General features: G+C 60.9%; 54 protein-coding genes (2 of these 54 cut by a window edge). 35 read left to right on the forward strand and 19 right to left on the reverse strand.

Annotated elements, in window-relative coordinates:
- Both ACRZ94_RS11290 and ACRZ94_RS11295 read left to right on the forward strand, forming a co-directional pair.
- Window positions 1-1,592, forward strand: partial view of a DUF4159 domain-containing protein gene (locus ACRZ94_RS11290; protein WP_480653327.1) — the 3' portion only. The gene continues 1,171 nt to the left of window position 1, outside the view; only the last 1,592 of its 2,763 coding nucleotides appear in the window; the start codon falls outside the window, past its left edge; it ends in the stop codon at window positions 1,590-1,592.
- Window positions 1,589-3,631 (forward strand): hypothetical protein, encoded by a 2,043-nt coding sequence (locus ACRZ94_RS11295; protein ID WP_480797367.1) that lies wholly within the window; start codon window positions 1,589-1,591, stop codon window positions 3,629-3,631. Before ACRZ94_RS11290 ends, ACRZ94_RS11295 begins: the two co-directional genes overlap by 4 nt.
- Here the strand turns inward: ACRZ94_RS11295 and ACRZ94_RS11300 are convergent, their stop codons facing one another.
- The gene (locus ACRZ94_RS11300; protein WP_480797368.1) at window positions 3,632-4,474 is read right to left on the reverse strand and encodes a 2-keto-4-pentenoate hydratase; all 843 of its coding nucleotides are present in this window, start codon (window positions 4,472-4,474) and stop codon (window positions 3,632-3,634) included. It lies immediately after the preceding gene.
- Between the two features lie 115 nt (window positions 4,475-4,589).
- On the opposite strand from ACRZ94_RS11300, the gene ACRZ94_RS11305 reads away from it, so the two are divergent.
- Both ACRZ94_RS11305 and ACRZ94_RS11310 read left to right on the forward strand, forming a co-directional pair.
- Window positions 4,590-6,791 carry a response regulator gene (locus ACRZ94_RS11305; RefSeq protein ID WP_480653333.1) on the forward strand — a complete coding sequence of 734 codons (2,202 nt, stop codon included), beginning with the start codon at window positions 4,590-4,592 and terminating at the stop codon, window positions 6,789-6,791.
- A gap of 9 nt (window positions 6,792-6,800) precedes the next feature.
- The gene (locus ACRZ94_RS11310) at window positions 6,801-7,259 is read left to right on the forward strand and encodes a VOC family protein (protein WP_480653335.1); all 459 of its coding nucleotides are present in this window, start codon (window positions 6,801-6,803) and stop codon (window positions 7,257-7,259) included.
- On the opposite strand, the gene yaaA is transcribed toward ACRZ94_RS11310, so the two are convergent.
- The 3 genes from yaaA to ACRZ94_RS11325 all read right to left on the reverse strand — a co-directional run bounded on the left by yaaA (window position 7,250) and on the right by ACRZ94_RS11325 (window position 10,458).
- The gene (gene yaaA / locus ACRZ94_RS11315; protein ID WP_480653337.1) at window positions 7,250-8,020 is read right to left on the reverse strand and encodes a peroxide stress protein YaaA; all 771 of its coding nucleotides are present in this window, start codon (window positions 8,018-8,020) and stop codon (window positions 7,250-7,252) included. The genes ACRZ94_RS11310 and yaaA overlap by 10 nt on opposite strands.
- Window positions 8,021-8,053: 33 nt before the next feature.
- Entirely contained in the window at window positions 8,054-10,093 is a 2,040-nt protein-coding gene (recQ, locus tag ACRZ94_RS11320) for a DNA helicase RecQ (protein WP_480797369.1), read from the reverse strand.
- Between the two features lie 77 nt (window positions 10,094-10,170).
- Entirely contained in the window at window positions 10,171-10,458 is a 288-nt protein-coding gene (locus tag ACRZ94_RS11325; protein WP_480653342.1) for a YggT family protein, read from the reverse strand.
- A 127-nt stretch (window positions 10,459-10,585) separates the two neighbouring features.
- On the opposite strand from ACRZ94_RS11325, the gene ACRZ94_RS11330 reads away from it, so the two are divergent.
- The 10 genes from ACRZ94_RS11330 to smpB all read left to right on the forward strand — a co-directional run bounded on the left by ACRZ94_RS11330 (window position 10,586) and on the right by smpB (window position 18,794).
- Window positions 10,586-11,953: an MFS transporter gene (locus ACRZ94_RS11330; protein WP_480653343.1), complete on the forward strand. Its 1,368-nt coding sequence runs from the start codon at window positions 10,586-10,588 to the stop codon at window positions 11,951-11,953.
- Entirely contained in the window at window positions 11,950-12,813 is an 864-nt protein-coding gene (mepA, locus tag ACRZ94_RS11335; protein WP_480797370.1) for a penicillin-insensitive murein endopeptidase, read from the forward strand. The genes ACRZ94_RS11330 and mepA overlap by 4 nt, the downstream gene beginning before the upstream one ends.
- Window positions 12,786-13,670: an esterase-like activity of phytase family protein gene (locus ACRZ94_RS11340; protein ID WP_480797371.1), complete on the forward strand. Its 885-nt coding sequence runs from the start codon at window positions 12,786-12,788 to the stop codon at window positions 13,668-13,670. Before mepA ends, ACRZ94_RS11340 begins: the two co-directional genes overlap by 28 nt.
- Window positions 13,671-13,761: 91 nt before the next feature.
- Window positions 13,762-14,406 (forward strand): queuosine precursor transporter, encoded by a 645-nt coding sequence (locus tag ACRZ94_RS11345; RefSeq protein WP_480797372.1) that lies wholly within the window; start codon window positions 13,762-13,764, stop codon window positions 14,404-14,406.
- Between the two features lie 263 nt (window positions 14,407-14,669).
- A complete protein-coding gene (gene arfB / locus ACRZ94_RS11350) occupies window positions 14,670-15,089 on the forward strand; it encodes an alternative ribosome rescue aminoacyl-tRNA hydrolase ArfB (protein ID WP_170684349.1) in 420 nt (139 codons plus the stop codon).
- A gap of 55 nt (window positions 15,090-15,144) precedes the next feature.
- Window positions 15,145-15,888 (forward strand): SDR family oxidoreductase, encoded by a 744-nt coding sequence (locus ACRZ94_RS11355; RefSeq protein ID WP_480653350.1) that lies wholly within the window; start codon window positions 15,145-15,147, stop codon window positions 15,886-15,888.
- An 82-nt stretch (window positions 15,889-15,970) separates the two neighbouring features.
- Window positions 15,971-16,987: a P1 family peptidase gene (locus ACRZ94_RS11360; protein WP_480797373.1), complete on the forward strand. Its 1,017-nt coding sequence runs from the start codon at window positions 15,971-15,973 to the stop codon at window positions 16,985-16,987.
- A 114-nt stretch (window positions 16,988-17,101) separates the two neighbouring features.
- Window positions 17,102-17,515 carry a c-type cytochrome gene (locus ACRZ94_RS11365; RefSeq protein WP_480797374.1) on the forward strand — a complete coding sequence of 138 codons (414 nt, stop codon included), beginning with the start codon at window positions 17,102-17,104 and terminating at the stop codon, window positions 17,513-17,515.
- 206 nt (window positions 17,516-17,721) lie between these two features.
- Window positions 17,722-18,264: an isopentenyl-diphosphate Delta-isomerase gene (idi, locus tag ACRZ94_RS11370; protein ID WP_480797375.1), complete on the forward strand. Its 543-nt coding sequence runs from the start codon at window positions 17,722-17,724 to the stop codon at window positions 18,262-18,264.
- 47 nt (window positions 18,265-18,311) lie between these two features.
- Window positions 18,312-18,794 carry an SsrA-binding protein SmpB gene (gene smpB, locus ACRZ94_RS11375; RefSeq protein WP_209195765.1) on the forward strand — a complete coding sequence of 161 codons (483 nt, stop codon included), beginning with the start codon at window positions 18,312-18,314 and terminating at the stop codon, window positions 18,792-18,794.
- Between the two features lie 13 nt (window positions 18,795-18,807).
- Here smpB and glpK read toward each other — a convergent pair whose 3' ends face one another.
- From glpK to panB, 3 genes are all read right to left on the reverse strand, one after another.
- Window positions 18,808-20,286, reverse strand: coding sequence for a glycerol kinase GlpK (gene glpK / locus ACRZ94_RS11380; protein ID WP_480797376.1), 1,479 nt, complete (start codon window positions 20,284-20,286; stop codon window positions 18,808-18,810).
- A 70-nt stretch (window positions 20,287-20,356) separates the two neighbouring features.
- Entirely contained in the window at window positions 20,357-21,199 is an 843-nt protein-coding gene (gene panC / locus ACRZ94_RS11385) for a pantoate--beta-alanine ligase (protein WP_480653360.1), read from the reverse strand.
- Entirely contained in the window at window positions 21,196-22,035 is an 840-nt protein-coding gene (gene panB, locus ACRZ94_RS11390) for a 3-methyl-2-oxobutanoate hydroxymethyltransferase (protein WP_480653362.1), read from the reverse strand. Before panB ends, panC begins: the two co-directional genes overlap by 4 nt.
- Before the next feature lie 171 nt (window positions 22,036-22,206).
- Here panB and ACRZ94_RS11395 point away from each other — a divergent pair, with 171 nt between their 5' ends.
- Genes ACRZ94_RS11395 through ACRZ94_RS11415 form a run of 5 tightly spaced genes read left to right on the forward strand, consistent with a single transcriptional unit; the run spans window position 22,207 to window position 28,583 of the window.
- Window positions 22,207-23,694, forward strand: a complete 1,488-nt coding sequence (locus ACRZ94_RS11395; protein ID WP_480797377.1) for an ABC transporter substrate-binding protein — start codon at window positions 22,207-22,209, stop codon at window positions 23,692-23,694.
- 49 nt (window positions 23,695-23,743) lie between these two features.
- Entirely contained in the window at window positions 23,744-24,691 is a 948-nt protein-coding gene (locus tag ACRZ94_RS11400; RefSeq protein WP_480797378.1) for an ABC transporter permease, read from the forward strand.
- Window positions 24,688-25,503, forward strand: coding sequence for an ABC transporter permease (locus tag ACRZ94_RS11405; protein WP_480797379.1), 816 nt, complete (start codon window positions 24,688-24,690; stop codon window positions 25,501-25,503). The genes ACRZ94_RS11400 and ACRZ94_RS11405 overlap by 4 nt, the downstream gene beginning before the upstream one ends.
- Window positions 25,500-27,098: an ABC transporter ATP-binding protein gene (locus tag ACRZ94_RS11410; RefSeq protein WP_480797380.1), complete on the forward strand. Its 1,599-nt coding sequence runs from the start codon at window positions 25,500-25,502 to the stop codon at window positions 27,096-27,098. The genes ACRZ94_RS11405 and ACRZ94_RS11410 overlap by 4 nt, the downstream gene beginning before the upstream one ends.
- A 33-nt stretch (window positions 27,099-27,131) precedes the next feature.
- Window positions 27,132-28,583, forward strand: coding sequence for an aldehyde dehydrogenase family protein (locus ACRZ94_RS11415; RefSeq protein ID WP_480797381.1), 1,452 nt, complete (start codon window positions 27,132-27,134; stop codon window positions 28,581-28,583).
- A gap of 3 nt (window positions 28,584-28,586) precedes the next feature.
- On the opposite strand, the gene pncB is transcribed toward ACRZ94_RS11415, so the two are convergent.
- Window positions 28,587-29,879, reverse strand: coding sequence for a nicotinate phosphoribosyltransferase (gene pncB / locus ACRZ94_RS11420; protein WP_480797382.1), 1,293 nt, complete (start codon window positions 29,877-29,879; stop codon window positions 28,587-28,589).
- A 166-nt stretch (window positions 29,880-30,045) separates the two neighbouring features.
- Between pncB and ACRZ94_RS11425 the strand changes: the two genes are divergently transcribed.
- Window positions 30,046-30,579, forward strand: a complete 534-nt coding sequence (locus ACRZ94_RS11425) for a hypothetical protein (protein WP_480797383.1) — start codon at window positions 30,046-30,048, stop codon at window positions 30,577-30,579.
- Here the strand turns inward: ACRZ94_RS11425 and pncA are convergent.
- Window positions 30,576-31,169 (reverse strand): bifunctional nicotinamidase/pyrazinamidase, encoded by a 594-nt coding sequence (gene pncA / locus ACRZ94_RS11430; protein WP_480653376.1) that lies wholly within the window; start codon window positions 31,167-31,169, stop codon window positions 30,576-30,578. The genes ACRZ94_RS11425 and pncA overlap by 4 nt on opposite strands.
- A gap of 93 nt (window positions 31,170-31,262) precedes the next feature.
- Between pncA and trhO the strand changes: the two genes are divergently transcribed.
- Complete coding sequence (trhO, locus tag ACRZ94_RS11435) at window positions 31,263-32,168, forward strand: oxygen-dependent tRNA uridine(34) hydroxylase TrhO (protein ID WP_480797384.1); 906 nt, start codon at window positions 31,263-31,265, stop codon at window positions 32,166-32,168.
- 64 nt (window positions 32,169-32,232) lie between these two features.
- Window positions 32,233-32,739 (forward strand): potassium channel family protein, encoded by a 507-nt coding sequence (locus ACRZ94_RS11440; RefSeq protein ID WP_480653379.1) that lies wholly within the window; start codon window positions 32,233-32,235, stop codon window positions 32,737-32,739.
- A gap of 7 nt (window positions 32,740-32,746) precedes the next feature.
- On the opposite strand, the gene ACRZ94_RS11445 is transcribed toward ACRZ94_RS11440, so the two are convergent.
- Entirely contained in the window at window positions 32,747-33,076 is a 330-nt protein-coding gene (locus tag ACRZ94_RS11445; RefSeq protein WP_480653381.1) for a hypothetical protein, read from the reverse strand.
- A gap of 380 nt (window positions 33,077-33,456) precedes the next feature.
- Here ACRZ94_RS11445 and ACRZ94_RS11450 point away from each other — a divergent pair, with 380 nt between their 5' ends.
- Together ACRZ94_RS11450 and ACRZ94_RS11455 are read left to right on the forward strand one after the other, a co-directional pair.
- Window positions 33,457-35,895 carry a GcvT family protein gene (locus ACRZ94_RS11450; RefSeq protein WP_480653383.1) on the forward strand — a complete coding sequence of 813 codons (2,439 nt, stop codon included), beginning with the start codon at window positions 33,457-33,459 and terminating at the stop codon, window positions 35,893-35,895.
- Entirely contained in the window at window positions 35,895-37,238 is a 1,344-nt protein-coding gene (locus tag ACRZ94_RS11455; protein WP_480797385.1) for an MmgE/PrpD family protein, read from the forward strand. Before ACRZ94_RS11450 ends, ACRZ94_RS11455 begins: the two co-directional genes overlap by 1 nt.
- 37 nt (window positions 37,239-37,275) lie before the next feature.
- Here the strand turns inward: ACRZ94_RS11455 and ACRZ94_RS11460 are convergent, their stop codons facing one another.
- From ACRZ94_RS11460 to ACRZ94_RS11480, 5 genes are read right to left on the reverse strand one after another with little or no spacing between them, the layout of a single operon-like run.
- Window positions 37,276-39,420 carry a hypothetical protein gene (locus ACRZ94_RS11460; RefSeq protein ID WP_480653387.1) on the reverse strand — a complete coding sequence of 715 codons (2,145 nt, stop codon included), beginning with the start codon at window positions 39,418-39,420 and terminating at the stop codon, window positions 37,276-37,278.
- Window positions 39,417-40,286, reverse strand: coding sequence for a flagellar motor stator protein MotA (motA, locus tag ACRZ94_RS11465; protein WP_480653389.1), 870 nt, complete (start codon window positions 40,284-40,286; stop codon window positions 39,417-39,419). The genes ACRZ94_RS11460 and motA overlap by 4 nt, the downstream gene beginning before the upstream one ends.
- Window positions 40,287-40,323: 37 nt before the next feature.
- Complete coding sequence (locus ACRZ94_RS11470; protein WP_480653391.1) at window positions 40,324-40,899, reverse strand: MotE family protein; 576 nt, start codon at window positions 40,897-40,899, stop codon at window positions 40,324-40,326.
- Window positions 40,896-41,429: a hypothetical protein gene (locus ACRZ94_RS11475; protein ID WP_480653393.1), complete on the reverse strand. Its 534-nt coding sequence runs from the start codon at window positions 41,427-41,429 to the stop codon at window positions 40,896-40,898. The genes ACRZ94_RS11470 and ACRZ94_RS11475 overlap by 4 nt, the downstream gene beginning before the upstream one ends.
- Window positions 41,430-41,438: 9 nt before the next feature.
- On the reverse strand, window positions 41,439-41,936 hold the full coding sequence (locus ACRZ94_RS11480; protein WP_480797386.1) for a flagellar basal body-associated FliL family protein: 498 nt from the start codon (window positions 41,934-41,936) through the stop codon (window positions 41,439-41,441).
- Window positions 41,937-42,055: 119 nt separating this feature from the next.
- Here ACRZ94_RS11480 and fliF point away from each other — a divergent pair, with 119 nt between their 5' ends.
- The 4 genes from fliF to fliP are packed head-to-tail and all read left to right on the forward strand — an operon-like array spanning window position 42,056 to window position 45,246.
- A complete protein-coding gene (gene fliF / locus ACRZ94_RS11485; protein WP_480653397.1) occupies window positions 42,056-43,645 on the forward strand; it encodes a flagellar basal-body MS-ring/collar protein FliF in 1,590 nt (529 codons plus the stop codon).
- Complete coding sequence (locus tag ACRZ94_RS11490; RefSeq protein ID WP_480797387.1) at window positions 43,645-44,241, forward strand: FliH/SctL family protein; 597 nt, start codon at window positions 43,645-43,647, stop codon at window positions 44,239-44,241. The genes fliF and ACRZ94_RS11490 overlap by 1 nt, the downstream gene beginning before the upstream one ends.
- Complete coding sequence (locus ACRZ94_RS11495; protein ID WP_480653402.1) at window positions 44,234-44,515, forward strand: FliM/FliN family flagellar motor switch protein; 282 nt, start codon at window positions 44,234-44,236, stop codon at window positions 44,513-44,515. The genes ACRZ94_RS11490 and ACRZ94_RS11495 overlap by 8 nt, the downstream gene beginning before the upstream one ends.
- Entirely contained in the window at window positions 44,515-45,246 is a 732-nt protein-coding gene (gene fliP, locus ACRZ94_RS11500; protein WP_480797388.1) for a flagellar type III secretion system pore protein FliP, read from the forward strand. The genes ACRZ94_RS11495 and fliP overlap by 1 nt, the downstream gene beginning before the upstream one ends.
- 4 nt (window positions 45,247-45,250) lie before the next feature.
- On the opposite strand, the gene ACRZ94_RS11505 is transcribed toward fliP, so the two are convergent.
- Together ACRZ94_RS11505 and ACRZ94_RS11510 are read right to left on the reverse strand one after the other, a co-directional pair.
- Window positions 45,251-46,702, reverse strand: coding sequence for a sensor histidine kinase (locus tag ACRZ94_RS11505; protein WP_480797389.1), 1,452 nt, complete (start codon window positions 46,700-46,702; stop codon window positions 45,251-45,253).
- The gene (locus ACRZ94_RS11510) at window positions 46,699-47,436 is read right to left on the reverse strand and encodes a response regulator transcription factor (protein ID WP_480653408.1); all 738 of its coding nucleotides are present in this window, start codon (window positions 47,434-47,436) and stop codon (window positions 46,699-46,701) included. The genes ACRZ94_RS11505 and ACRZ94_RS11510 overlap by 4 nt, the downstream gene beginning before the upstream one ends.
- A gap of 219 nt (window positions 47,437-47,655) precedes the next feature.
- Between ACRZ94_RS11510 and ACRZ94_RS11515 the strand changes: the two genes are divergently transcribed.
- From ACRZ94_RS11515 to ACRZ94_RS11530, 4 genes are read left to right on the forward strand one after another with little or no spacing between them, the layout of a single operon-like run.
- Complete coding sequence (locus ACRZ94_RS11515; protein ID WP_480653410.1) at window positions 47,656-48,900, forward strand: ABC transporter substrate-binding protein; 1,245 nt, start codon at window positions 47,656-47,658, stop codon at window positions 48,898-48,900.
- 59 nt (window positions 48,901-48,959) lie between these two features.
- Window positions 48,960-49,832 (forward strand): carbohydrate ABC transporter permease, encoded by an 873-nt coding sequence (locus ACRZ94_RS11520; RefSeq protein WP_480653412.1) that lies wholly within the window; start codon window positions 48,960-48,962, stop codon window positions 49,830-49,832.
- Window positions 49,825-50,730, forward strand: a complete 906-nt coding sequence (locus ACRZ94_RS11525) for a carbohydrate ABC transporter permease (protein ID WP_180885230.1) — start codon at window positions 49,825-49,827, stop codon at window positions 50,728-50,730. The genes ACRZ94_RS11520 and ACRZ94_RS11525 overlap by 8 nt, the downstream gene beginning before the upstream one ends.
- A 5-nt stretch (window positions 50,731-50,735) precedes the next feature.
- Window positions 50,736-51,833 carry an ABC transporter ATP-binding protein gene (locus ACRZ94_RS11530; protein ID WP_480653414.1) on the forward strand — a complete coding sequence of 366 codons (1,098 nt, stop codon included), beginning with the start codon at window positions 50,736-50,738 and terminating at the stop codon, window positions 51,831-51,833.
- Window positions 51,834-51,898: 65 nt separating this feature from the next.
- On the opposite strand, the gene ACRZ94_RS11535 is transcribed toward ACRZ94_RS11530, so the two are convergent.
- Entirely contained in the window at window positions 51,899-52,507 is a 609-nt protein-coding gene (locus tag ACRZ94_RS11535; protein WP_480653416.1) for an MlaC/ttg2D family ABC transporter substrate-binding protein, read from the reverse strand.
- Window positions 52,497-53,267 (reverse strand): MlaA family lipoprotein, encoded by a 771-nt coding sequence (locus ACRZ94_RS11540; protein WP_480653931.1) that lies wholly within the window; start codon window positions 53,265-53,267, stop codon window positions 52,497-52,499. Before ACRZ94_RS11540 ends, ACRZ94_RS11535 begins: the two co-directional genes overlap by 11 nt.
- A 337-nt stretch (window positions 53,268-53,604) precedes the next feature.
- On the opposite strand from ACRZ94_RS11540, the gene ACRZ94_RS11545 reads away from it, so the two are divergent.
- The 3 genes in view from ACRZ94_RS11545 to ACRZ94_RS11555 are tightly spaced (at most 45 nt apart) and all read left to right on the forward strand, a layout consistent with a single transcriptional unit that may run on beyond the window.
- Window positions 53,605-54,060, forward strand: a complete 456-nt coding sequence (locus tag ACRZ94_RS11545; protein ID WP_480797390.1) for a RidA family protein — start codon at window positions 53,605-53,607, stop codon at window positions 54,058-54,060.
- The gene (locus ACRZ94_RS11550) at window positions 54,057-54,824 is read left to right on the forward strand and encodes a glycerophosphodiester phosphodiesterase family protein (RefSeq protein ID WP_480797391.1); all 768 of its coding nucleotides are present in this window, start codon (window positions 54,057-54,059) and stop codon (window positions 54,822-54,824) included. Before ACRZ94_RS11545 ends, ACRZ94_RS11550 begins: the two co-directional genes overlap by 4 nt.
- Window positions 54,825-54,869: 45 nt before the next feature.
- Window positions 54,870-55,119, forward strand: the 5' portion of a protein-coding gene (locus ACRZ94_RS11555) for a GNAT family N-acetyltransferase (RefSeq protein WP_480797392.1). 938 nt of this gene lie beyond the right edge of the window; only the first 250 of its 1,188 coding nucleotides appear in the window; its start codon is at window positions 54,870-54,872; its stop codon lies off the right edge, out of view.

The following is a 55,119-nucleotide window of genomic DNA, read 5'->3' on the forward strand; positions in this document are numbered from 1 at the left end:
GTTTTGCCGGGCCGCGTATGGCGGCCAGTGATCTGGGCCGGGATGCCGAAGACACGCTGTTGCCGGTGCGCTTGCGCAGCGGCGGCCGTTCGGTCGGCGGTGCCATGAGCTGGGGTGAGGCCAAGGGACTGGCTCCGTTCCCCGAAGGCTCTCCCTTTTTCGGATTGCAGGTTCCGGGGGATGTAACGGTGACCACGCAGGTCATGGCGCAACCAGACCCTAACTTGGCGGATCGGGTGATTGCGTCGCTCTCGGATGGCACGCCGCTGGTGACGCGCAAACCGCTGGGCTTGGGGCAGGTCGTTCTGTTTCATGTGACCGCAGATGCGGAATGGTCCAGCCTGCCCCTGTCGGGCCTGTTCGTTGAGATGCTGGATCGGCTTGCCGTGGCCTCAGCCGCCAAGACCCGTCAGCAGGATCAGTTGCAGGGCACCACGTGGGAGCCTGTTCAGGTCATGGATGGCTTTGGCACCCTGTCCGATGCGGGCAACCTGGCCGGAGTGGACGGGGCAGAGTTGCTTGGTGGCGCGATTGGCCCTGATCTGCAACCGGGGCTTTATGAAAGCGGCAAGCAGAAACTGGCGTTGAACGTGCTGTCCGACGATACCGTCCTCAGCCCCGTTAGCTGGCCCTCGGATGTACCGATCAAGGGGCAGGAGGTCAGTACGGAAACCCCGATCGGGGGGCTGCTTCTCAGCCTCGCGCTGGTGTTGCTGACCGTCGATGTGCTGGCCTCGCTGGCCCTGTCCGGGCGCTTGGGTCTGGCCAAGGCGGCAGCCGTTGCGCTGGGCGCGATGCTGGTTGCGCCGCAGGGTCAGGCGCAAACGCCCGAGGATACGCAGTTTGCCCTGACGGCCACGCAGGAACTGGTGCTGGCCCATGTGCTGACAGGCAATGCACAGGTCGACGACGTGGCCCATGCGGGCATGCGGGGGTTGGCGCAGACGCTGTTCTATCGCACCTCGGTCGAACCTGTGGACCCGATGGGCGTCGATCTGGAACGGGATGAGCTGGCATTCTTTCCGCTGCTCTACTGGCCCGTCACGCCGGATCAGCCGCAGCCCTCGGCCGAGGCCTATGCCAAGCTGAACGCCTATCTGCGTTCGGGCGGGATGATCCTGTTTGATACGCGCGACGCGGATGTGGCGCGGTTCGGGGCCTCCAGCCCCAATGGTCGCAAGCTGCAACAGCTGGCCGCCCCTCTGAATATCCCCGCGTTAGAGCCTGTTCCACGTGATCACGTGCTGACCCGTGCGTTCTACCTGTTGCAGGATTTCCCGGGCCGCTATTCCGGGACCGAGGTCTGGGTTGAGGCCGCGCCGCTGGATGCCGAACAGATTGAGGGGATGCCCTTCCGCAACCTCAATGACAACGTGACGCCGGTGGTCATCGGTGGCAATGACTGGGCCTCGGCCTGGGCCGTGGACCGCAACGGTCAGGCGCTGTTGCCGGTGGGTCGGGGCTATGCGGGCGAGCGTCAGCGTGAGCTTGCGAACCGCTTTGGCGTGAATTTGGTGATGCATGTGCTGACCGGGAACTACAAATCCGATCAGGTGCATGTGCCTGCTTTGCTGGACAGGTTGGGACAATGACCGGAACCGTCATATTCGATCCGTTGGTGCCATGGCCCGTTCTGGCGATTGTCGCAGCGATTGCAGGCACAGGTGTGATACTGGCCCTGTGGCGCGGTTTGTCGGGCTGGGCTCTGCGTGGGCTGGCGGCCGTGGTCGTGATCGCTGCGCTGACCGGGCCCGCCTATCAGGTCGAAGATCGCGCGCCCCTGACCGATATCGTTCTGATGATCGAAGATCAAAGCGCCAGCCAGAGCCTGTCGGACCGGGCCGAACAGACAGCGCAGGCCGCCGACAGCCTGGCTGCCGAGATTGAAAGCCGGGACAACACGGAACTGCGCCGGATCGCGGTCGGGGATGGCGATGGCGACGCGGGCACGCAGGTCATGGCGGCGCTGAATGCCGCGCTGGCCGAGGAACCGCGCGCCCGGATTGCGGGTATTCTGGTGGTTTCGGACGGGATCGTTCACGATGTGGATCAGGCCCCGGACCTGCCCGCCCCGCTGCATTTGCTGCAGACCGGTCGGGCAAGTGACTGGGACCGCCGCCTGATTGTCCGCAACGCCCCTGCCTTTGCCATCATTGATGAGCCGGTGACCCTAACGTTGCGGGTCGAAGACAGCGGTGCCGCCCCGGCCGGTGCCTTGACCGCGCCGCTTGAGGTCTCGGTTGACGGGGCCGAGCCCGAGCAGTTCACCATTCCTATTGGTGTCGATGTGGAATTGCCGATTGCCTTGCCCCATGGCGGGCGCAATGTGCTGCAATTCACCGTGCCGCGCGCCGAAGGGGAACTGACCGATCGCAACAACACGGCGCTGATCCAGATGAACGGCGTGCGCGACCGGCTGCGGGTGCTGCTGGTTTCGGGTGAGCCGCATCCGGGTGGGCGCACATGGCGCAACCTGCTGAAATCCGACAGCTCGGTCGATCTGGTGCATTTCACCATCCTGCGCCCGCCGGAAAAACAGGACGGCGTGCCGGTGGATGAACTTTCGCTGATCGCCTTTCCAACGCGCGAGCTGTTTCTGGAAAAGATCAACGATTTCGATCTGATCATCTTTGACCGCTACAAGCGCCGGGGCATCCTGCCTGCGATTTATCTGGATAACGTCACCCAGTATATCAACGATGGCGGCGCGGTTCTGGTCGCGGCAGGCCCGGATTTTGCCAGTGCCGACAGTATCTTCCGCTCACCACTGGCCCCGATCCTGCCAGCCCATCCCACGGCGCGGGTGATTGAGGAACGCTTTGTGCCAATGGTGACCGATCTGGGGCACCGCCACCCTGTGACCACCGAACTGGGCGATTCCGAGGATTGGGGGGCCTGGCTGCGCCAGATCGATGTCAGCCAGCGTTCGGGCGAGATGTTGATGACCGGCGTTGATGACCGTCCGCTGCTGGTGCTGGACCGCGTGGGCGAAGGGCGCGTGGCGCTGCTGGCGTCGGACCATGCGTGGCTGTGGAGTCGCGGCTTTGAAGGCGGCGGCCCGCAGCTGGAACTGCTGCGCCGTCTGGCCCATTGGATGATGAAAGAGCCCGAGCTTGAGGAAGAGGCCATGTGGGCCGAAGCCAACGGTCAGGTCATGCGTATCATCCGCCAGACGCTGGGGGATGAGATCGGTCCCGTCACCATCACCCGTCCCAACGGTAAAACGCTTGAGATCACGCTGGACGAGGTCTCTCCGGGCCGGTTCGAGGCACAGTATTTCGGCCCCGAGATTGGGTTGTACCGCCTGCAAGAGGGCGATCAGTCTGCCGTGATCGGCCTTGGCCCTGCCGCGCCGAAAGAGTTTGAGCGCACAATCGCAACCGATGAGGTTCTTGCGCCCCTGCTGGCCGAAATGCGGGGCGGCGCGCTGGCGGTTGAAGATGGCCTGCCCGCGATCCGCGAGGTGCGCGCCGGGCGTCCCGCTGCCGGGCGCGGCTGGATTGGCCTGACCCCGCGCAACGCTTATGAAACGCGCGATGTCACGCAGGCCGGGCTGTTGCCGCCATGGCTGGTTCTGCTGCTGGCAGGTGGTTTCCTGCTGGGCGGGTGGCTGCGCGAGGGGCGGCGCTGATTACTCGAACACCACGCTGACGCTAGGATTACCCGGCAACCCGGCATAGGTGACCGACGCGCCCCCTTTGCCTTTCGCGGGGGGAACAAGCGGCCCGAATGACCCGACCGAGATCAGGTCTCCGGGCTGGAACGAGATGCCTTTTGACATCAGCCATAGCGCCGCATTGGCCGGATGCCCCAGAACCGCAGTGCCCGGGACCTGTGCCAGAATCTCACCATCCGCTGCGAGGAGCGTAACGGTCATATCGGCCAGTGCCTGCGTCATGGCCGCCGGGTCTGACACCGCAATCTCTGCACCCAATACGCCCAGTTTTGGCGCAACTCCAATGGCGGTCAGGGTTTCCGGCGTAATCGGTTCACCTTCGGCGAGGGTCAGATCGGGTAGCTCAATAAAGGGATGAACGGCCGAGATATGCTCCATGATCTCAACTGGGGTTGTGGCCTGATTGATGCCTGCATCGCCAACGACCAAAATCAAATCGGCCTCAAACACCGGACGGGCACCCCATTGCGCCGGAACCCTTGCGCCATCGCTCAGCATCATGTCGCGGAACAGCACGCCCCGTACCGGTTCGGACGCGCCGAACCGGTTTTGCGCAGGCGGGCTGGTCAAACCGGCCTTGTAGCCAATGACAGGACCCAGATGCGGCTCTAATGCAGCGACAATGCGGGCCTGAGTGCACAGCGCATCCTCCATATTTCCAGTGGCGGACAAGGCTGCGGTCGGGGTGTTGCTCAGGTAGTCTGACACAAATTGCGCGACCTGTTCGTCAGTGGCGCAATCGGCCCGTGCGACCGAAGCGGATAAGGCGAACACGCAGATCAGTTGGATGGGACGCATGGCAAACCTTTCATTGCCGAAACTCTGACACGGCGCGCATCGTTCCGGCAACGGCTTAAGCACTTTTTCACGCTCTGCCCGGATGCTGTGCCCGACCGACCCAGGATAATCTAAGATGAGTCTTGCAAACAAACTGGCGCAGGAACGGCGCGCGCGTCTGGCGGCGGAACGCCTGTTAGAGATGAAACAGGCCGAGCTTTCGGCAGCCAACCGCAAGCTGGGTCTGCATGCTGTGGCGTTGACCAAACGCATCGGTGAAACCCAGGCCGAGGTTGAAACGGTGCGCGGCGAAAACGAAAAGGTCAAATCCGATCTGACACGCGCGAATGCCAAGATGGAACTGGCCGAGCGCCGGTTGTGGCAGTCCATGCAGACCATTCAGGATGGCTTTGCCTTCTTTGATCACCAGAACTGTCTGATCGCGGCGAATGCCACCTATCTGATGCTGTTTGACGGATTGGATGAGGTCGCTCCGGGCATTTCCTATGCGCGTATCCTTGAGATTCTGACCGACGAGGGCCTTGTGGATATCGGCACGGAACCGGCCTCGGACTGGCGGCGCAGAATGTTGGAGCGCTGGACGCTGCCGCATCCTGAATCGGTGGTGATCAAGCTGTGGAATGGCGAGTATTTCAAGATGATCGACCAGCGCGGCAATGGTGGTGACGTCATCAGCCTTGGCCTGAACATCACCGCCACCGTCCGCAATGAGGCCGAGTTGAACGCCGCCCGCGAACGGGCCGAGGCCGCGAACAGAGCCAAATCCGCCTTTCTGGCCAATATGAGCCATGAGATCCGAACCCCGATGAACGGCATTGTCGGCATGACCGAGCTGTTGTCGGAAACCCCTTTGGATGAGGAACAGCGCCTGTACCTCAACACCATCCGCAATTCGGGTGAGGCGCTGTTGGTGATCATCAACGACGTTTTGGACTATTCGAAAATCGAAGCGGACAAGCTGATCCTGCACCCTGAACAGTTCGACTTCGAACGCTGCATTCTTGAGGTCGCGATGCTGTTGCAGCCCAGCGTGCGCGACAAGGGGCTGTCTTTGCTGGTGGATTACGACCTGTTCCTGCCGACACTCTTTGTGGGCGATCCCGGACGTGTCCGGCAGGTGCTGACCAATCTGGTCGGCAACGCGGTGAAGTTCACCTCGGACGGGCATGTGTTGATCCGCGTGACCGGGGTGCCGAATGCCGAGACAAACAGCTGCGACATTCACGTGGCGATCGAGGATACAGGCATCGGGATCGAGGCTGAAAAGGTCACGCATATCTTTGGTGAGTTCAATCAGGTCGAGGATGCGAAAAACCGCGAATTCGAAGGCACCGGGCTGGGTCTGGCGATCACCAAACGTCTGGTGACCCTGATGGGCGGCTCGGTCTGGGTCGAAAGTGAGCCGGGTCAGGGATCATGTTTCGGGTTCCGGGTGTCGCTGCCCACGGTTGAGGGGCCGCAGCCCGCACCGCCCGATCTTCACGGGCGTCTGCGCCATGTCATCGTGGTCGAGGATCTGGCCGTGAACCGCGCGATCCTGTCGAAACAGCTGGGCCGGTTGGGCTCACGCGTGACGGTCTGCGCCACCGGGGCCGAGGCGCTGGCGGCCGTGGACGATTCCGTGGACCTGCTGCTGTGCGATCATGACCTGCCGGATATGGACGGGCTGGATCTGGCGACAACGCTGAAAGACCGCGGCTGGGGCGATGTTCCGGTGGTGGTGATGTCTGCCAATCCCGGCATCATCCACGCCAATCCGGCCCGGCATCTGATCGAAGGTGTGTTGCAAAAACCGATCCCGCGGGCCGAGCTTTATGCCCGCCTGACCACTCTGGGTCGCGCGCCGGTGGACCCGCAGCCGGACGCGCCCGTCGTTCAGCCCGCGCCGACCGCGGACCACCCGCGCAAAATGCGCGTTCTGGCGGCCGAGGATAACCGAACCAACCAGTTGATCCTGCAAAAGATGGTCAAGGATCTGGATATTGACCTGAAATTCGCAGGTAACGGGCTTGAGGCTGTTGAATACTATCAGACATTCGACCCGGACCTGATCTTCATGGATATCTCGATGCCCAAGATGGATGGCAAACAGGCGACCTCGGAGATCCGGTGGCGTGAGGTTGAGACCGGCCGCCATGTGCCCATTGTGGCGCTGACGGCTCATGCCATGGCGGGGGATGACCAGGGCATCCTTGCGGCGGGGCTGGACCACTATCTGACCAAACCGCTGCAAAAACGCAAAATCCAACAGATGATCCTGGATCATCAACCGGAACAGACCTTGCCCGTGATTGCCGACCCCGCCACGGCTGACTAAGTTGGTTTCATGACAGATCGTGGATTTCAGCCCCGCGCTTTGGGCGAGATCGCCATTCGCTGCGCCGATATGGCGGCAATGGTTGCGTTTTACGAAGATGTGATCGGTCTAAAGCGCCTGATGGGCGACCATAACAGTGCCATCACATTCTTTGAAATTGCCCAGGGATTCGGCGGCCATACGCAGGTGCTGGCGCTGTTTCACCACACCGCAGCACCGCGTCCCGGCCTGCATCCCTCGGGGTCTGATGCGCCTGTGACCGGGGCGGGGTCGTCCCTGCATCACATCGCACTCTCGCTGCCTTTTGCCGAACAAGAGGCGGTGATGCGTTGGTATGACAAACTGGGCCAGCCCTACCGCGTTGAACAGTTCGGCTGGATCGGTTGGCGCGGCATTTTCACCGAAGACCCCGAAGGTAATACGGTGGAACTGGTGGCCTATGACCCCTCGATGCGGGATCAGGCCTGATAGGGGCGCACAAAGACCGGTTTGTCTTCTTCCGACAGGTCGGCGCGGTATTCATAGCCTCCGGTGTCGAAATCCAGCAGACCCTTGGGATCGGTCAGGCGATGTTGGACGATGTAGCGCGCCATGGCACCGCGCGCTTTCTTGGCGAAAAAGCTGACAATTTTGGGGGTGCCCGCCTTGTCTTCCATGAAGACGGGCGTAATGACCTGCAGTTTCAGCGCCTTGAGGTCGACCGCACCGAAGTATTCCTGGCTGGCGCAATTCACCAAGACATCTGATCCGATCTGATCGCCTTGGGCGTTCAGCGCCTTGCTCAGCTGGTCGCGCCAATATTCATACAGGTTCTTGCCGCGCCGGGTTTTCAGCTTGCTGCCCATCTCAAGCCGATAGGGCTGAATGGCGTCCAGCGGACGCAGCATGCCGTAAAGACCCGACAGAATGCGCAGGTGATCCTGCGCCCAGGCCATTTCGTCTGCATCCAAAGACGCGGCCTCAAGCCCCTGATAGGTGTCGCCTGCAAAGGCCAGCGCGGCGGGGCGGGTCAGATCGGCCTCGGGCGCGTCTGAGAAGGCGCGGTACCGGTCACGGTTCAGGCGCGCCAGATCATCGCTCAGGTCCATCAGCTTTTTCAGATCGCCCAGCGTCAGGTTGCGGGCGGTTTTCGACAAGCGGATCGCGTCGTCCTGAAAATCGGGTTGCGTGACCGTCACATCGCGCTCGGCCCAGTCCAGCCGCTTGGCCGGGGAAATCACTACCAGCATATCCGCCCTTACTCCTTGCCTGATACCCGGTACTTAGCCCGCCTGTTCCAGCACGTCCAGAAAGGCCGCGCCAAACCTTTCGTGACGACGATCGCCCAGCACCTGTTCCAGCCCGCGCTGATCGCCGGGCCGCAGCTGCGCCACCTTGGCCAGTTGCGAGGCCGAGCAGGTCAGCGGTTTGTCGATCCCGTCGGGCCCGCGCGACAGCTGGGTCTGAACCTCAAGCAGCTGGTCGTAAATATCCCCCTGATCGCGTCCAGCCAGTTTGCGGCGGGCAGGGTGCAGGGCCGCGGCTTCGCCCGCGATCACCTCAAGGAACGTATCGCCATAGCGCTCCAGCTTTTTTGCGCCCACACCGCCGATCCGGGCCATGTCGTCCAGCGTCATCGGGCGGGTTTCGGCCATCTCGATCAGGGTTCGGTCGGGGAAGATGACATAGGCCGGCACCCGCTGCAATTCCGCCAGCGCGCGGCGTTTGGCCTTGAGCGCGGACAGCAGAGGCGCGTCTTCTTCAGCCACCATCGCTTTGACGGCGGGGCGGCGGGTGGCTTTGCGGATCGTGTCCTTGCGCAGGTTGATCTGCGCCTCGCCTTTCAGGATCGGTTTTGCGGCCTCGGTCATGCGCAGGGCACCGTGGCGGTCGGGGTCGGGGCGGACCAGATCGTGCCCCATCATTTGCCGGAAGATCGCTTGCCATTGCGGACGCGACCAATCCTTGCCGATGCCCCATGTGGACAGGGCGTCATGCCGCCGGGCGCGGATTTTGTCGGTTTCATTGGCCAACAGGATGTCGATCAGATGGCCCGATCCAAACCATTCCTCTGTGCGCAGGATACATGAAAGGGCCATACGGACAGGCGTGGTGCCGTCGAAAACCTCGGGCGGGGTGTCGCACAGATCGCATTTGCCGCAGGGCTCGGCCTGTTCCCCGAAATAGCCCAGCAGAGTTTGACGGCGGCAGACCAGCGCCTCGGCCAGCCCAAGTAGAGCGTTCAGACGGGCATGGTCGGCCATGCGCCGTTCCGGCGGGGCCAGCCCCTCGTCGATTTGCGAGCGGCGCAGGCGGATGTCGTCGGGGCCAAAAAGGGTTAGCGTTTCCGCGGGCCCGCCATCGCGGCCCGCACGACCGATCTCCTGATAATAGGCTTCGATGGATTTGGGCAGGTCCGCATGGGCGACCCAGCGGATGTCGGGTTTGTCGATGCCCATGCCAAAGGCCACGGTGGCAACGACGATCAACCCGTCCTCACGCGCAAAACGGGTTTCGACAATGCGCCGATCTTCGGGGTCCATGCCGCCGTGATAGTGGCAGGCCACGTGGCCCTCGGCGCGCAGGGCCTGCGCCAGCACCTCGGTCTTGTTGCGGGTGCCGCAATAGGCGATGCCGGATTGCCCTTTGCGCGCGGCGGCGAAATCCAGCACCTGTTTGCGCGGCCCGTCCTTGGCAGCAAAGGCCAGATGGATGTTGGGCCGGTCAAACCCGCGCAGGAATTTGCGCGGTGCGGTGCCGTCGAACAGTTTCTCGACAATCTCGTCCTGCGTTTCCGCATCCGCTGTGGCAGTGAAGGCCGCCAAGGGCACATTCAGGGCGCGCCGCAGTTCTCCGATCCGTAGGTAGTCAGGGCGGAAATCATGGCCCCATTGGCTGACGCAATGGGCCTCGTCCACCGCAATAAGACTTACATTGATCCGCCGCAGCATGCCCAAAGCCGACCCGGCGGCCAGACGTTCGGGGGCCATGTAGAGCAGTTTCAGCCGACCGGCCTCCAACGCCTCCCACACTGCGTCGGTCTCTTCGGGGGTGTTGCCGGATGTCAGGGCACCGGCCTCGACACCGGCCTCTTGCAACCCGCGTACCTGATCGCGCATCAGGGCGATGAGGGGGGAAATCACCACCGTCACCCCGTCGCGCATCAGCGCAGGCAATTGGAAACACAGGGATTTTCCGCCCCCGGTGGGCATGATGGCCAACACATTTTCGCCCAGCGTGACGGCATCGACGATCTCTTCCTGACCGGGGCGGAAGTCGTCGAATCCAAAGACATCTCGCAGCAAAGGCGCGGCGTCGAACATGTGGGGGGTGCCCTGTTTTAAGGTTTATCTGCTCTTAAGACAGGACAATCACATACTAAGATTCGGTGAACAAGAGGTCAGACGAAATAGACCATATTGTTGATCAGGATGATCCGTAGGGCATAGACCCCGATCAGCACTACCAAAGGCGTCAGGTCCAGCCCGCCCATATTGGGCAGAATGCGCCGGATCGGGCCATAAATAGGTTCCAGTATCCGGTTCAGACCATACCAGATTTGCGCCACCAGCTGCTGGTGCAGGTTGAGCACCTGAAAGTTGATCAGCCAGCTCATGATCACATGGGCCAGAATGATGAACCAGACAATGTCCAGGATCAGCAACAGAATTTGGATCAGCGACAGCATGGGGCCTCCGGGTAGTCGATTGCCTGAGACCTAAGCGCCCCCGCACCAAAGAGCAAGCCCGCCAACAGAGTGCTTGCGAAATGACCCAAAGCCCCGTCTTATGAATGCAACGATAACAGGGGCAGTCATGGCAGAGATTTCCAAGCGCAAGCGCATCTGGGGCTGGTGGTTTTTCGATTGGGCATCGCAGCCCTATCACTCGCTGCTGGTGACCTTTGTCTTTGGACCCTATTTCGCCGGTGTCGCGGCCGGGTATTTCTCGGGCACCGGGCTGGATGCCGAGGCTGCGGCTGCGCGGGCGCAGACGGTCTGGGCCAATTGCCTGACCATTACAGGCCTGATTATCGCCTTTGGCGCTCCGCTTTTGGGGGCGTTGGCGGATGTGTCCGGGCGGCGCATTCCTTGGATATTCGGCTTTTCGGTGATGTATGCCGTGGGATCAGCCGCGCTGTGGTACACGATGCCCGACGGATCAAACATGTGGCTGATGCTGTCGGCCTTTGGTCTGGGGTTTGTGGGTGCCGAATACGCGCTGATCTTCATCAACTCGCAGCTGCCCGAGCTGGGCGATGACAATGAGGTGGGCGAGATTTCGGGCTCGGGATTTGCGTTCGGGTATTTTGGCGGGCTGATCTCACTTGCGATCATGCTGACCCTGTTTGTCGAGCAACCCAACGGCAAAACGCTGATCGGTATTGCGCCGATCCTTGGGCTGGACGCCGCCGCGCAAGAGGGGACGCGGTTCGTCGGTCCCTTTACCGCCGGGTGGTTCATTCTGTTCATGGTGCCCTATTTCCTGTGGGTGCGGGATGACCCGGACAGCAACAAGAAAGGCAGTTTTGCTGAAGCGCTGCGCCTGCTGGGCAAGTCCATTTCCGATCTCAGGCACCGGGGTAGCCTGGCCAGCTATCTGGTGTCGTCGATGTTCTACCGGGATGCGCTGAACGGGCTTTACAGTTTTGGCGGCGTTTACGCGCGGCTGGTGCTGGAATGGGATCTGATCAAGATCGGCGTATTTGGGATTGTCAGCGTTCTGGCCTCAGCCATCTTTGCGTGGATCGGGGGCAAGGCCGATAAGAAATACGGCCCTAAGCCGGTCATTCTGTTGGCGATCTGGGTTCTGATCTTTGTCTGCATCACGGTGGTGTCGATGGACCGCACACAGATTTACGGAATCCCGCTGGCCGAAGGTTCAAACCTGCCCGACATGGTGTTCTTTGGTTGTGGTGTTCTGATTGGTGGCATGGGCGGCATTTTGCAATCGGCCAGCCGATCCCTGATGGTGCGCCACACTGATCCCAAGGCCCCTGTGGAAAGCTTTGGTCTGTATGGTCTGTCGGGGCGTGCCACCGCCTTTGCCGCGCCCTTGCTGATCGGAATTGCCACAACGGTCACCGGCAGCGCGCGTCTGGGGGTGTCACCGATCATCGCTTTGTTTATTCTGGGCCTATTCCTGATGCGCTGGGTGAAACCGGAAGGGGATCAGAGCAGATGATTTTACTACGTTTTTTGGCAATAATTGCCGCGATTACATTGGCAGGAACGGCTGGGGCGCAACCTCTGGCCAAGCAATTGTTCGGGGCGCAAAAGCAAAGCTCAGCCCAAAAACCGGCCGCGTTCGGCAGTTATTCGCGCGGATGTGCGGCCGGATCGGTCCAACTGCCCGAGACGGGACCGACATGGCAGGCCATGCGCCTGTCGCGCAACCGAAACTGGGGCCACCCCGAGGCGATCGACTATGTGCAGGACCTCAGCCGGTTTGCGGCCAGGCAGCCGGGGTGGAATGGTCTCTATATCGGGGATATCAGCCAGCCGCGGGGCGGCCCGATGACATCCGGGCATCGCTCTCATCAGTTGGGCCTGGATATCGATATCTGGATGCTGCCGGGCGACAACATGCGCCTGAGCCGCAAAGCGCGCGAGAACCTCTCATCGATTTCCCTGCGCCGCGCCAATGGGGCTTTTGTCAATGGCAACTGGACCAAACAACATCATGAGATTCTGAAAGCAGCCGCCAAGGACAAGCGCGTGGCGCGGATTTTCGTCTTTCCCGGTGCCAAGGTTCAGATGTGCAAGGACGAGAAAGGCAACCGCGCGTACCTGCGCAAAATCCGGCCATGGTGGGGGCATCACTATCATTTCCACGTGCGTCTCGCCTGTCCGCGCGGCTCCAACGGGTGTGTCAACCAAGATCCGCCCCCCAAGGGGGATGGCTGTGATCAGGCGCAGGAGTGGGTGAACAATATCCTTAACCCGCCGCCGCCTGATCCGAATGCGCCTGCGCCAAAGCCCCGGCGTGAATATCGTCTGGCTGATCTGCCACAGCAATGCGCCGCCGTACTGCAATCCAACTGATCGCAGCGCTGCCATTGGCAGGAATGGCATGGGGGGTCGAGGTTAAATCGGCCACCCATCTGCACAGTTTTGCCTGGCGGCACAGTGCCGACTGGTTTGGCGGGTTCTCGGCCCTGCAGATCACCGACAATGGCCGCCAGATGATTGCGCTCAGTGACCGCGCTGTTTTGGTGCGCGCAGCCATCACGCGGGACGGGGACGCGATCACCGGTATTTGGATCACCGGAAACTGTCCGGTCCTGTCCAGCAAGGGTCGCCCGTTGAACGGCGGAGCGGGGGATTCCGAAGGGATCGCCTTTGCCCCGGATGGAAGCTTTTACATCTCGTTCGAGGCCGTCCACCGCGTGGCCTGGTATGCAGGCCCCGATAGCCCCGCCCGCGTGCTTCCGCGCCCGGACAGTTTCAACGGGCTGAACCCCAACGGCTCGTTCGAGGGGCTGGCCATCGATGATCGGGGGCGTCTCTATACCTTGCCGGAAAAAAGCCGCACGGCTGAGGGTGCCATCCCGGTCTATCGCTGGGATGGTCAGGTATGGTCGACCCCGTTTGTGCTGCCGCAACGGGGCAGGTTCCTGCCCGTCTCGGCTGATTTCGGGCCGGATGGCCGGTTCTATGTGCTCGAACGCAGCCTGTCGCTGATCGGGTTTCAATCGCGCCTGCGCCGGTGGCGGATCGCGGGATCAAAGGCTGAGGCCGAAGAAACCCTGTTCACAACCAGCATCGGCGCGCATGACAACCTCGAAGGTCTGTCCGTCTGGCGCGACGATCAGGGGCGTTTGCGGGCCACCATGATCTCGGACGACAATTTCCTGGCCCTGCAACGCACCGAGTTGGTGGAATATCTGCTGCCTGATTGACTTGGGCGGTCCAAGGGTCTAAACGCACAGCTTGCCTTGGGACGGTCCCTTGGCCAAGTCGCCGCTACCTTGTCAAAACGGGCATCAAAACATGCAACGCGCTTACATCCCCGGCATTATTGCCATGGCCGCCATTGTTGTGGCCTCGAACATCCTGGTCCAGTTCCTTGTCTTTGACGGGCTGTTGACCTGGGGTGCCTTTACCTATCCGCTGGCCTTTCTGGTCACTGACATCATGAACCGCGTCTACGGCGTGTCCACCGCCCGCAAAGTTGTCTTCGCGGGTTTCATAACGGGCATCATCTGCTCGCTGATTGGCAGCCAGATCATGCTGCAGGGTGACGGGTTCACCTATGCCGCCGTGCCGCTGCGGATCGCTGTTGCGTCCGGCACAGCCTTTCTGATCGCGCAGCTGACCGACGTCACCGTGTTCAACGCGATGCGCGGTGGCCGCTGGTGGCGCGCGCCGCTGATCTCGACGCTGGTCGGGTCGGCGCTGGATACGACGATCTTCTTCACACTGGCCTTTTCGGCCTCGGTCACGGTCTTCGGTGCCAATGCCGACGCCGCAATCAACTGGGCGTGGGAGCCGGTGCCCTTCATGCTATCCGGCCCGATGACTCCGCTGTGGGTGACGCTGGCCTTTGCCGACTGGCTGGTGAAACTGTCGCTGGCGATGATCGCGCTGGTCCCGTTCAAGGTAATTGTCTCGCGCCTGACCGCACAGCCTGCTTAAAAAAGTGCTTTGAGAATGGCGCATCTTGTGTCAGGCTCAAAGTCAACCGCAACAGATAGAAAAGGAGGTGATCCAGTGTCAAGAAAGAGATTGGAGAGAGGTGTCGGAACAACCGGGGGGATCGCCTGTTAAGGCAGCCCTTGGCGGAGCGCTCGCTCCGGCTGGTCGAGTGATCTAACCGACCCGACCTCCTGAACTTTCGAAGGGCCGTCCCATCGGGGCGGCCCTTTTTGTTTCCCCGCATGGCGGCTATGGTCCGCCTCATGTTGCGCATCACGGACGATATCGCCCTGCAAGATTGGGAAATGACGGAAAGCTTCGTGCGGTCCTCCGGCCCCGGCGGGCAGAATGTGAACAAGGTCTCAACCGCCGTTGAGCTGCGGTTCGAGGCTGCGCGCTCGCCTTCGCTGCCTGATCCTGTGAAGAACCGGCTGAAACGGCTGGCTGGTCGCCGCTGGACCAAAGATGGCGCGATCATCATCCAGTGCGAAGAAACCCGGTCGCAGGCCCGCAACCGCGAGATTGCCCGCGCCCGGCTGGCTGACCTCATCACCCGCGCGCTGGTCAAACCCAAACGCCGGATTGCCACCAAACCCACCTATGGCTCGGTCAAGCGCCGTCTGGCCGCCAAAAAGGCGCGCGGGGACGTAAAGGCCCTGCGCGGCAAGGTTTCCGAAGATTGAACTGGCAGTTTCGCCGCACCTTGCTAGTCTGACCCCGGTAAGGGAGAGCAAGATCATGAGGTTACAGGGCAAAACCGCAATCGTGACGGGCGGCGCGTCGGGCTTTGGCGCGGGGATCGTGCAAAAATTCCTGTCCGAAGGTGCGCGGGTCATGATCGCCGATATCAACGGCGCAGCGGCTGAAGAACTGGCGCAGCAGCATGACAACGCCGTGGCGCAACAGGTTGACGTGGCCGATGCGGCCTCGGTGCAGGCAATGGCCAAGGCGGCGATGGACCAATTCGGCCCGCTGGACATTCTGGTCAACAATGCCGGTGTCACCCATATGCCCACCCCACTTGAGGACGTCTCTGAGGATGATTTTGACCGCGTTTTCAACGTGAATATGAAATCCGTCTACCTCACGGCGCGCGCTTTCGTGCCCGCCATGAAGGCGCGGGGGGCAGGGGCAATCCTGAACGTGGCCTCAACTGCCGGTCTGTCGCCGCGCCCGAACCTGAACTGGTATAATGCTTCCAAGGGCTGGATGATCACCGCAACCAAGACCATGGCCGTCGAACTTGCCCCGTCCGGCGTGCGTGTGAACGCCATCTGCCCCGTGGCCGGAGAGACCCCGCTGCTGAAATCCTTCATGGGTGAAGATACGCCCGAAATGAGGGCCAAGTTCCTGTCGACCATCCCCATCGGGCGCTTTTCAACCCCCGAGGATATGGCCAACGCGGCCCTGTTCCTCTGCTCGGATGAGGCCAGCATGATCACCGGAACGGCCCTCGAAGTGGACGGAGGCCGATGCATCTGACCCGTCCCTTCTTCTGTTTGAAAATACTTCCGCCGGAGGCAGCGCGCTTGCGCGCTTTCCAACTCCAACATCAGAACCTGTCATGACCCCCGGACCAAGAAACCTGATCACCGATGTCCCCGGCCTGCTGGTCGGCAATGCACAGGACGGGGCACTGAAATCCGGCACCACCGTTCTGACCGCGGATCAGCCCTTCACGACGTCGGTCCATGTGATGGGGGGCGCGCCCGGCACGCGAGAGACGGATCTGTTGGCGCCGGACAAATCCGTTACGCAAGTGGATGCAATTGCGCTGTCGGGCGGGTCGGCCTTTGGTTTGGATGCGTGCTCGGGCGTGTCCGACGCCCTGCGCGCGCGGGGCCGGGGCTATGCGGTGGGGGATATTGCCGTTCCGATCGTGCCCGGTGCGATTCTGTTCGACCTGTTGAATGGCGGTCAGAAAAACTGGACCGAGAACCCCTATCGCGCCCTTGGATACGCAGCGTTCGACGCCGCTTCGCAAGACTTCGCGCTGGGAAGCACGGGCGCGGGCACCGGGGCATTGGCAGCCAGACATAAAGGCGGGCTGGGCTCTGCCTCTGTGGTGCTGGAAAGCGGTGTAACTGTCGGGGCATTGGTTGCGGCCAATCCATTGGGCAGTGTGACAACCCCCAATGACCGGCACTTTTGGGCCGCTCCGTTTGAAATTGACGGCGAGTTCGGCGGTTTAGGGCCTGATATCGGTACGGGTCTGGGTCAACCAGCGCCCAGCCTCAAGGCGCAGGCCATGCGGCCCGCCGATCCGGGTAAGGGCAACACCACAATTGCCATTGTCGCCACCGATGCCACGCTGACAAAACCTCAATGCCAGCGGCTTGCCGTGGCAGCCCATGACGGAATTGCCCGCGCGATCCTGCCCGCCCACACGCCGGGGGACGGAGATCTGGTCTTTGGCGTCAGCACTGGCGCGCGCGCCTCTTGTACGGATACTGAACTTGGGATGATCGGACACGCCGCCGCATTGTGCCTGGCGCGGGCCATTGCGCGGGCGATTTATCTGGCGACGCCGGCCGAAGGGGATCTTTTGCCCTGCTGGTCGCAGCCACTTGATCTCGGTTAAGGACGACTAAGGTCGGATTGTGACACGGTGCCCTCGCGCGGCAATCTGCGCGTTGACTCTTTTCTGTGCCGGCGTTCCATTCGGTGCAGCCAAAATGTATCGGAGCAAACAGCTATGAACCGCATTCTCGCGACCGCAATTGTCGGCCTGTTGGCCCTTCCCGCTTATGCAGAAGGTGATGCAGAAGCCGGAAAGAAGGCGTTTAACAAATGCAAATCCTGCCATATGATCGCTGACCCTGACGGCGAAGTGATCGTCAAAGGCGGCAAGACCGGACCGAACCTGTATGGCATCGCAGGCCGTACTGCAGGCACCGTTGAAGGGTTCAAATACGGCGACAGCATCGTTGCCGCTGGCGAAAACGGACTGGTTTGGGACGAAACGACCTTTGTTGAATACGCTCAGGACCCCAAGGCGTTCCTGAAAGACTATCTGGGCGAAACCTCGGCTAAATCGAAGATGACCTTCCGCCTGAAGAAAGGCGGCGAGGACGTTTATGCCTATATCGTCAGCGTTTCGGGCGAATAACGCCTGACGTCTGCCCATTCCTGTTAGCGTTACAAAAGGCCGCAGCCCCTGCGGCCTTTCGTGCGATTGATCACAAGCCGCATCAGCGCCACGTTGGAGGGACGAGGAGCGTCATGACTGGAATCGCTTCTCAGAGCTAAGCCGATCTGGCGGCAGCCAACCCGCATTTCCCGCCATCCTGGCGGATCGGCAGCAGGAGACAACATATGGGAATCATGATCCCGGCCTGGGTTGATGGCGAATTGACCGCAGTGGACAAGCTTGAGGCGCATGAAAAGGGCCTGCGGCACAAGGCCGTGTCGGTGTTTGTCGTCCGCGGGACCGAGATTTTGCTGCAACGCCGGGCTATGGGAAAATATCACACGCCGGGCCTTTGGGCGAATACCTGCTGCACCCATCCCCGCTGGGGCGAGACGCCTTCTGAATGCGCGGTGCGCCGCCTGAGGCAAGAGCTGGGCATCACCGGGCTTTATCCTGAATATCGTCACCGGCTGGAGTACCATGCCGATGTGGGCAATGCGATGATCGAGCACGAGGTGGTCGATGTCTTTCTGGCCCATGTCCGCGGCCCATTGCAGATCGAACCGAACCCGGATGAGGTGATGGATATTCGCTGGATCGATTATCATGACCTGTTGGCCGAGGTGCAGCGTCATCCGACGCGGTTCACCCCTTGGCTGAAGATCTATCTGCACAACTATGCCGACACGATTTTTGGCCCTGATCTGATCATCTCGGCCGCCACCTGAACGCTACGGCTTGCAAGGGCCGTCCAAGCCGCCTAAATCAACGCGTCATGGCCAAGCAAAAGCAGAAGACCGACCCGAATTACAAAGTCATCGCCGAAAACCGGCGCGCCCGCTTCGATTACGCGATTGAAGAGGATATCGAGTGCGGCATCATGCTGGAAGGGTCCGAGGTCAAATCCCTGCGCGCAGGCGGGTCGAACATTGCGGAAAGCTATGCCTCGGTCGACGATGGAGAGTTGTGGCTGATCAACAGCTATATCGCGCCTTATGAGCAGGCGAAGGTGTTCAAACACGAAGAACGTCGTCGCCGCAAGCTGTTGGTCTCGCGCAAGGAATTGTCGAATCTTTGGAATGCGACCCAGCGCAAGGGCATGACGCTGGTGCCGCTGGTTTTGTATTTCAACCACAAAGGCCGGGCCAAGCTGAAGATCGGCATCGCCAAGGGTAAGAAGCTGCACGACAAGCGTGAAACACAGGCCAAGCGCGACTGGTCACGTCAGAAACAGCGGTTGATGAAGGATCATAGCTGATCCTTCGCCGTGTTCAGAACGCCATGGCTGCGGCGACGGCGCGTTTCCAGCGGTCATAGGCGGCGTCACGGTCTTCTTGCGACATTTCCGGCTGGAACCGGCGGTCCAGCGCCCAGGTTTCCGAAAATCCCTTTTGGTCCGGGTAAACGCCTGCGCGCATCCCCGCCAGCCATGCAGCCCCCAATGCGGTGGTTTCCTGCATGACGGGACGGTCAACCTCGGCCCCCAGATAGTCCGACAGCCCTTGCATGGCCCAATCGGACGCGCTGGCCCCGCCATCGACACGTAGGGTCACATCGGTCTCGGCGCCCCAGTCGCCCTGCATGGCGTGCCACAGATCGCGGGTCTGGTAGGCGATGCTTTCCAGCGTGGCTTTGGCGAACTCGGCCCGGCCAGAATTGCGGGTCAGGCCAAACATCGCGCCCCGGCAATCGGGTTTCCAATACGGCGCGCCCAGCCCGGTAAAGGCGGGGACCAGCACCACATGCTGGGTGGGGTCGGCCTGCTGCGCCAGCTCACCGCTTTCGGGGGCGGTTTCGATGATCTGCAAGGCATCGCGCAACCATTGCACGGCGGCCCCGGCCACAAAGATCGAGCCTTCCAGAGCATAGGTGCGTTTGCCGTCCAACTGATAGGCAATCGTCGTCAGTAGGCGATTTTGGGACTCAACCGGTTTGTCGCCGGTGTTCAGCAGCGCAAAACAGCCCGTGCCATAGGTGGATTTCATCATTCCGGGCTGGAAACATGCCTGCCCGATGGTGGCGGCCTGCTGATCGCCAGCCACGCCCAAGATTGGAATATTTCCCCCAAATAGGGTCGTTTCTCCGAAATCCGAGGCGCAATCGTGGACCTGTGGCAGCATCCCAATCGGTACGTCCAGCAGGTCGCAGATCTCGGCGCTCCACGCGCCTTTGTGGATGTCGAACAGCAGGGTGCGGGCGGCGTTGGTGGCGTCGGTGGCGTGGCTGCGGCCTTCGGTCAGACGCCAGATCAGGAAACAGTCGATGGTGCCGAACAGCAGCTCTCCGGCTTCGGCTTTTTCGCGGGCACCGGGGACGGTATCCAGCAGCCATTTCACCTTGGTGCCCGAGAAATACGGGTCCAGCAGCAAGCCGGTTTGGGCGGTCACGTCATCCTCGCAGCCCGCTTGTTTGTAGCGGGCACAAATCTCGGCGGTGCGGCGGTCCTGCCAGACAATGGCGTTGTGGATCGGTTTCCCGGTGGCGCGGTCCCAGACCACGGTGGTTTCGCGCTGATTGGTGATGCCGATTCCGGCGATCTGGTCAGGGGTGACACCAACGGTTTCCATCACCTCATGGCAGACGCGTAGCACGCTGTCCCAGATTTCCTCGGGGTCGTGTTCGACCCAGCCCTCCTGCGGGAAATGCTGGGTGAATTCGTGCTGCGCGGTGCCTGCGCGCTGCATGTCCGCGTCAAACAAAATGGCCCGCGATGATGTGGTGCCCTGATCAATGGCGAGAATATAGGTCATGCCCCGCGCCCCCCTCCGGTATTGGTTTTGCGGGACTTTAGCGCAAACAATGGCGCGGGGGCCAGTGCGTTCAGACGGGAATATTGTCGATCAACCGAACCCCATCCGCCCAGGCCGCCGCGAACAGCCGCGCGGGACGATCCGCATGGGTCAAAGGGTCCAGCGTTTCAGCGCAGCGCAGCTGGATGTATTCGACCTGCGTGAACCCGGCCGCCAGAAGGTCGGTCTGGGCCTGCGCGGACAAACCGTCAAAGGCTGCGCCATCTTTCAAAGCGGCGGCCAGATCGGTCATGATCCGGTGCTTATGGGCCGCAACCTCCAGCCCCTCGGGCGACAGGCGCAGGTTGCGCGAGGACATCGCCAGACCCGAGGCTTCGCGCACCGTGGGGCAGCCGATCACCTTGATCGGGATATCCAGATCGCGGGCCATGCGGCGGACGACCATCAGCTGTTGATAGTCTTTTTCCCCGAAATAGGCCCTGTCCGCTTGTGTCTGCAGGAACAGCTTTGCAACCACAGTTGCAACCCCGTCGAAGTGGCCGGGGCGGAATTCGCCCTCCATCACATTGGTCAGACCGGCGACGGATACGGTGGTGGCAAAGCCCTGCGGATAGATTTCATCGGGGTCCGGTACATAGATCGCATCAACGCCGTAGGGGGCCAGTTTCTGCGCATCCTCATTTTCGGTGCGGGGGTATTTGGCCAGATCTTCGGGGTTGTTGAACTGTTTGGGGTTCACAAAGATCGTGACGATGACCCGATCCGTGCCCGCCTTGGCGGCCTGAACCAAAGACAGATGCCCCTGATGCAGCGCGCCCATGGTGGGGACGACGCCGATGACCTCGCCCTTGCGGTGCCATTCGGTGGTCAGCGCGCGCAGATCGGACAGGCGGCGCAGGATGGGGGCGGTCATGTGTTGGACCCTTTGCTGGGGGATTGATCGGCAAAGACGTGTTCGTCGGCTGGAAAGGCGCGGCTGCGCACTTCGGCTGCGTATTCGGCGATGGCGGCTTCGGCCTGTGGGCCTAGCTCGGCATAGCGTTTGACGAATTTCGGTTTGAAGGCAGTGAAAAAGCCCACCATGTCGTCGACCACAAGGATTTGCCCGTCACACCCGGCTGAGGCCCCAATGCCAATGGTGGGAATCGCAACCTCGGCCGTGATCCGGTCAGCCAAACCTTGGGGCACCTTCTCAAGCACCACGGAAAAGGCACCGGCCCCGGCCACGGCGCGGGCATCGGCCAGAACGGCCTGTGCCTGTTCGTCGCGACCCTGCACCTTGTAGCCGCCCAGCGTGTTGATCGATTGCGGCGTCAGGCCGATATGCGCCATCACCGGAATGCCGCGCTTGACCAGAAAGCGGATGGTCTCGGCCATCTCAACCCCGCCTTCCAGCTTGACAGCCCCTGCGCCGGTCTCGGCCATCAGGCGGGCGGCATTGCGGAACGCGTCCGCAGGCGAGTGCTCATAGCTGCCAAAGGGCATGTCGATGACCATCATGGCGCGCTCCAGACCGCGTGCGACGGCCTGGCCGTGCATCACCATCATCTCCATCGTCACGCCCAGCGTCGATTCCAGCCCGTGCAGCACCATTCCGACACTGTCACCCACCAGAACAAAGTCGCAATGCGCATCCATCAGCCGTGCCATCGGCGTGGTATAGGCGGTCAGCGAGACCAGCGGCGTACCGCCTTTGCGGGCGCGAATATCCTCGGCATTCGGGGCTTTTTTGCGGGCGGTGGCGCTCATGCTCGCTCCTTGCGGGGTCCATGTTGCAGCGCGGCATAGCAGACCGGGCAGGGTTATAGAAACCCCGGTTGCGCGAACATTCCCTTGATTGACCCAAGGTTTAAAGGGACACTCCCCCCGGAAAAGCCCGCAAAACAGCGGGTTCACAGATTGAAACGTGGGGAGATTATTATGACCAAGCAGATGCTAAGAGGTTTCGCATCCGCCCTTGCATTGGGCGTCAGTGTTCTTGCCAGCGGGGCCTGGGCCAAGTCGGACATCACCATCGCCATGCAGCTGGAACCGCCGCATCTGGACCCCACAAGTGCTGCGGCGCAGGCAATTGATTCCGTGGTCTATACCAACATTTTCGAAGGGCTGACGCGGTTCATGGGCGACGGCTCGGTCGTGCCGGGGCTGGCCGAAAGCTGGGAGATTTCGGAAGACGGCAAAACCTATACCTTCAAGCTGCGCGATGGCGTGACCTTTCATGACGGCACCGTGATGGATGCCGAGGACGTCAAGTTCAGCCTGGACCGCGCCACTGCCGAAGACAGCGCCAATGCGCAAAAGGCGCTGTTTGCCGGGATTGAAAGCACTGAGGTTGTCGATCCGCTGACGGTCAAGGTCACGTTGTCCGAACCCAACGGGAATTTTCTGTTCAACATGGCCTGGGGCGATGCGGTGATCGTGTCGTCAGACAGTATCGACGATATCAAGACCAACCCCGTGGGCACCGGGGCCTATACCTTTGGCAACTGGGTGCAGGGCGACAGCATCACGCTGAACCGCAATCCGAATTACTGGGGCGAACAGCCCAGCCTGGAGACGGCGACGTTCAAATTCATCTCGGACCCGACCGCCGCCTTTGCCGCCATGATGGCCGAGGATGTGGATGTGTTCGACAATTTCCCCGCCCCGGAAAACCTGCCGCAGTTCGAGGCCGATCCGCGTTTTCAGGTGCTGGTTGGCTCGACCGAGGGTGAAACGATCCTGTCCACCAACAACAAGCAGGCCCCGTTCGACGATATCCGCGTTCGGCAAGCTCTGGCCCATGCCATCGACCGGCAGGCCATCATCGACGGGGCGATGTTCGGTTACGGCACCCCGATCGGCACGCATTTCGCGCCACATAACCCGGCCTATGTCGATCTGACCGGCAATTCGGCCCATGACCCGGAAAAGGCGGCCAAGCTGCTGGCAGATGCGGGATATGCGGACGGGTTGAAGACAACTCTGCACCTGCCGCCCCCCTCTTATGCGCGCCGCGGCGGTGAGATCATCGCCGCCCAATTGGCCGAGGTCGGCATCGAGGCCGAGATTATCAACGTGGAATGGGCGCAATGGCTGGAATCGGTGTTCAAGGGCAAGGATTACGGCCTGACCATCGTCAGCCATACCGAGCCGATGGATATCGGCATCTATGCGCGGCCGGATTATTATTTCCAGTATGACAGCGTTGATGCCCAGACCCTGATGGAAACGCTGACCGCAACCACTGACCCGGATGAGCGGAAAAGGCTGATGGGCGACATGCAGCGGCTGATCGCAAGTGATTATGTGAATGGCTACCTGTTCCAGCTGGCCAAACTGGGCGTTGCCAAGGCGGGTGTTCAGGGCCTGTGGGAGAACGCGCCCACCGCCGCAATCGACCTGACCCAGATCAGCTGGTCCGAGTAAACCGGCAATCCTTCTGGACGCGTAGCACCACCGGGCCTAACGTGGCCTGATGGTGCGCTATACCCTCAAACGCCTGATCTCATTGATGATCAGCCTGGCTGTCGCCTCGGTCGTCATCTTCGCGGTGATCGAGGTGGCGCCGGGCGATCCCGCGTCCTTTATGCTGGGGGTGAACGCACAAGAGGACACGCTGGCCGCGCTGCGGGCCGAACTTGGGTTGGACGTGTCCAAAGCCCAGCGGTATTTCAACTGGGTCAGTGGGATGTTGATGGGGGATTTCGGCACCTCTTACACCTATCGGACACCGGTGTCGCAGATGATCGCGGACCGGATGTGGGTGTCGTTGCCGCTGGCGCTTTATGCGCTGACGCTGTCGACGCTGATCGCGTTTCCTGCGGGCATCTATGCCGCCGCGCGCCGCGGTAAACCGGGTGATCTAACGGTGATGGGGGCGACGCAGTTGGGCATCGCCGTGCCGAATTTCTGGTTTGCGATGATGCTGGTTCTGATCTTTGCCATCAACCTGCGCTGGTTCAACGCCGGGGGGTTCGCGGGATGGGAGCAGGGCATCTGGACCGGTCTGCATTCCCTGACCCTGCCTGCCATTGCGCTGGCCCTGCCGCAGGCGGCGATTCTGGCGCGGGTCATGCGATCCTCTCTGCTGGATATTCTGGGCGAGGATTTCATGCGCACCGCCCGCGCCAAAGGTCTGTCGCGCCGTCAGGCGCTGTGGCGGCACGGGGTGCGCAATGCGCTGATCCCGGTGCTGACCATCATCGGCCTGCAGTTTTCCTTTCTTCTGGCCGGGTCGATTATTATCGAACAGGTCTTTTACCTGCCCGGCCTTGGGCGCTTGGTGTTTCAGGCCATTTCCGCGCGTGATCTGATCGTGGTGGAGTCGGTGGTGATGCTGCTGGTCTTTGCCGTGATCACCGTGAATTTCCTGGTTGATCTGGCCTATGCCGCCGTGGACCCAAGGTTAAGAGGCCGGACATGAGCCGAAACCTGATCCTTGGCGCGGTTCTGTCTTCGCTGGTTCTGCTGGCAGCGTTGCTGAGCTTTGTCTGGACGCCCTATGACTACGCGGCTTTGGACATTCCCAACAAGCTGAAACCTCCGAATGCGCAGCACTGGTTCGGGACGGACCATTTCGGCCGTGACATGTTCTCGATGATCATGGTGGGCGCGCGCACGTCGATTGCGGTGGCGTTGGTGGCCGTTGGGATCGGTATGGCACTGGGCGTGCCGCTGGGCCTGACAGCAGCGGCGCGCAAGGGCTCGTGGCTGGATGAGGTGATCATGCGCGGCAATGATCTGGTCTTTGCCTTCCCGTCGCTGGTCATTGCAATCCTGATCACCGCCGTATTCGGTGCGGGGGCGATAAACGCCATCATCGCCATCGGCATCTTCAACATCCCCGTCTTTGCCCGCATCACCCGAGGGGCCGCCCTGTCCTTGTGGGAGCGTGAATTCATCCTCGCCGCCCGTGTCTCGGGCAAAGGGGCAGCGCGGATTTCGGTTGAGCATATTCTGCCCAACGTGGCGAACCTGTTGATCGTGCAGGGGACCATTCAGTTCAGCCTTGGTATTCTTGCCGAGGCGGGTCTGTCTTATGTCGGCCTTGGCGCGCAGCCCCCCACGCCCAGCTGGGGCCGTATGCTGGCCGATGCGCAGACAATGGTCAGTTTTGCCCCGCATTTGGCTCTGATTCCGGGGTTGGCGATCATCATCACCGTACTGGGGCTGAACCTGCTGGGCGATGGGCTGCGCGACTGGCTGGACCCTCGGATAAGGGTGGCGCGCGCATGACCCTGTTGCAGATCGACACCCTCTCGCTGTCCATTCACGGGGCTGAGATATTGAAACAGGTCAGCCTGTCCATCGACCCCGGCCAGATCGTGGCGGTGACGGGGGAAAGCGGTTCGGGAAAATCGATGACCGCCTTGGCGGTGATGCAATTGCTGCCGATCGGGGCCGACCAGCGCGGTACAATCCGATTGGAAGGGCGCGACCTGCTGAACACCTCTGAGTCTGACATGTGCGCTCTGCGCGGGGCCGAGGTCGGGATGGTGTTTCAGGAACCGATGACCGCCCTGAACCCGGTGAAAACCATCGGGGATCAGGTCACGGAAACGATCCTGATCCACAAAGCCATGCCGCCAGCACAGGCCCACGCCCGCGCGGCAGAGGTGCTTGCTCGGGTGGGTCTGCCGCCTGATCGCTTCCCCTTGACCCGCTGCCCGCATGAGCTGTCGGGCGGACAACGCCAGCGCGTCATTATCGCCATGGCCATCGCCCTGCGTCCTAAGCTGCTGATCGCGGATGAGCCGACAACCGCCCTGGACGTGACAACGCAGGCGCAAATTCTTGAGCTGCTCAAAGGGTTGGTGCGCGAATACGGTATGGGTCTGCTGATGATCACCCATGATCTGGCGGTTGTGGCCGATATGGCCGACCGGATTGTGGTCATGCGGCACGGAGAGGTTGTGGAAAGTGGTGCCACAACCGACCTTTTGCGCAACATGCGGCACCCCTACACACGGATGCTGTTTGAGGCGTCGGGCCATCAGGTGGCGTTGCCGGATACGGCGGCTGAGGTTCCGCTGTTGGAGGTCACACAGGTCGTCCGGGACTACCGCCTGCCGCGCAAACGCTTGTTCGACAAGCCGGGCCTGCACCGCGCCGTGGATCACGTCAGCTTTACGCTCAATCGTGGTGAGCGTCTGGGGCTGGTCGGAGAATCCGGTTGCGGAAAATCGACCCTAACACGGGCTATTTTGGGGTTGGAAGAGGTGCAGGGCGGTGACATTCGCCTAGAGGGTGAGCCTGTCTTTACCGGCCACAAGCCGAACCCGGCGGTGCGTCGCAAGATGCAGGTGGTGTTTCAGGACCCCTATGGCAGCTTTAACCCCCGCCACAAAGTCGCGCGGCTGATTACCGAGCCGTTTCATCTGCTGGACACGCCGCCCGCCGGGTCAGAACGGCAGGACCGGATTGCCGAGATGCTGACCGCCGTGGGCCTCAGTCCCGATGATGCGGGCAAATACATCCACGAATTCTCGGGCGGGCAGCGGCAGCGCATTGCCATCGCCCGCGCCCTGATCATCCGGCCGGAACTGATCTTGTTTGATGAGGCGGTCTCGGCCCTGGATGTCTCGGTCCGTGCGCAAATTCTGGACCTGCTGGCGGACCTGTGTGCGGCCTATGATCTGACCTATCTGTTCATCAGCCACGATCTGAGCGTCGTGCGCACGATCACCGACCGGGTGATGGTCATGCAGGCGGGCCGGATCGTCGAACAGGGCGCGACCGAGCAGGTCTTTTCCAACCCGCAACATGCCTACACAAAAACCCTGATCGAAGCCGCGCCGACCTTGCCGGAAATCGGCAGCCAAGTGGCCTGAAAAGTCCAATTTAGAGCCTATATGGAGGCCCCAATGTCCAATCCCCTCTGGTTCAATCCCACCCTTTGTTTGATCGGGGGCGAATGGGTCGCCCCAGCCTCGGGCGCTGATCTGCCGTTGATCAACCCATCCGACGGGTCCGAGATTTGCCGCATTGCGCGTGGGGATGGTGCGGATATCGACGCGGCGGTTGGCGCTGCGCAGGCCGCGCTGGACGGCGGTTGGGGTCGCAAAACAGCGTTGGAACGGGGCCGCATCCTGACCCGGCTGGGGCAGTTGGTGCTGGATCACGTCGACGATCTGGCCGCGCTAGAAGCGATGGATGTGGGCAAACCGCTGACGCAAGCCCGTGCCGATGCGGTGGCCTTGGCGCGATATTGCGAATTCTACGGCGGTGCGGCGGATAAGGTGACGGGCCAGACGATCCCTTATCTGGATGGCTACACAGTATACACCCTGCGTGAGCCGCACGGGGTGACGGGCCATATCGTGCCGTGGAACTACCCGATGCAGATCATCGGACGCTCGGTCGGGGCGGCGTTGGCGATGGGCAATGCCTGTGTGCTGAAACCGGCCGAAGAGGCGTGTTTGACCGCGCTGGCCTTTGCCCATCTGGCTCAACAGGCGGGGCTGCCCGCTGGCGCGTTGAACGTGGTGCCCGGCATCGGGGCCGAGGCTGGGGCGGCGCTGTCCGGGCATCCGGGCGTGCATCATATCTCGTTCACCGGATCGGTCGCGACCGGCGCTTTGGTGCAACAGGCGGCGGGGCGCAATGTGGTGCCGGTGACGCTGGAACTGGGCGGGAAATCCCCACAGCTTGTCTTTGATGACGCCGATCTGGATTCTGCACTGCCATTTCTGGTCAATGCAGGAGTTCAGAACGCAGGTCAGACCTGTTCGGCCTCGTCCCGTATTCTGGTGCAGCGCGGGGTGTATAGCCAGGTCAAACAGCGCATGGCAGCCGCTTATGCCGATCTGACCGTTGGCCCGGCGGCGCAGGATTTGCGCGTGGGGCCGCTGATCTCGGCCCGTCAAAAGCAGATTGTTGAGGGGTTTTTGGCCAAAGGCGCAGACCTGACCATCGCGGGGCAGGGGCGGATCGTTGAGGGTGCGCCTGCCTTAGGGGCCTATGTCCAGCCCACTTTGTTTACCGATGTGCCGCCGGATCACAGCCTCGCGCAGGATGAGGTTTTCGGCCCCGTTCAGGTGTTGATCCCGTTTGAGACCGAGGAAGAAGCGGTGCAGATCGCCAACGGCACCGACTATGGCCTTGTCGCCAGTGTCTGGACCCGCGACGGCGCGCGGCAGATGCGGCTGGCCAAACACCTGCGCGCGGGTCAGGTCTTTGTCAACAATTACGGGGCCGGGGGCGGGGTTGAGCTGCCCTTTGGCGGGGTCGGCAAATCAGGCCATGGCCGCGAAAAGGGGTTCGAGGCGCTGTACGGGTTCTCGCAGCTCAAAACCGTTGCAAATCACCATGGTTAGGGTCTAAACGATCACCTCAATCGCCTCTTGCGCCCCCACGCCAAAAACACGTTTGTAGCGTGCGATTTCCTCCTGCGGGCCCATCGCCTTTTCCGGGTTGTCCGACAATTTGACGGTCGGGCGCCCATTGGCCGAGACCGCCTTGCACACCAGTGAGAACGGCGCCAGCGCGTCATCGGGGACCAGACCGCGGAAGTCGTTGGTCAGCAATGTGCCCCAGCCAAAGGACACTTTGGTCCGCCCGGCGAACTGGGTCTGCAATTCGCGAATTTTCTCAACGTCCAGCCCATCGGAAAAGATCACGCGTTTCTGCTTTGGGTCCTCGCCGCGCGATTTCCACCACTTGATCGCGGTTTCGGCCCCGGCGGCGGGATCGCCGCTGTCGATGCGGATGCCGGTCCAACCCGCCAGCCAATCCGGCGCACGGTCCAGAAAACCCTGGGTTCCATAAGTGTCGGGCAGGATGATGCGCAGATTGCCCTCATGCTCATCATGCCAATCGCTCAGAACGTCATAGGGCGCGCGGGCTAAAGCCTCATCCGTGTCGGCCAGCGCAGAATAGACCATGGGCAGCTCATGCGCGTTGGTGCCAATCGCCTCAACCTCGCGCCGCATGGCGATCAGGCAGTTGGACGTGCCGGAAAACGCGGGGCCCAGCCCTTCGATCATCGCCTGTACGCACCAATCCTGCCACAGGAACGAATGCCGGCGGCGGGTGCCGAAATCGGCGATGCCCAGTCCGTCGATCTGGCGCAGCTGTTCGATCTTTTCCCAAACACGGGTCATGGCGCGGGCATAAAGCACTTGCAGCTCGAACCGGCGCATGTCGTTCAGCACGGCGCGCGAGCGCAGTTCCATCAGCACCGCAAGCGCGGGGATTTCCCACAGCATGACCTCGTGCCATTTGCCCTCAAACGTCAGCTCATACTGATCGCCCTTGCGCTCCAGATGATAGGGCGGCAGGCGCATATTCTCGAACCACTCCATGAAATCGGATCGGAACATCTGCCGCTTGCCGTAGAACGTATTGCCCCGTAGCCAGGTGCTTTCCCCCCGGCTGAGACCCAGAGACCGGATGTGATCAAGCTGTTCACGCAGCTCGCCTTCGTCGATCAAATTGGCGAGAGGGATGTGATTCGACCGGTTGATCAGCGAAAAAACCACATTCGTTTGGGGCTTATTTCGAAACACTGACTGGCACATCAGCAGTTTGTAGAAATCTGTGTCGATCAAAGACCGCACAATCGGGTCAATTTTCCATTTGTGATTGTACACACGCGTCGCAATATCGACCATGAGTGAACTCCAGCGATTTCTTTCGTTAGATCAATAGGCGAAAGGATTGGCAAGAGTCGCCGGATCGTAGACAATGACAAGGTGAGGTCACAAATCGAGCATATTGTGTGATCCTTTCATTTATTAGTGAAAAGGAAGGGACGGAAGAACAAGGTTTAGTCGGTGAATGGGTTTCGAGTACGACTTTGATATTGTAGCGATTGCACCGGATGAAGTGGATCCTGAACATGGCGTGGCCGCCGTGACCGGGAACCGTGCCGTTCGCGCATCCTTTCGCAGTGCCCAAACGGTCGAGGCGCTGCACAGCGCGTCCCCTAAGATTCGGCGTATTTTTGAGGAATCCGGCTTTAGCCTGGAATGCCGGGGCAACGGTCTACCGCATGGCTATTACCTGCCCGAAGACGGCCCTGACCGCGAACGCATTCTGAAGCGTCTGTTCGCCAATATCCGCAATATGGGTGTTCAGGGGGAAAATTGCGGGGATTTCGATTTTTGGCAGTTTCTGGATGACGTAAAGCGCGCACGTCCGCGACCGGGCATGACGCGCGCCGTACAGGACTGGAAGCCCAAGCCGGAACCGACCGAGGCGCAAAAGCCCAAGCGGCGTTCGATTCAAGGCCGTATAGGCGTGGCACTTGGGCTTGCCGTTTTGGTGATTGTGGTCCTCAGATATCTGGCATCCGAAGGGGCAGCGCCTTAGGCTAGGCGCGCACCGACCGCCCGCATTGCCTGCTCGGCCGCAGCAAGCGATCCGTTCAGATCGATGGCCCGGCAGGCATCCAGCCGCACAGTCACGTCAAACCCAAGCCGGGCGGCATCCACAGCCGAGAAGTGAACACAGAAATCCGTGGCCAATCCGACCATCGTCAGCCGGTCAATGCCGCGCGTTTTCAAATAGCCCTCAAGCCCGGTCGGGGTCGATTGATCGTTTTCGAAAAATGCGGAATAGCTGTCGATCGCAGACCGAAACCCTTTGCGTATGATCAGATCGGCATCGGTGCGAAGATCGGGATGAAACGCAGCCCCTTGCGTACCCTGAACACAGTGATCGGGCCACAAGACCTGCGGGCCATAGGGCATGTCCGTCATATCATAGGGGTTTTTTCCGGCGTGCGAACTGGCGAATGAGGAATGCCCCGCCGGGTGCCAGTCCTGGGTCAGGATCACGGCGTCAAAATCGTCCATCATGGCATTGATCAGGGCCACGATCTGATCCCCTTCGGGCACGGCCAATGCGCCACCGGGGCAGAAATCGTTCTGGACGTCGATTACGATCAGGGCATGGGTCATCGCTGTCTCCTTTTGCTGTATCGGTAAGCGGGTGCGCCGGGGGCGTCAATCCGATCCCTTGCGACTCTGCGCGCGTGGGGCTAGACCGCGCGCATGTATACGATCGCTGCTCTCTATCACTTCACCCGTTTCGCTGATCACGCCGCCCTGCGTGAGCCCCTGTTGGACCTCTGCCGCGCGCAATCGGTCAAAGGCACCCTGTTGCTGGCGCAAGAGGGGATCAATGGCACCATCGCAGGCCCGCGCGCCGGGATCGATGCGGTGCTGTCGCATATCAAAGCGCTGCCGGGATGTGCGGATCTGGACTGGAAAGAGGCCACCGCTGACCATCCGCCCTTTGGCAAAATGAAGGTGCGCCTGAAGAAAGAGATCGTCACTATGGGTCAGCCGGATGTCGATCCGCGCGCCCGTGTTGGCAACTATGTTGAGCCCGAGGATTGGAACGACCTGATCCGCTCGGACGACGTGGTGGTGATCGACACGCGCAACGATTACGAGGTGGCGATTGGCACGTTTGAGGGCGCAATAGACCCTGAAACCGCCAGTTTCCGCGAATTCCCCGCATGGTGGGAGGATAACAAGGACCGCTTTCACAACAAGCGCGTCGCCATGTTCTGCACGGGCGGTATCCGGTGCGAGAAATCCACCAACTTCCTGCTGGGGCAGGGGGTTGAGGATGTGTATCACCTGAAAGGCGGCATTCTGCGCTATCTCGAAGAAATGCCGGCCGAGGACAGCACCTGGCAGGGTGAGTGTTTCGTGTTCGACAACCGCGTCTCGGTTGGTCACGGGCTGGTCGAAGGGCCGCATAACCTGTGCCACGGCTGCCGTCGCCCCATTCTGCCCGAGGATATGAAACGCCCTGAATATGAACATGGCGTGTGCTGTCACCAGTGTATTGATGAGACCTCTGAGGCGGATAAGGCCCGCTTTCGCGAACGTCAGAAACAGATCGGCCTGGCCCTTCAACGCGGGCAAGAGCATCTGGGCGCGGATTGAATCCGGTTGCGGCGTCCGGCCCAAACCCGGATGATCCAAGGCAATTGAACTGATCGGAGGCGCAATGTCCCGCAAGCCCACAACTCTGGCCGAATGGAAATCGACCCTGCTGGCGGCGGGGGGCATGGTTGTGGCCAGCTTTTTGGCCTGGTTCGGCCTGTCCCGCCTGAGCGAAGCAACCGCAGGCGATACGCTGGGCACGTTTGCGTCCGTCGGGCTGTTGCTGTGGATCGTGTCGCAATCCTGGTTCTACCTGACTCAGGTAAAATCACCACGCCGCCTGCTGTTTTTGATGGGAGTGTCCTTTATTCAGGTCGTCCCCTTCCTGTTCGCGGCCGTTTATGGCGCGTTTGGCTATACTGACAATTGCGTCATTGGTGCACGTGGGCCGGGTGACATCCTGTATTTTTCATATGTCACCTTCACCACAGTTGGATATGGCGACATGTCCCCAACCGGGCTGTGCCGGGGGTTGGCAGTGTCCGAAGCGGTAACAGGCTATATCCTGCTGGGGATGTTCGTGGCCGCAGCAGTATCGCTTTATTCCCATAACCACGAGAACAGACCCTGATCAGGTTCTATTTGTTGTGATCGATCCAGCGCGACATCATCTGCTTGTCGCGAAAACACTCGGCCGGGATCGGACGGCGCTTGCTGCGTGAAATACGCTCGGCAAAGGCCACCTGTTTGCCGGTGGGATAGTTGGCAAAGGGGGACGGGTCGACTGGTTTGTTGGCAGAAATCCAGTTCGACAAAGCCTTGCGGTCGCGCTGCGCTTCAACCGGGATTTCCAGGGCGGACTTCTCGGCGATTGCACGGGCATAGCGCATCTGCCGGTCGGTGACAGGCAGCATGTGATAATCGTTGCTGGGTGCGTCGTACCAGCTTTGACGGGCAGCATTGGTCATAGCTCGAATACCTCCGTTCCACCTTTGACATCCGCCTGGAACAAATATAGAACATTTTAGGAACTTTATCAAGATTTCCGCTGATCCACGCAGTTTTCACCGCGTTTCAAACCAGCCTGTCCCGTCGTTTTCGACCAAATCGGCACGTATTTTCGTGCTTCTTTAACTAATCAAAGAATCGGCGAGTCTTATTTCAATACACAGGCGCTCACGACATCGCGCGCGCGGGTGACAAAGGCGATGTTCCGCCGATGCCGGGCTTGTTTCCGCCGCTTTGATCGCCATTACCGACATTTTGCGTCGGGAACAGAGCATAAGCCGCACCGCTCCTGTGGCTGACTTTCCAACAAGCGCCCAGTTTCCACGCAGGAGGTTCCGCCATGAAAACCCACGCTCAGGCCGTCGTGATCGGAGGAGGGTTGGTCGGATGCTCGATCCTTTACCATCTGGCCAAGCTCGGCTGGACCGATGTGATCCTGCTGGAACGGGATGAGCTGACCTCGGGCTCCACCTGGCATGCGGCGGCCAATATTCACGGGCTGCACGACAATAACAACATCACGCGCATCCAGCACTATACGATGAACCTGTACAAAGAGCTGGAGAAAGAAACCGGGCAGGGCTGCGGCGTGTTCCAGTCCGGCTCACTGTATCTGGCGCAGACCGAAGATCGTGAACACCAGCTGCGCCTGCAAGAGGCCAAGGCGCGGTTCTATGGTCTGAAGTTTTATGAGGTCAGCCGCGCACAGGCGATGGAGCTGCATCCGCTGGCGCAGTTCGATGACGTCAGGTGCATCATGTTCGAACCCGATGGCGGTAATGTGGACCCCTCGGGCGTAACCCATGCCTATGCCGCCGGTGCGCGGGCGATGGGGGCCACGATAGAGCGGTTTTGCCCTGTAATAGGGACTGAACAGCAGCCAGACGGGTCGTGGATCGTGCGCACGGAAAAGGGTGACATCCACACGCAATGGGTGGTGAACGCAGGCGGTCTTTGGGGACGCGAAGTGGCGGCGATGGCCGGGATCGAATTGCCCCTGCAACCGACCGAGCACCAATATTTCGTCACCGAAGCGATTGACGAGGTTGCCGCCCTGGGCCGCCGCCTGCCGTCCATCGCGGATCGGGATGGCGAGTATTACTTTCGGCAGGAAGGCAACGGGTTGCTCATCGGGGCCTATGAGAAAGACATGCGCTTTTGGGCCGAAAACGGCACGCCGCTGGATTTCGCCCATGATCTGTTCCCCGACGATCTGGACCGCATCATGGAGAACGTCATCCGCGCCACGGAACGAGTGCCGGTGGCCGCGACCGCCGGGGTTAAGCGGGTGATCAACGGGCCGATGATCTGGTCGCCGGATTCCAACGCGATCTGGGGGCCTGTGCCCGAGCTTCGGAACTATTTCTGCTGCAACGGAATCATCCCCGGCTTTTCGCAATCCGGCGGGCTTGGGCTGCTGTCGGCGCAATGGATGATCGAGGGTGAGCCGCAATACGACATGTTCGCCTGGGATCTGGCGCGGTTCGGCGATTGGGCCGACAAGTCATTCACCAAGGCGCGGGTCGAGGATGCCTATACCCACCGTTTTGCCATCCATTTCCCGAACGAAGAACGCAGCGCAGGCCGCCCGGCCCGCCTGCGCCCGGCCTATCAGATGCAAAAAGACATGGGCTGCGTCTTTGGCCTGAACTGCGGGTGGGAGCATCCGCTGTGGTTCGCCGACCAGCCCGGCACGGTCGAAACCAACGGCTTCACGCGCCAAAACTGGTGGGAGCCCGTGGGCCGCGAAGTGAAGATGCTGCGAGAGCACGTCGGTGTCATCGATATCTCGAACTTTGCAAATTACGTGATCAAGGGGCCGGGCGCGCAGGCATGGCTGGATCGTCTGGTTGCCAACCGGGTGCCGTCCGAGGTCGGGCGGTCCTGTCTGACCCCGCTGATCTCGGTCCGGGGTGGGGTGGCCGGGGATTTCACCATCACCATGGTGGCCGAGGATGAATACATGATGATCGGCTCGGGCATGGCCGAGCGGTATCATCAGCGCTTTTTCAATATGGTCGATCTGCCCAAGGACACGACGTTCGAGGTCGCGACCAATCGCATTGCAGGCTTTAATGTGGCCGGCCCGAAATCGCGCGACCTGTTGCAACGCCTGACCAATGCAGACCTGTCGAATGAAAGCTTCCGCTTTATGCGATCCCGTACGATCGATGTTGCCGGTGTAACCTGCCTTGCCATCCGCGTCAGCTTTACCGGCGATCTGGGGTGGGAGTTGCACTGCGCCGAAGAAGACCAAATCAGGCTCTACACAGCGCTTTTGGACGCTGCGACCGCACTGAATGGCGGCCCGGTCGGGGGACGGGCTCTCGGGTCGTTGCGCATCGAAAAAGGGTATGGCTCGTGGGGCCGCGAGTATTCTCAGGAATACTGGCCGCAAGAGGTCGGGCTGGCAGGTCTGATCAAGCTGGACAAGGATTTCCTGCACAAGGACGCCTATCTTGCCATCAAGGACAACCCGGCGCGCGAAGTTCTGTCGATCTTCGAAGTCGATGCGGATCAGGCCGATGCCTCGGGTGGTGAACCGATCTTTACACCCGATGGCAAACCCGTCGGGCGCGTGACCTCGGGCGCTTATGGCTATTCGGTCGGTAAATCGCTGACTCTTGGCTATGCCGACCCGAATGTGGCTGGGCCGGGGGATGACGTAGAGATCTTTATCCTCGGCAAACCGCATCGCGCGACAATCCTGCACAAGCCCCCCTTTGATCCCGAAGGCCACCGTTTGCGCGATATCCGTCCTGCGCTAGAGGCGACCTGATGACCGACAGTTTCACACGCGTGGCGGATTTCACCTTGCACCGGTCTGCCGATGATATGCCGGACAGTGCCAAAAAGGCTGCTGCCCTGATGATGCTGGATACGATGGGTATCCTGATCGCCTCTGGCCCGATGGAGGCCGGGGTGATCGCGCGCGACACCGCAGCCTTGCTTTTTGCCAGTTCCGACCCGGCCTATAGCGCGCGCATGATGTTCGATGGCCGTTCCGTCAGCATGGCGGGGGCGGCTTATGCGGCGGCGACCCAAACCGACAATCTGGACGGGCATGACGGGTATAACCCGACCAAAGGTCACATCGGTGTTGTGGTTTTGCCCGCGTTGGTGGCGCTTGCCGCGCATCACCCTGACCTGACGGGCCCTCAGGCATTGGCGGCGGTTGTGACAGGGTATGAGATCGCGGGTCGGGCCGGGTTGTCTCTGCACGCTTCGGTCAGTGAGTATCACACTTCGGGCGCATGGAACGCGCTGGGCGTTGCGGCCATGGCGGCGCGGTTGCGGGGTTTTTCCCCGGATCAGCTGCGGCAGGCGATGGGCATTGCCGAATATCACGGCCCCCGCAGCCAGATGATGCGCGAGATTGCCAACCCCACGATGCTGCATGACGGGTCAGGCTGGGGCGCGATGGTTGGCCTTTCATCCGCCATTCTGGCCGAGCGTGGCTTCACCGGCGCGCCTGCCATCACGATCGAGGCAGAGGCCGCCGCCCCCCATTGGGACGATCTGGGCCAGTTCTGGCAGGTGGAACACCAATATGTAAAACCCTATCCGATCTGCCGATGGGCGCATGCGGCGATTGACGCGGTGCGTGCGGTGATGATGGAACATGATCTGTCCATCGACCAGATCCGGCAAATTCGCATCAACAGCTTTCACGAGGCCGCGTGCCTGTTTGCAGGAATGCCTGACACGACCTCGCAAGCGCAATATTCGCTGCCTTTTGCGGTGGCGGTTCAGGCGCTTTACGGGCGGATCGGGGTCGAACATATCTCTGGGCCGGGCCTGTCCGATCCGCGCGTGGCAGAGTTTATCACTCGGATCGAGGTGGCCGAAGTAGACCGCCACACCGCCCGCTTTCCGCGGGGTCGCTGGGCTGATGTCAGCATCACAACCGTGGACGGAACAGTTCTGCAATCGGGGGACATCCACGCCCGAGGCGGCCCCGAAGCGCCATTCACCCAAGATGAGGTGTTCACAAAATTCAACGATTTCGCAGCCCCGATCCTGGGGCAGGCCCGAGCCGATGCGATACGGGATGCCATCCTGAATTGGGAGAGCCCGAAATCCCGGTTTGCCGACCTTTCACCGCTGATTTTTGAACCCTGACGGACGACATGTACCGTATTATACCTTTATTAGAGTCTTATTCATTGACGTCGAGGATTGAGAGCAGCCCCGTAATCCTATCCCGCGTCTCCGCACTCTCCACCAGCAATGTCGCTGCTTCGGCCAATGGCGTCTCGGGCAGCTGAGGGGGCTGGGTCAGCAGGTTTTGCGTGGTGTCAGAGACCTCGCTGAATGTCTCGCCCTCTTGCAGAACGGTGTTCTCGGGCAGATCGGCCAACCAGAACAGGCGGTTGGCCCCATCCCGATTGCCCGCAGCCAGTTGCAGTTCACCCGCCGCAGCGAACTCTCCGGCGGCCTCAAGCGCGGTTGCCCGCAATGTCTCCGCCTCGGGCGACGGGTCATCGCCAAGCTCCAGCATGGCCTGATGCGGTCGCTGCGCCGACAAGGCTGCCTTGGCCCGCAATCGCGCCCGTTCGCCCCGTTTCAAACTGTCCTGAGGTCGCTTGGCCAGAGCCTGCGCTTGCCGCGAAAATCCAAGTCCTGCCAACCGGTGGGCAACAGCGATGGCGGCGTCCAGCGTAAGCTGTTCCACCTGATCCTGAGACAGGATCAACGTGCGGCGCAGAAACGTCGCATCATCCGCACGCTCGGTCAGTATCCAGATCACGCGGTTCAACGGGTCGGCCGCCGCCTCTGTCGGCAGTTCAGTGACAAGGTCCAGCGCCGCGTCGAATTCCTGACCCAGGCTCAGGGCAACTGCTTGCGTCTGCTGCATCTGAAGGCCGATGTCCGAGCGGCGAAATTCGACCGTATAGGATTCCGCAAGGTCCAGTTCCTGCGGTGACACGGCCCCCCGCTCGCGCCAGCGCGTGTCGACCAGTTGTGCCAATGCCAGCGGGGCCTCAAGCGTTGCGTCCGAGGTTTCGATCGCTTCGGTCAGCAAAGCCTCGGCCTTGGGGGCGTCGTCCTCGGCCGTTGCGACCTTTGCCTTGGCCTGAACCGTATCGGCGCTGGTTTGCGTTTCCACACGATCCACAGACCGCAAAACGCGCCGGGCGGCCTCTACCTCTTCACCGTCGACCAGAATGTCCGACAGCATGGGGCCAACATGACGCCGCAAATGCTCGGGCAGGCGTGCAAAAGCTTGCTCTATCGCGACCAGATTGGCATCCGCTTGCAAATGGCCTTCGGTCAGCGTGGCCCACAGGGATGCGTCGCTGTCACAGCGTTGCAGGCCCGTGAATGGATTGGACTCACTTAATGGGCCACTATCCAGAACGCGGGCGATTGCAGCAATTCGCTCGGTCTCGGGGGTGCGCTGACCCAACAGGTCCAGCGCTTTGACCGCCTCGGCCCCGAACCCGGAATGAGCGTAAAGCTTGGCCAATCGCAGGGCGGCGTCTTCGTCGATGACGTCAAATTCCTGGTAGAGCCCTGCGCGCAAATGTGCGGCCTGTTCCGCAAAGGCAAGGTCGCCCGACCAGTCCTCAAAACCCAGTTCGGCGGTAGACACACAGGGGGGGCGGCGTTCCAGTTGCGGTACATCCGGCCCCAACAGCCCGTTCAGATCGTCCAGGATCGAGGTGACCTGAACATTCAGCTCAACATCAGGCGGTATGAACAGGCTCTGGTTCCCGGTCGAGGCGCGCGGGCCGACTTGCGCGATATTCAGATCAACGATCCCGCGGTCGGCCCCTTGCAGCAGGCGTGAGGACAATTGGTTTTCAAACCCGTGCGCGTTCAGGTTCAGCAAGGGCAATTCCAGAGCGGCAATTTCCTGATCCGGCTTTGGCCTCTCATCCTGTTGTGGCGCTTTGGGAAGGGTCAGGCCGGGAATATCGCTGGTGATCGGCGGTAAGAAAGTGCCCGGAGCAATGTCGACCACGATCATCGTGTTCTTGAACAAAAAGGCCGAGGCGACACATTCGCAGCCAAACTCCATCTCAAGCGCGGCACCGGGTTCCGTTTGTGAGACACTGGCCAATCGGTCCTCGGTCAGGCGTTGAAAGACGGCCCCGGTCCGGAACGTCGCATCCTCAAGCGCGATGTTCAGACGGGCGCCGTTTTTGGTCTGTTTCAGAACCCAATCTGTGTCGCGTGGGACCTGAACAACCAGTCGCGTATAGCCGTCATGTTCGCCCGAACGCACGGTCAGATCCTGTGCCGCCGCGCCAGTGGCTGCCACCATCAGCGCAGCCGAGAGACATGCAAACCGGGTCATGCCGCCGCCTGTTTGAGTTCTTTCAGCGCCTCTTCCAGCTCGGTAAAGCCGGGGCGATTGTGCGTTGGGGTATTCTGACGTCCGACCTCGATACACAAGGCGGCGTTGTGGTTGTGCAGATTGGCAACCAGCACCTCTTTGATCAGCTGGTAGAAATGGTTGTCTTCTTCCACCACGGCCTTCAATTTGCCTGCGAACGGGCCGACAAGACCATAGGCCAGGAACACGCCCAAAAACGTCCCCACCAGCGCGCCACCGATCAGCTTGCCCAACACCTCAGGCGGTTGGTCGATTGAGCCCATCGTTTTGATCACACCCAGAACAGCGGCCACGATGCCCAGGGCGGGCAGGCCATCGGCAACGGTTTGCAGCGCGTGGCTGGAATGCATGGCGTGGTGGAAATTGGCCTCCATCCGCTTTTCCAGCACCTCTTCGACCTGATGCGGGTCGTCATAGTTCATTGAGGCGGAACGCATCGTGTCACAGATCAGGTCCACAGCTTCTTTGTCGGCTTGAATCCTGGGGTAGGCCGAAAACAGGGCAGAGCCCTCGGGGTCTTCGATATGCTGTTCAACCTCAACCGGGTTGGCCTTGGCGATGCGGATCAGTGAAAACAGCAGGCACAGCAGGTCGCGGTAATCCTCGGGCTTCCATTTCGGGCCTTTGAACACTTTGCCCATGTCTTTGAGTGTGTGTTTGACCGCGCTCATGTCGTTGCTGATCATAAAGGCCCCAACGGCGGCACCGCCGATCATCATCATCTCAAACGGAAGGGATTTCATGATGATGGTCATCTTGCCGCCGGCAGCCAGATAGCCGCCGAACACCATGGCGAAAATGACGACAATTCCGAGTATTCCGATCATGGGAGGTCTCCAGCAAAGTCCTGTGCGGGGTTAAATCTTATTCCTGCGGTGCCGCAGCGTTGCGGCCCGCCATTATGACACTGATGGTATAGGCGGCCTCGGGGCTCAGCCCCGCCAGAACGCCCGCCGCTGCGTCAGGGGGCATGCGCGACAGGAAACCAGCGGCAAAGCTGGGATCCATTGTTTCAAACAACGCTGCCGCGTCCTTGGGTTTCATGCTTTGGTAGACATCCGTCAGGCGCGTCAGGTCCGTCTCGGCCGCCTTTTCGGCAAGGGCGAGCGTGGAGCGCAGTGCTTCTTCGGCCTCTTGCAGGGCAACCAGGCGGGTTTCGATCGCCTGTTCTGCGATAGACAGCGCCTTTTCTTTGTCCAATGCCGCAGCCTCGCGCTGTTTCAGCGCCTCTTCCCGGCGCAGCAACTCGGTCAGCAGAACCTGAGCGCCGGGCAAGTCCGATTGCGTTTGCTGGGGTTTGGGGGCGTCAGACTCTTCGGTTTTGGCCAGTGCAGGGCCCGCCTCCAGCCCCAGACGAATCGCGGCGGACCCGATCATCAGCATCGAAATGACCGCCAGCACGCCGCCCCTTGGACGTTTATCGCGTTGCCTGCGTGTCATGTCGCGACCTCGGGCTGGGCACGTTTGTGACGGAAGAACATCACGCCGCCGGGTTTCTTTGCCGGAGGTTCAGCGGGTGTCTCTTTTTCCGGTTCGACTGAGTCGTTTGTATCGTCTGCGTCGTCCGCTGCTGTGACGGTGTTGTCCTCAGCCGCGGTGACTTCAACCGACTCAGTCTCGGCTTCAGTCGAAACTTCGGTCTTAGATGCCTGTTCCTGCTGCGGCTCAGGTGTGCTTTGTTGCTGCGCTTCAAGGTCGTGCATCGACGCCATCATCAGCTCAAGCCGCTGCGCAACCGATTCGGCGCGTTGGGTCAGCTCTTTCAGAACTGCGCCCGACTGGTCCGAGGCATCCCGCGCCGAATCCAGGGATTTCTTCAATTCATCCGCCTGGCTGGACAGCACCGCCACTGCGCCGCCAACGCCTTTTTCCAGATCGGTAAAGCGTTTAAGGCGCCGGGACAGCACGAAACAATAAAGACCCGCACCCAGCGCGCCCGCGACCAGCAAAATATCTGCAATAAGCTCCAATTTCGCCTCCTAGTTCATTACAAATTCCATCACGAGGACATCGCGCACGCGTCCCTCGCCGACGACAATTTCGATGCGCCGCAGCAGGTGGCCGCGAATGCGCATCAGGGCCAGCGAATCCTCAAGATCCGACACTTCGACCGCCCGCAGATAGCCGTTCAGGATGTCCATGATTCGCGGCTTCATCTTTTCGACATCGGCGGCGTATTCGCTGTTCACCTCAAGCTGAGCGTGAAATTTCAGATGCCGCGAATCGCCCGTATTCACCGACACGATCACCGGCGGCAGATCGATAAAACCAACCTGCGGCAACGCCTTGACGTCCTTGCCCTTGTCTTCTGTCTTGACCTCTTCGCCCGTGGCCTTGCCGCCAATGGGCAGCATGCCGGACGTGGTTGCGAAATACCCGCCACCAGCCCCGGCCAGGGCCAGAATCACCCCGATGATCAATCCCTTTTTCCCAGACTTTTCCGGGCTTTCTGCCTGTTCCGCCGTTGCGTCAGTCATGACGTCCTCATCCATCCGTTCTGCAATCGTCATAACCCGGCAGGGACTAACCGATTGTTAAGGGCAATCGTTCAAACAAGGGATGCGCCGGGCAGAATGTCGGCGAGTCGGAGGTGAGCGTGCAGCAGATCGGAACTGTCTGGGCAAGTTTGGACAGGCGTAAACAAATCATCGTAGCCGGTGCAGTTGTGCTGGTATTTTTTGGGGTTCTGGCGATGTCGCGTCTGGTGACGGCGCCGTCGATGACCTTGCTATATGCCGGGCTGGAAAGTGGCGCGGCGGGGGATATCGTCCGGTCGCTGGAACAACGCGGCGTTCCCTATGAGATCAGGGGCGGCTCAATCTACGTGCCGGGCGCGCAGCGGGATGAGCTGCGCATGACCCTGGCCAGCGAGGGCCTGCCAGCGAACGGCAATCAGGGGTATGAGCTGCTGGATTCGCTCAGCGGTTTCGGCACCACCTCGCAGATGTTCGACGCCGCCTATTGGCGCGCGAAAGAAGGTGAACTGGCCCGCACCATCGTCGGCAGCCCGCATGTCAGTCAGGCGCGGGTGCATATTGCCAATGGATCGACCAACCCGTTTCAGCGCAGCGTCGCGCCGACGGCCTCGGTCTATCTGGTGCCGTCGGGAGGGCAGATCACTGCGGAACAGGCCAAGGCGATCCGCTTCTTGGTGTCTTCTGCCGTCAGCGGTCTGGCACCGGAGAATGTGACGGTCGTTGATTCGAACGGCGCCGTGATCGGCGCGCAAGAGACGGCCGTGGCCGCAGATACCGCCGATGACAAGGCGCGCCAACTGCGCGAGCGCGTGATGCGTCTGGTTGAGGCGCGGGTTGGGACCGGCAACGCGGTGGTCGAAGTCAGCGTGGATACGGTGACCAAGACCGAATCCATCCGCGAACGCCGCTTTGATCCCAATGGCCGCGTCGCGATCAGCACCGATATTGAAGAGCGGTCTGACAGTGCCCGCAACCAGTCGGCGGATGTCACCGTGGCTTCGAACCTGCCCGATGGTGATGGGGCCGGAGGGGACGAATCGAATTCGAACGCGACGCAAACACGCGAGCGGGTGAATTATGAGGTCTCGGAAACCGAGCTTGAGGTTCACAATGCCCCGGGTGCGATCAAACGCCTGACCGTGGCGGTTCTGGTCAACGGCACCACCGTAGTGGACGCGAATGGCGTGGAAGTCTTTGAGCCCATGCCCGAGGGGGAGATGCAGGCGCTTCGCGAGCTGGTCGCCTCGGCCGTTGGGTTTGATGAGGCGCGTGGGGATGTCATTACCCTGAAATCTCTGGACCTGCCGATGGTTGAACCGCAAGGCACGCTGGCTGCGTCCTCGATCTGGCAAAAAGTGCATTTCGACGCGATGTCGCTGATCCAGATGGCGGTCTTGGCGATTGTGTCTCTGATTTTGGGTCTGTTCGTGATCCGACCCATCCTGACGAAGCCCGCGATGGCACCTGCGTTGTTGCCTGCAGGGGCCGCGCCCGAGCCAGACACAGTTCTGACCGGCGAAATCGCCACGGATGAGAACGGTCAATTCACCCCGCTTCCCGGGCAGGCTGCGGGCGGTGACGTTCCGGCGCTGGCCGCACAGCAAGGCGCTGATCCGGTCGACCGGCTGCGCGCGATGATTGGCGACAAGCAGGAAGAAACCGTGGAAATTCTGCGCAGCTGGCTTGAAGAAAGCGAGGAGCGTGTCTGATGTCGATTGCTCATCTTCTTGAGGATTTCACGCTGCAGGCCGGAGGCGGTCAGTTGCATCTGCTGGATGAGGACGCGTTGGAGGAACAACGCCTCGCCTCGTTTGAACAGGGTTATAGTGCAGGGTGGGAGGACGCGGTGCAGGCGCAGGAGCAAAGCCGGGGGCAGGTCTCGGCCGAGTTGGCCAAATCGCTTGAGGACATGTCCTTTACCTATCACGAGGCCACCGCGCGCATGACCCTGTCGCTGGAGCCGATGTTCCAGAGCCTTGTGAATGCGGTCCTGCCCGAAACGCTGGATCGGGGCTTTGCCGCCCGCTTGGTCGAACAGCTGTCCGACATGGCGCGGGACCAGATCGGCCAGCCGATGCAGATCTTTGTCCCCCAGGGCCGCGCGGCTGAGGTTGAGGCGTTGCTGCCACCCGAGATGACGACCCCCACCCGAGTGATCGAGGACCCCGTGTTAGAGCCCGGGCAAGCCCGGCTACAGGTGGGCACATCTCAGCGTGAGGTGGATTGCAATGGCCTGCTCGCCTCGGTCGCCGGGGCATTCGACGCATATGTATTTGAGGCAAAAGAGGCAGTGACCCATGAGTGATGCTCAGAAACCCGAAAAAGCCAACCCGTTTGAAGCTGTGCCAATTGAGGTCACCGTCTCGGTCGGGCGCGCGCGCCCCTTGATCCGGGATCTGCTGAATATGGGCGAAAACGCCGTTCTGACGCTGGACAAACGGATCGAGGACCCGGTTGACCTCTATGTCGGGGACCAGCTGGTCGCGCGTGGTCTGCTTGAAGAGATGGAGGGCGATCAGGCGGGCCAGCTTGCGGTGCGCCTGACCGAGATCGCGGATTTGCAGAACGGGATCGGTTGATGCGCGTTTTGCTTTGGCTGGTGGTCGCGCTGGTGACGCTGTCCCCATCTCTGGCTGCGGCGCAGGACGTGTCGCTGTCACTGGGTGAGGGTGGCTCGATCTCGGCGCGCACGATCCAGCTGATCCTGTTGATTACCGTCCTCAGCCTGGCGCCGGGGTTGGCGATCATGATCACCTGTTTCCCGTTTCTGATTACCGTTCTGGCCATTTTGCGGCAGGGCATCGGGTTGCAGCAATCTCCGCCCAATATGCTGATCGTCAGTCTGGCGATGTTCCTGACCTATTTCATCATGGAACCGGTCTTTACCGAGGCTTGGATCACCGGCATCAAACCCATGGTCGATGAAACGATGGAGGTGGAACCCGCGCTTGAGATCGCCCTGCAACCGTTTCGCGCCTTTATGGCCGCGCGGCTGGACCCGGACACGTTTCACTCGATGGCGGCGCTGCGCCCCGGCGGTGACGCGATTGATTTGACGCCTGAGGCCCCGCTGTCGATCCTGATGCCATCTTTCATGCTGTCCGAGATCGCGCGCGCGTTTCAGATCGGTTTTCTGATCTTTCTGCCGTTCCTGATCATCGATCTGGTGGTGGCGGCGGTTCTCATGTCGATGGGGATGATGATGGTCCCTCCGGCAACGGTTTCGCTGCCGTTCAAGCTGGCGTTTTTTGTCATCGCAGACGGATGGTCGCTGATCGCGGGCGCCTTGGTGCGCAGCTATATGAATTGACGCGCTATTGCCGGGTGATCTGCAACCGCGCGCGCAGGCCCTGATCCCCGGCCTCAAAGCTTAACGTGCCGCCATGTTGTTCGGCGATTGTGGCGACGATGGTCAGGCCCAGCCCGAACCCGTCGGACGACCCGGTGTTTGACCCGCGCCGGAACGGGGCCATGAGGTCTTCGATATCCGAAACGGACAGATCGGTGCCTTTATCCTCGACGGTGATGGTAGCCGTGCGGGCATCGGTTTCCAGCTGAACCTCGGCGCGGCGGCCATATTTCAGCGCGTTGTCGATCAGGTTGGTCAGCGCGCGTTTCAGCGCGATGGGCCGCCCCGTCACCAGCATGCGCCGCGTTTCGGGCAAGGAGCCGTGCCCGCGCCGCGACATGAAAACCGAGGGCGCGCCTTCGACCGCGACCGGTGCGATTTTCCGCAGGCTTACGGGCAGATCCATATCCTGATAGTCGGCCACGAGGGATTCCACCAAGGCCGTCAGTGAAATCTGGCGCGGCTCTTCAACGCTCAGCTCGGATCGCGTGTAGGTCAGCACGCTTTCGATCATGCCGGTCATCTGATCCACGTCGGCCTCAAGCTTTTCGCGCAGCTCATCATTCGGAATAAGCGCGGCGCGCAGACGGACCCGCGTGGCCGGGGTGCCCAAATCGTGGCTGACGCCGGACAGGACGGTGGCGCGTTTTTCCAGCTGCATGCGCTCGGCATCCAGATGATCATTCACGGCCGAGACGATCTCGCGCAGTTCAGCGGGGCCATCGGCCTCATAGCTGTTTGGCCCGCCCCGGCGCTTGCGGTCCCGCAGCGCGCCCGAGAACCGGGTGAAACTGTCCGAGACATTGCCGATCGAGGTCAGGATGACCGCCAGCGCCACAATCGCCACCAGTATGGCGGGAAGGCGCAGATCGGCGGGGGCGGCCTTACAGCCCCAAACCTCGGTCCCGTCCACCTGCTGCCAATCGTTACGCCCGAATTGCGCGATCAGGATCGGTTCGCTGCAATAGGTGGCCAGCAGGCGGGTCAGGTTACCCATCTTCTCGGCCGCGGTCTGATCGGCGCGCGACAGGATATCCGAGACCGGATAGATCAGCCGGTCGGACATCACGGCCAGCGTCAGTTCACGCCCGGCCAGAGGGGCGGAATTGTCGGTGCGGATCGACAGGTTGGTGACAAAGCTGCGGTCTGACAGGCCGGGCAATTGTTCAAACTGTCCGGCATTGGCCAGCTGCGCCATTTCTGGCGACAGCGGGCGCACCGACACACCCGGCGGCGGTGCCAGGCCAACGCGCAGCTCTTCGTAGACCGAAAACCCGGCCACATAGGCGCGGGTCAGGAACTCATCCCAGGCCCGCGCCGAGGAAAACCACATCCCGGCCGACAACAGCCCCGCAGCAAAGGCCGCGACGGTCCAGATCCAGCCCAGGCTGCGCAAGCGCGGCGCGCGCGCTGTCATGCGTCCTCGTCCACCGCAACCTCGGCGGCAAAGATATAGCCCACGCCCCGTTCGGTGCGCAGCATTTGCGGGTCTTTCGGATTGGCCTCGATCTTGGAGCGCAACCGTCCGACCAGCATGTCGATGGCGCGCCCCTGCGCCTCGGGCTTGTCGGCGCTGCCGGTGACATCCAGCGCGGCGGCGATCTCATCGCGGGTCAGAGGAATATGGGGATTGGCCAGTAAAACCTTGAGCAGTGCGGTTTCCCGTTGCGACAAGGGCACCAGGTAGCCCTCGGGCGAGTGCACCTCATCCCGCTTACCGTCATAGGTCCAGCCGTTGAACTGAAACCGGCGCGTGCGGCGGCGATAGGCCAGCGACGGCGTCCGGCGCGCGCGCTGCATCACCGCGCGGACCCGCGCCAGCAGCAGCTGCGGGTTGAACGGCTTGGCGATATAGTCATCCGCGCCGACCTCATAGCCTGCCATGCGCTGATGATCGGCTGACAGGGCCGAAACCAGAATGATCGGCACATCCTGCTCGGCGCGCAGGCGGGCGCAAATCTCAACCCCGTTTTCATCGCCCAGCATCACATCCAGCAGGATCAGGTCAATGCGGCCCGCATTCAGGTGCCCCCGAATTTCAGATTCGGAACTGCCGGGCAGGGCGATGAAGCCGTTCTGCTGCAGGAACTGGGTCATCATCGACCGCATCTCGGGGTCGTCATCTACCACCAATAGGCGCGGAATGCTCACGCGGTTGATCCTCCCAAACTTTGCTCCTCTGGCATCATCCATTGTAACGAACGGAAACAGATTCAATGTCAACGTAACACGCTGTAACAGATGTGACGAAAATCTGGGCGGCGGCGGGCATTTACCCCGTATTTCGCGTTGCCAGATGACAATCCGGACGCAGTATGTCGGGCATCGCTGCGTTTGCAGTCACAAAGTTCTCTAGGGAGGAGACACATCATGAAGCGTTTTGCATGCGCCACCGTTTCGACGCTGGCCGTCATGGCCGGGTCGTCGGTTCTGGCCGGGCCAGAGGCCGAAGTTCTGCATTGGTGGACCTCGGGTGGTGAGGCCAAATCGGTCGCCGTTCTGCAGGAAGAGTTCGCCGCCAATGGGGGCAGCTGGACCGACATGCCGGTTGCCGGCGGTGGCGGTGACGCGGCGATGACCGCGCTGCGCGCTCGCGTTCTGTCGGGCAACGCCCCGACCGCCGTTCAGTTGAAAGGCCCCGCCATTCAGGAATGGTACGAAGAAGGCGTGCTGGCCGACATCTCATCGGTGGCTGAGGCCGAAGGCTGGGCAGATGTTCTGCCCGCCTCGATCGCGGGCCACATGAAGTGCGAGGGCGCATGGTGCGCCGCGCCGGTGAACGTGCACCGCGTTGACTGGATCTGGGCAAATGCCGATGTTCTAGCCGCCAACGGTATCGAAATGCCGACCACCTGGGACGAGTTCAACGCCGCTGCGACCAAGCTGATGGATGCAGGCGTCATCCCGCTGGCCCATGGCGGTCAGGCATGGCAGGACGCCACCGTGTTTGAAACCGTGGTTCTGGGCATTGGCGGGCCGGAGTTCTTCCAAAAGGCGCTGGTCGATCTGGACCCCGAGGCACTGACCTCGGACACGATGGTGCAGGTGTTCGACCAGATGCGCCTGATGCGTGGTTACGTGGACGAAAACTTCTCGGGCCGCGACTGGAACCTGGCAACTGCCATGGTGATGAATGGCGAGGCCGCGTTCCAGATCATGGGCGACTGGGCCAAGGGTGAGTTTCTGGCGGCGGGCAAAAAGCCCGGCGAGGATTTCCTGTGCGCCTCGACCCCCGGTGACGGCTACCTGTACAATGTCGACAGCTTTGCCATGTTCGACGTGGACGGCGACGAAAAGAAAGCCGGTCAGGACCTGCTGGCCAAGCTGATCGTTGCGCCGAACTTCCAGAAAGTGTTCAACCTGAACAAGGGCTCGATCCCTGCGCGTACCGACGTGGCGCTGGATGACTTTGACATCTGCGCCAACCTCTCGGCCGAAGATATGGGCTCGACCTCGGCCAGCGGGTCGCTGCTGCCGTCCTATGCGCATGGTATGGCACTGCGCGGGTCGCAGTCTGGTGCGATCACCGATGTTGTGACCGCGCATTTCAACTCGGACATGTCCTCGGCTGACGCGGTTCAGCAATTGGCGGACGCGGTGGCAAACAGCTACTGATCCGAATCTGCTCTGCCCCCTATACTGACGGGGCAGAGCACCTTTCCCCGGAGGAAATCATGTCCGAATGGCTGGAAAACCACCTGCCCAAGGTGGTGCTGGCACCGTCGTTCATTGCCGTATTGATCTTTGTCTACGGCTTTATCGGATGGACGGCCTGGGTGTCACTGACCCGATCGAAACTGTTGCCGAAATACGAAATCAAAGGCTTCATCCAATATGAACGCCTGTTCGACTCCCCTCGCTGGGATACGGCAATCAACAACCTGTATATCTTTGGCGCGCTGTTCATCGTGATTGCGATGGTGCTGGGCCTGTTGCTGGCCATTCTGCTGGATCAGAAAATCCGCGTCGAAGGAGCTATCCGGACGATTTACCTCTACCCAATGGCGCTGTCGATGATTGTGACCGGTACCGCGTGGAAGTGGATACTGAACCCCGGTCTGGGGGTCGAATCCATGGTGCAGGGCTGGGGCTTTACCAATTTTGAATTCGACTGGCTGGTGAACCCCGATTACGCCATTTACACCATCGTGATGGCAGCGATCTGGCAAAGCTCGGGCTTTGTCATGGCGCTGTTCCTCGCTGGTCTGCGGTCGGTGGACGGAGAGATCATCAAGGCCGCCCAAGTCGATGGCATCCCCACATGGCGCATCTATACGGCGATCATCATCCCCTCAATGGCTCCGATCTTCCTGTCGGCCTTCATCGTGCTGGCTCACCTTGCGATCAAAAGCTTTGATCTGGTCATCGCGCTGACAGGTGGCGGTCCGGGCTACGCAACCGATCTGCCGGCCACATACATGTACGCCATGGCGTTTTCGCGCGGCGATATCGGTCAGGCGGCCTCGTCCGCGATGATCATGATGCTGGTCGTCTTTGCCATCGTCGTTCCCTATCTTTACTCAGAGCTGAGGGCGAAAAATGACTGATCTGTCGATGCCCCAATCCCAAACCGAACCCCGCAGCCAAAGTGCCGCTGGCAAGATTGCCTTGCGTTGGCTGCTCTATGTCCTGCTGGGCCTCTTTGCGCTGTACTACCTGATGCCGCTTTTCGTGATGTTGACCACATCGCTGAAAAGCCTTGAGGAAATCCGCACAGGAAGCCTGATTTCCTTGCCGCGCGAGGTCAGTTTTGACGCCTGGAAAACCGCATGGTCGGGCGCCTGTACCGGCATTCAGTGCGAAGGTCTGCGGCCTTATTTCTGGAACTCGGTCCTGATCGCGGTGCCTGCGGTGGCAATCTCGACCCTGTTGGGCGCACTGAACGGCTATGTCGTGGCACAATGGCGGTTCAAAGGGGCGAATATCATCTTCTCGCTGATGCTGTTTGGCTGTTTCATCCCGTTTCAGGTGGTTCTGCTGCCGATGGCGCGTCTGCTGGGCATGATGGGGATCGCCGGAACCATTCCGGGGCTGATCTTTGTCCACGTGATCTACGGGCTGGGCTTCACCACGCTGTTTTTCCGCAACTACTATGTCACCATCCCGTCCGAGCTGACCAAGGCCGCGCGCGTCGATGGGGCCGGGTTCCTGCGGATTTTCTGGTCGATCTTCCTGCCGCTGTCGCTGCCGATCATCGTGGTGACGGTGATCTGGCAGTTCACGCAGATCTGGAACGACTTCCTGTTCGGCGTGTCGTTCAGCCAAGCGGGCACGCAGCCTGTGACCGTGGCGCTGAATAACATCGTAAACTCCACCACCGGCGTCAAAGAATACAACGTCGACATGGCCGCCGCGATCATCGCGGGGCTGCCGACGCTGCTCGTCTATGTCGTTGCCGGTAAGTATTTCATCCGCGGCCTGACCGCCGGTTCTGTGAAGGGATAAGACCCATGGCACCCATCCTTGATATCAACAAACTCTACAAGAATTACGGCGCGACCGAGATTCTGAAGGACATCAACATCTCGATCGAGCCGGGGGATTTCCTGGTGCTGGTCGGGCCCTCGGGCTGTGGCAAATCCACCCTGCTGAACTGCATCGCTGGGCTGGAGGAGATTACCGGCGGCACCCTGTCTATTGGCGGAAATGACATGACACATGTCAGCCCCAAGGACCGCGACATCGCGATGGTGTTCCAATCCTACGCCTTGTACCCGACCATGAGCGTGGCCAAGAACATCACCTTTGGCATGAAAGTGCGTGGGGTGGATCAGGCGACGCAGGATGCCAAGCTGAAAGAAGTCGCCCAACTGCTGCAGATCGAGCCGCTGCTGAACCGCCGCCCCAGCCAATTGTCGGGTGGTCAGCGTCAGCGGGTGGCGATGGGTCGGGCGCTGGTGCGCGATCCCAAGCTGTTCCTGTTCGACGAGCCGCTGTCAAACCTCGATGCCAAGCTGCGGGTCGAGATGCGGACCGAGATCAAGAAGCTGCACCAGACGCTGGATGCGTCCATCGTCTATGTCACCCATGACCAGATCGAGGCGATGACGCTGGCGACCAAGATCGTCGTGCTGAAAGGCGGTGTTGTGCAGCAGATCGGCACCCCGGCTGAAATCTACAACAACCCGGCCAATCTGTTTGTGGCCGATTTCATGGGCTCACCTGCGATGAACCTGATCCCGGCGCAGGCGCACAAGAATGGTTCGGGCACCCAGATTGCGATTTCGCGCGAAAGCGGCGAGACGCTGGTTCTGAACGATGCCCGCGATCTGACGCTGCCCAAAGATGTGATTTTGGGCCTGCGCCCCGAAGACATCGCCGAGGCCGGGTTCCGCGCAGGCGATGGCGTGCAAGAGGCCGAATGCCTGGTCGACATGGTCGAACCCGCGGGGGCCGATACCTATGTGGTCTCGGAACTGGGGGGCAAACAGGTGACGGCGCGGCTGCATGCGGAAACCAGCGCGCAGGCAGGGCGGACGCTGAATCTGGCCTTTGACATGAGCAAAGTGTCTTATTTTGCCAAGGAAACCGGTGAACGCCTGAACTAAGACCACCCGAACAAAAAAGCGCCGCGCGATTGGGATCGCGCGGCGCTTTTTTCATGTGAACCGGATCAGCTGAGCTTGTTCTGGTTCATATCCTTGATCAGACGGTTCAGATCGCCGCCACGGGCATCCAGCATCGCGCCGATTTCGGTGCGTTCGGTCAGCAGCATATTCACTCCTTCGATGAACATGTTGAAGAACTTGTCGCGGCCCGATTTGTCCGACACCAGGAAGGTCACCTCGAACGGGGACGACCCCTGCAGCTTGACCGAGGTGCGCACCTCGTACCCGGCCTTGATCTTGCGCGCATTTCGAACGGTCACCTGACCGCCTATGAATTCCCGGAAACGGCGGCCATATTTGTTCGAGATATAGCCTTGAAAGGCGCTGGTGAACTGCCGCAGCTGTGCCGGGCTGGCTGATCGGCCATCCGCCCCCAGCACATAGCGCGCCATGATCGGCACATCGGCATATTGCGTAAAGATCTTTTCGAAATCGCGGATCATCGCCTTTTCGGATTTGCCCGAAGCGATCACGCGGTTGATGTCATCCACCACACTGACCACCAGCGCCTTGGCGCTGGCTTCGGTCTGGGCAAAGGCGGGCAGGGCGGTCAGCATCGCGCCGGCTAGGCCGGTGGCGATGAAACCGCGTCGATTCAGATGATTATTCGGCATAGGGGTCCTCGTAGGGGTCTAGGTAGGGGTCCCTGACTGGGTCAGTCCCGATATCTGCATAGGGGTCGTCATACAGGCCCAGATAGGCCTCTTCATCATCCCGTGCCAGTTCGAACCGGCGATTCTGGATGTAGATTGTCTGCGCCTGCGCATAGCTGTCGGCACTTTCATAAAGGATCGAATCAACCGTGTCCGAGAACCGTCCCCGATCCCCCATTCGACGCACGACCTCGGCATAGACACCGATATTGTCGACAGGGCGAACAGGGGTAAAGTTGATCGGGTTCGAGAACAGGTTGACCACGACCCCGATTGCGTCGCGCTGGGTCGAGGGGCCATAGAAGGGCAGCTCGACATAGGCGCCTTCGCCCACGCCCCAGACATGCAGGGTTTCGCCGAAATCCGTATCGACGGGGGGCAGGTTCAATTCATCTGCCGGTTTGGCCAGCCCGGCCCCTCCGACGGTCGAATTCACCGCAAACCGCAGCAGTGCATTGCCCGATTGTTTCAGATTGCCCTGCAGCAAGTAATCCAGTGCTTGCCCCGGCATCGTCAGGTTCTCGGCGAAATTGCTGAAGCTGGTGACCACAGGGTCGGGCACGATCTTCACATAGCCTTTCGAGGCCGGGCGGAACAGGAACCGGTCAACGCCCAGGTTGAACTTGTGAACGCCTCTGTTGTTGCGCTCATAAGGGTCGAATACTTCGCCCGGTGGCGTGCCTTCGGGCGCACGTGTCGCACAGGCGCTGAGCACTGCCATCAGGGACAGGAAGATCAGGTGTTTTAGCTTGGGTTTGCTCAACACAGTTTTTGTCACTCCAAACCGCTCGGGACTGGGGATTGCCCGAACTTTCAATCAATACTGTCTTCGGTCACGTAGTGTGACCCAATCCGTTGTCACATAGGCGCGTCACATTCAATATGAAACAGATAGCGTTTAACCTGCCGGGCAGGTCAAGGTAAAGTGACAGTGGGTGAGCTGATCGGAACAAGTGGAGTTATGCCCACACCCTGGGCAGGCCTGCGCCCTTTTCCGGCTTTTCGATCCCGAACTTCCCGGTTAGCTTCGCCGCGACTCAAGATTTGGAGGACCCCTCATGAGCATCGCAGCGAAACTGGAAAGCCTGGGCGTGGCATTGCCCGATGCGCCCGCGCCGGCGGCGAATTACGTGCCTTTTGTCCGCGTCGGCAACATTGTCTATGTGTCGGGCCAGATTTCCAAGGCCGATGACCTGATCACCGGCAAGCTGGGCGATGACATGGATGTCGAAGCGGGCGCTGCCGCGGCCAAAGTGTGCGCGATCAACCTGCTGGCTCAGGTCAAGGCGGCCTGTGGTGGCGATATTGAAAAGCTGGTGCGCGTAATCAAGCTGACCGGCTTTGTGAACTCGACCGCTGACTTCACTGCGCAGCCGCAGGTGATCAACGGGGCCTCGGATTTTCTGGTCGAAGCGCTGGGCGAGGCTGGCCGCCATTCCCGTTCCGCCGTCAGCGCCGCGTCGCTGCCGCTGGGCGTGGCTGTTGAAATCGAAGGGATCTTCGAGGTCGCATGACACCCCCCCTGCCTTCTGCGTTCCTGCAGGTCCCGATTGCGCATCGGGCGCTGCACGATCTTGCCGATAACCGCCCGGAAAACAGCCGGGCGGCCATTCGCGCTGCCATTCACGCCGGGTATGGGATCGAGATTGACCTGCAGCGCACGTCCGACAACCGGGCGATGGTGTTTCATGACTACGACATGACCCGCCTGACCGGGCAGCCGGGCCCGATCCAGCAGATCACCGCCGAACAGGCGCATGCCACGCAGTTGCTGCACGCCGAAGACGGCATCCCGACGCTGGATGAGGTGTTGGACATGGTGGCCGGGCAGGTGCCTCTGCTGATCGAGTTCAAGGATCAGGACGGTGCCATGGGCACTAATGTCGGCGCGCTTGAGGCCGATGCAGTACGTGCCTTGCAGGGCTACGACGGCCCTGTGGCGCTGATGTCGTTCAACCCGAACTCTGTTGCGGAACTGGCGCGGCTTGCCCCGCATCTGCCGCGCGGCATCGTCACCTGTTCCTACCAACCCAAGGTCGAGCTGTTGCCGCAGGACGTCTGCGATCATCTGCGCGACATTCCCGATTTTGACCGGGTCGGGGCCAGCTTTATCAGCCATGAGGTCGCCGACCTGTCGCGCCCTCGCGTGGCCGAGCTGAAGGCGCGCGGCGTGCCGATTCTGTGCTGGACGGTCCGGTCGCCTGAGCAAGAGGCACAGGCCCGTCAGATTGCTGATAATGTGACCTTCGAAGGGTATTTGGCCCCGCAGCCGGGTTGAACCTGCCCCCTGCCGTCACAGATAAAGATCAGACGCGGAGGGCATATGGATCAGGCGCAAATCGAAGTTCAGGTTCTGGGGTCGCTCTCGCAAATCTCTGCGGCCGAGTGGGACAGTTGCGCTTGCCCCGAGACCGCTGATGGCGGCCGACCGTTTGACCCGTTTACCACGCATCGGTTTCTGCTGGCGCTGGAAAACAGCGGTTCGGTCGGGCGCGGCACTGGTTGGCAACCGCAATACCTGACAGCCTATATGGACGGAATGCTGATTGCGGCGGCCCCGATGTACGCCAAGT

Source organism: Ruegeria sp. CH10 (assembly GCF_056537125.1).

Excerpts from the sequence above, each read along its gene's own strand:
- ACRZ94_RS11295 (WP_480797367.1), top strand. The coding sequence starts at position 1,589 with ATGACCGGAACCGTCATATTCGATCCGTTGGTGCCATGGCCCGTTCTG.
- ACRZ94_RS11300 (WP_480797368.1), bottom strand. The coding sequence starts at position 4,474 with ATGCGTCCCATCCAACTGATCTGCGTGTTCGCCTTATCCGCTTCGGTC.
- ACRZ94_RS11305 (WP_480653333.1), top strand. The coding sequence starts at position 4,590 with ATGAGTCTTGCAAACAAACTGGCGCAGGAACGGCGCGCGCGTCTGGCG.
- ACRZ94_RS11310 (WP_480653335.1), top strand. The coding sequence starts at position 6,801 with ATGACAGATCGTGGATTTCAGCCCCGCGCTTTGGGCGAGATCGCCATT.
- yaaA (WP_480653337.1), bottom strand. The coding sequence starts at position 8,020 with ATGCTGGTAGTGATTTCCCCGGCCAAGCGGCTGGACTGGGCCGAGCGC.
- recQ (WP_480797369.1), bottom strand. The coding sequence starts at position 10,093 with ATGTTCGACGCCGCGCCTTTGCTGCGAGATGTCTTTGGATTCGACGAC.
- ACRZ94_RS11325 (WP_480653342.1), bottom strand. The coding sequence starts at position 10,458 with ATGCTGTCGCTGATCCAAATTCTGTTGCTGATCCTGGACATTGTCTGG.
- ACRZ94_RS11330 (WP_480653343.1), top strand. The coding sequence starts at position 10,586 with ATGGCAGAGATTTCCAAGCGCAAGCGCATCTGGGGCTGGTGGTTTTTC.
- mepA (WP_480797370.1), top strand. The coding sequence starts at position 11,950 with ATGATTTTACTACGTTTTTTGGCAATAATTGCCGCGATTACATTGGCA.
- ACRZ94_RS11340 (WP_480797371.1), top strand. The coding sequence starts at position 12,786 with ATGCGCCGCCGTACTGCAATCCAACTGATCGCAGCGCTGCCATTGGCA.
- ACRZ94_RS11345 (WP_480797372.1), top strand. The coding sequence starts at position 13,762 with ATGCAACGCGCTTACATCCCCGGCATTATTGCCATGGCCGCCATTGTT.
- arfB (WP_170684349.1), top strand. The coding sequence starts at position 14,670 with ATGTTGCGCATCACGGACGATATCGCCCTGCAAGATTGGGAAATGACG.
- ACRZ94_RS11355 (WP_480653350.1), top strand. The coding sequence starts at position 15,145 with ATGAGGTTACAGGGCAAAACCGCAATCGTGACGGGCGGCGCGTCGGGC.
- ACRZ94_RS11360 (WP_480797373.1), top strand. The coding sequence starts at position 15,971 with ATGACCCCCGGACCAAGAAACCTGATCACCGATGTCCCCGGCCTGCTG.
- ACRZ94_RS11365 (WP_480797374.1), top strand. The coding sequence starts at position 17,102 with ATGAACCGCATTCTCGCGACCGCAATTGTCGGCCTGTTGGCCCTTCCC.
- idi (WP_480797375.1), top strand. The coding sequence starts at position 17,722 with ATGGGAATCATGATCCCGGCCTGGGTTGATGGCGAATTGACCGCAGTG.
- smpB (WP_209195765.1), top strand. The coding sequence starts at position 18,312 with ATGGCCAAGCAAAAGCAGAAGACCGACCCGAATTACAAAGTCATCGCC.
- glpK (WP_480797376.1), bottom strand. The coding sequence starts at position 20,286 with ATGACCTATATTCTCGCCATTGATCAGGGCACCACATCATCGCGGGCC.
- panC (WP_480653360.1), bottom strand. The coding sequence starts at position 21,199 with ATGACCGCCCCCATCCTGCGCCGCCTGTCCGATCTGCGCGCGCTGACC.
- panB (WP_480653362.1), bottom strand. The coding sequence starts at position 22,035 with ATGAGCGCCACCGCCCGCAAAAAAGCCCCGAATGCCGAGGATATTCGC.
- ACRZ94_RS11395 (WP_480797377.1), top strand. The coding sequence starts at position 22,207 with ATGACCAAGCAGATGCTAAGAGGTTTCGCATCCGCCCTTGCATTGGGC.
- ACRZ94_RS11400 (WP_480797378.1), top strand. The coding sequence starts at position 23,744 with ATGGTGCGCTATACCCTCAAACGCCTGATCTCATTGATGATCAGCCTG.
- ACRZ94_RS11405 (WP_480797379.1), top strand. The coding sequence starts at position 24,688 with ATGAGCCGAAACCTGATCCTTGGCGCGGTTCTGTCTTCGCTGGTTCTG.
- ACRZ94_RS11410 (WP_480797380.1), top strand. The coding sequence starts at position 25,500 with ATGACCCTGTTGCAGATCGACACCCTCTCGCTGTCCATTCACGGGGCT.
- ACRZ94_RS11415 (WP_480797381.1), top strand. The coding sequence starts at position 27,132 with ATGTCCAATCCCCTCTGGTTCAATCCCACCCTTTGTTTGATCGGGGGC.
- pncB (WP_480797382.1), bottom strand. The coding sequence starts at position 29,879 with ATGGTCGATATTGCGACGCGTGTGTACAATCACAAATGGAAAATTGAC.
- ACRZ94_RS11425 (WP_480797383.1), top strand. The coding sequence starts at position 30,046 with ATGGGTTTCGAGTACGACTTTGATATTGTAGCGATTGCACCGGATGAA.
- pncA (WP_480653376.1), bottom strand. The coding sequence starts at position 31,169 with ATGACCCATGCCCTGATCGTAATCGACGTCCAGAACGATTTCTGCCCC.
- trhO (WP_480797384.1), top strand. The coding sequence starts at position 31,263 with ATGTATACGATCGCTGCTCTCTATCACTTCACCCGTTTCGCTGATCAC.
- ACRZ94_RS11440 (WP_480653379.1), top strand. The coding sequence starts at position 32,233 with ATGTCCCGCAAGCCCACAACTCTGGCCGAATGGAAATCGACCCTGCTG.
- ACRZ94_RS11445 (WP_480653381.1), bottom strand. The coding sequence starts at position 33,076 with ATGACCAATGCTGCCCGTCAAAGCTGGTACGACGCACCCAGCAACGAT.
- ACRZ94_RS11450 (WP_480653383.1), top strand. The coding sequence starts at position 33,457 with ATGAAAACCCACGCTCAGGCCGTCGTGATCGGAGGAGGGTTGGTCGGA.
- ACRZ94_RS11455 (WP_480797385.1), top strand. The coding sequence starts at position 35,895 with ATGACCGACAGTTTCACACGCGTGGCGGATTTCACCTTGCACCGGTCT.
- ACRZ94_RS11460 (WP_480653387.1), bottom strand. The coding sequence starts at position 39,420 with ATGACCCGGTTTGCATGTCTCTCGGCTGCGCTGATGGTGGCAGCCACT.
- motA (WP_480653389.1), bottom strand. The coding sequence starts at position 40,286 with ATGATCGGAATACTCGGAATTGTCGTCATTTTCGCCATGGTGTTCGGC.
- ACRZ94_RS11470 (WP_480653391.1), bottom strand. The coding sequence starts at position 40,899 with ATGACACGCAGGCAACGCGATAAACGTCCAAGGGGCGGCGTGCTGGCG.
- ACRZ94_RS11480 (WP_480797386.1), bottom strand. The coding sequence starts at position 41,936 with ATGACTGACGCAACGGCGGAACAGGCAGAAAGCCCGGAAAAGTCTGGG.
- ACRZ94_RS11490 (WP_480797387.1), top strand. The coding sequence starts at position 43,645 with ATGTCGATTGCTCATCTTCTTGAGGATTTCACGCTGCAGGCCGGAGGC.
- ACRZ94_RS11495 (WP_480653402.1), top strand. The coding sequence starts at position 44,234 with ATGAGTGATGCTCAGAAACCCGAAAAAGCCAACCCGTTTGAAGCTGTG.
- fliP (WP_480797388.1), top strand. The coding sequence starts at position 44,515 with ATGCGCGTTTTGCTTTGGCTGGTGGTCGCGCTGGTGACGCTGTCCCCA.
- ACRZ94_RS11505 (WP_480797389.1), bottom strand. The coding sequence starts at position 46,702 with ATGACAGCGCGCGCGCCGCGCTTGCGCAGCCTGGGCTGGATCTGGACC.
- ACRZ94_RS11515 (WP_480653410.1), top strand. The coding sequence starts at position 47,656 with ATGAAGCGTTTTGCATGCGCCACCGTTTCGACGCTGGCCGTCATGGCC.
- ACRZ94_RS11520 (WP_480653412.1), top strand. The coding sequence starts at position 48,960 with ATGTCCGAATGGCTGGAAAACCACCTGCCCAAGGTGGTGCTGGCACCG.
- ACRZ94_RS11525 (WP_180885230.1), top strand. The coding sequence starts at position 49,825 with ATGACTGATCTGTCGATGCCCCAATCCCAAACCGAACCCCGCAGCCAA.
- ACRZ94_RS11530 (WP_480653414.1), top strand. The coding sequence starts at position 50,736 with ATGGCACCCATCCTTGATATCAACAAACTCTACAAGAATTACGGCGCG.
- ACRZ94_RS11535 (WP_480653416.1), bottom strand. The coding sequence starts at position 52,507 with ATGCCGAATAATCATCTGAATCGACGCGGTTTCATCGCCACCGGCCTA.
- ACRZ94_RS11540 (WP_480653931.1), bottom strand. The coding sequence starts at position 53,267 with ATGGCAGTGCTCAGCGCCTGTGCGACACGTGCGCCCGAAGGCACGCCA.
- ACRZ94_RS11545 (WP_480797390.1), top strand. The coding sequence starts at position 53,605 with ATGAGCATCGCAGCGAAACTGGAAAGCCTGGGCGTGGCATTGCCCGAT.
- ACRZ94_RS11550 (WP_480797391.1), top strand. The coding sequence starts at position 54,057 with ATGACACCCCCCCTGCCTTCTGCGTTCCTGCAGGTCCCGATTGCGCAT.